This is a genomic window from Pontibacter lucknowensis, assembly GCF_900156415.1.
In the GTDB taxonomy this organism is placed as follows: Bacteria; Bacteroidota; Bacteroidia; order Cytophagales; family Hymenobacteraceae; genus Pontibacter; species Pontibacter lucknowensis.
Genome location: NZ_FTNM01000003.1, coordinates 1 through 56,105 on the forward strand (window position 1 = coordinate 1; position 56,105 = coordinate 56,105).

At 51.6% G+C, this 56,105-nt stretch carries 56 protein-coding genes (1 of these 56 running past the window's edge); 24 read left to right on the top strand and 32 right to left on the bottom strand.

Features of this window, described 5'->3' with window-relative positions:
• Positions 1–122: 122 nt before the first annotated feature.
• The 8 genes from BW972_RS10780 to BW972_RS10815 all read left to right on the top strand — a co-directional run bounded on the left by BW972_RS10780 (position 123) and on the right by BW972_RS10815 (position 10,591).
• Entirely contained in the window at positions 123–911 is a 789-nt protein-coding gene (locus BW972_RS10780) for a GLPGLI family protein (protein WP_076422144.1), read from the top strand.
• Positions 911–3,529 carry a TonB-dependent receptor gene (locus BW972_RS10785; protein WP_076422145.1) on the top strand — a complete coding sequence of 873 codons (2,619 nt, stop codon included), beginning with the start codon at positions 911–913 and terminating at the stop codon, positions 3,527–3,529. Before BW972_RS10780 ends, BW972_RS10785 begins: the two co-directional genes overlap by 1 nt.
• A 469-nt stretch (positions 3,530–3,998) precedes the next feature.
• The gene (locus BW972_RS10790; RefSeq protein ID WP_076422146.1) at positions 3,999–4,424 is read left to right on the top strand and encodes a hypothetical protein; all 426 of its coding nucleotides are present in this window, start codon (positions 3,999–4,001) and stop codon (positions 4,422–4,424) included.
• A gap of 215 nt (positions 4,425–4,639) precedes the next feature.
• Positions 4,640–5,209: a GrpB family protein gene (locus tag BW972_RS10795; RefSeq protein ID WP_076422448.1), complete on the top strand. Its 570-nt coding sequence runs from the start codon at positions 4,640–4,642 to the stop codon at positions 5,207–5,209.
• 406 nt (positions 5,210–5,615) lie between these two features.
• Positions 5,616–6,755: a DUF3103 family protein gene (locus BW972_RS10800; protein WP_076422147.1), complete on the top strand. Its 1,140-nt coding sequence runs from the start codon at positions 5,616–5,618 to the stop codon at positions 6,753–6,755.
• A gap of 73 nt (positions 6,756–6,828) precedes the next feature.
• Positions 6,829–7,293 carry a hypothetical protein gene (locus BW972_RS10805; RefSeq protein WP_076422148.1) on the top strand — a complete coding sequence of 155 codons (465 nt, stop codon included), beginning with the start codon at positions 6,829–6,831 and terminating at the stop codon, positions 7,291–7,293.
• A gap of 67 nt (positions 7,294–7,360) precedes the next feature.
• Positions 7,361–9,718 (top strand): TonB-dependent receptor, encoded by a 2,358-nt coding sequence (locus BW972_RS10810; protein ID WP_159439856.1) that lies wholly within the window; start codon positions 7,361–7,363, stop codon positions 9,716–9,718.
• A 12-nt stretch (positions 9,719–9,730) separates the two neighbouring features.
• Complete coding sequence (locus BW972_RS10815; protein ID WP_076422150.1) at positions 9,731–10,591, top strand: DUF4249 domain-containing protein; 861 nt, start codon at positions 9,731–9,733, stop codon at positions 10,589–10,591.
• Between the two features lie 150 nt (positions 10,592–10,741).
• On the opposite strand, the gene BW972_RS10820 is transcribed toward BW972_RS10815, so the two are convergent.
• The 8 genes from BW972_RS10820 to BW972_RS10855 form a co-directional block, all read right to left on the bottom strand.
• Positions 10,742–11,155 (bottom strand): hypothetical protein, encoded by a 414-nt coding sequence (locus BW972_RS10820; RefSeq protein WP_076422151.1) that lies wholly within the window; start codon positions 11,153–11,155, stop codon positions 10,742–10,744.
• Between the two features lie 335 nt (positions 11,156–11,490).
• On the bottom strand, positions 11,491–11,928 hold the full coding sequence (locus BW972_RS10825) for a response regulator (protein WP_076422152.1): 438 nt from the start codon (positions 11,926–11,928) through the stop codon (positions 11,491–11,493).
• A gap of 217 nt (positions 11,929–12,145) precedes the next feature.
• On the bottom strand, positions 12,146–12,622 hold the full coding sequence (locus tag BW972_RS10830; RefSeq protein ID WP_076422153.1) for a hypothetical protein: 477 nt from the start codon (positions 12,620–12,622) through the stop codon (positions 12,146–12,148).
• Complete coding sequence (locus BW972_RS10835) at positions 12,619–13,581, bottom strand: relaxase/mobilization nuclease domain-containing protein (protein WP_083674147.1); 963 nt, start codon at positions 13,579–13,581, stop codon at positions 12,619–12,621. The genes BW972_RS10830 and BW972_RS10835 overlap by 4 nt, the downstream gene beginning before the upstream one ends.
• Entirely contained in the window at positions 13,544–13,921 is a 378-nt protein-coding gene (locus BW972_RS10840; RefSeq protein WP_076422155.1) for a plasmid mobilization protein, read from the bottom strand. The genes BW972_RS10835 and BW972_RS10840 overlap by 38 nt, the downstream gene beginning before the upstream one ends.
• A gap of 130 nt (positions 13,922–14,051) precedes the next feature.
• Positions 14,052–14,978: a toprim domain-containing protein gene (locus tag BW972_RS10845; protein WP_076422156.1), complete on the bottom strand. Its 927-nt coding sequence runs from the start codon at positions 14,976–14,978 to the stop codon at positions 14,052–14,054.
• Positions 14,979–15,225: 247 nt separating this feature from the next.
• Positions 15,226–16,170 carry an ArdC family protein gene (locus BW972_RS10850; protein WP_076422157.1) on the bottom strand — a complete coding sequence of 315 codons (945 nt, stop codon included), beginning with the start codon at positions 16,168–16,170 and terminating at the stop codon, positions 15,226–15,228.
• 79 nt (positions 16,171–16,249) lie between these two features.
• Positions 16,250–16,720, bottom strand: coding sequence for a JAB domain-containing protein (locus BW972_RS10855; RefSeq protein ID WP_076422449.1), 471 nt, complete (start codon positions 16,718–16,720; stop codon positions 16,250–16,252).
• Between the two features lie 427 nt (positions 16,721–17,147).
• On the opposite strand from BW972_RS10855, the gene BW972_RS10860 reads away from it, so the two are divergent.
• Positions 17,148–17,420, top strand: a complete 273-nt coding sequence (locus tag BW972_RS10860; RefSeq protein ID WP_076422158.1) for a helix-turn-helix domain-containing protein — start codon at positions 17,148–17,150, stop codon at positions 17,418–17,420.
• Between the two features lie 47 nt (positions 17,421–17,467).
• Positions 17,468–17,767, top strand: coding sequence for a hypothetical protein (locus BW972_RS10865; protein ID WP_143732034.1), 300 nt, complete (start codon positions 17,468–17,470; stop codon positions 17,765–17,767).
• Positions 17,768–18,424: 657 nt separating this feature from the next.
• Here the strand turns inward: BW972_RS10865 and BW972_RS19745 are convergent.
• From BW972_RS19745 to BW972_RS10895, 5 genes are all read right to left on the bottom strand, one after another.
• Positions 18,425–19,336: a hypothetical protein gene (locus BW972_RS19745; protein ID WP_143732037.1), complete on the bottom strand. Its 912-nt coding sequence runs from the start codon at positions 19,334–19,336 to the stop codon at positions 18,425–18,427.
• Positions 19,337–19,488: 152 nt separating this feature from the next.
• On the bottom strand, positions 19,489–20,097 hold the full coding sequence (locus BW972_RS10880; RefSeq protein ID WP_007653363.1) for a TetR/AcrR family transcriptional regulator: 609 nt from the start codon (positions 20,095–20,097) through the stop codon (positions 19,489–19,491).
• 195 nt (positions 20,098–20,292) lie between these two features.
• Complete coding sequence (locus BW972_RS10885) at positions 20,293–20,748, bottom strand: cold-shock protein (protein WP_007653365.1); 456 nt, start codon at positions 20,746–20,748, stop codon at positions 20,293–20,295.
• Between the two features lie 51 nt (positions 20,749–20,799).
• Complete coding sequence (locus BW972_RS10890; RefSeq protein ID WP_007653367.1) at positions 20,800–21,027, bottom strand: hypothetical protein; 228 nt, start codon at positions 21,025–21,027, stop codon at positions 20,800–20,802.
• Between the two features lie 136 nt (positions 21,028–21,163).
• Complete coding sequence (locus BW972_RS10895) at positions 21,164–21,355, bottom strand: cold-shock protein (RefSeq protein WP_007653373.1); 192 nt, start codon at positions 21,353–21,355, stop codon at positions 21,164–21,166.
• A 587-nt stretch (positions 21,356–21,942) separates the two neighbouring features.
• On the opposite strand from BW972_RS10895, the gene BW972_RS10900 reads away from it, so the two are divergent.
• Complete coding sequence (locus tag BW972_RS10900) at positions 21,943–22,761, top strand: prephenate dehydratase (protein ID WP_076422162.1); 819 nt, start codon at positions 21,943–21,945, stop codon at positions 22,759–22,761.
• Between the two features lie 94 nt (positions 22,762–22,855).
• The gene (locus BW972_RS10905) at positions 22,856–24,001 is read left to right on the top strand and encodes a bifunctional 3-deoxy-7-phosphoheptulonate synthase/chorismate mutase type II (RefSeq protein ID WP_317042632.1); all 1,146 of its coding nucleotides are present in this window, start codon (positions 22,856–22,858) and stop codon (positions 23,999–24,001) included.
• Here the strand turns inward: BW972_RS10905 and BW972_RS10910 are convergent.
• From BW972_RS10910 to BW972_RS10925, 4 genes are all read right to left on the bottom strand, one after another.
• Complete coding sequence (locus tag BW972_RS10910; RefSeq protein WP_007653378.1) at positions 23,913–25,172, bottom strand: MgtC/SapB family protein; 1,260 nt, start codon at positions 25,170–25,172, stop codon at positions 23,913–23,915. The genes BW972_RS10905 and BW972_RS10910 overlap by 89 nt on opposite strands.
• 115 nt (positions 25,173–25,287) lie before the next feature.
• Positions 25,288–26,622, bottom strand: a complete 1,335-nt coding sequence (locus BW972_RS10915; protein ID WP_076422164.1) for a TolC family protein — start codon at positions 26,620–26,622, stop codon at positions 25,288–25,290.
• 54 nt (positions 26,623–26,676) lie between these two features.
• Positions 26,677–29,793: an efflux RND transporter permease subunit gene (locus tag BW972_RS10920; RefSeq protein WP_076422165.1), complete on the bottom strand. Its 3,117-nt coding sequence runs from the start codon at positions 29,791–29,793 to the stop codon at positions 26,677–26,679.
• Positions 29,794–29,872: 79 nt separating this feature from the next.
• A complete protein-coding gene (locus BW972_RS10925) occupies positions 29,873–30,961 on the bottom strand; it encodes an efflux RND transporter periplasmic adaptor subunit (protein ID WP_007653386.1) in 1,089 nt (362 codons plus the stop codon).
• Positions 30,962–31,175: 214 nt separating this feature from the next.
• Here BW972_RS10925 and BW972_RS10930 point away from each other — a divergent pair, with 214 nt between their 5' ends.
• Complete coding sequence (locus tag BW972_RS10930; RefSeq protein ID WP_076422166.1) at positions 31,176–31,511, top strand: MGMT family protein; 336 nt, start codon at positions 31,176–31,178, stop codon at positions 31,509–31,511.
• Positions 31,512–31,567: 56 nt separating this feature from the next.
• Here BW972_RS10930 and BW972_RS10935 read toward each other — a convergent pair whose 3' ends face one another.
• Genes BW972_RS10935 through BW972_RS10945 form a run of 3 tightly spaced genes read right to left on the bottom strand, consistent with a single transcriptional unit; the run spans position 31,568 to position 33,655 of the window.
• On the bottom strand, positions 31,568–32,131 hold the full coding sequence (locus BW972_RS10935) for a glycosyl-4,4'-diaponeurosporenoate acyltransferase CrtO family protein (protein WP_076422167.1): 564 nt from the start codon (positions 32,129–32,131) through the stop codon (positions 31,568–31,570).
• Positions 32,132–32,148: 17 nt separating this feature from the next.
• Positions 32,149–32,580, bottom strand: a complete 432-nt coding sequence (locus BW972_RS10940; protein ID WP_076422450.1) for a hypothetical protein — start codon at positions 32,578–32,580, stop codon at positions 32,149–32,151.
• Between the two features lie 7 nt (positions 32,581–32,587).
• On the bottom strand, positions 32,588–33,655 hold the full coding sequence (locus BW972_RS10945) for a DUF5700 domain-containing putative Zn-dependent protease (RefSeq protein WP_076422168.1): 1,068 nt from the start codon (positions 33,653–33,655) through the stop codon (positions 32,588–32,590).
• A 521-nt stretch (positions 33,656–34,176) separates the two neighbouring features.
• Between BW972_RS10945 and BW972_RS10955 the strand changes: the two genes are divergently transcribed.
• From BW972_RS10955 to BW972_RS10965, 3 genes are all read left to right on the top strand, one after another.
• Positions 34,177–35,286: a sensor histidine kinase gene (locus tag BW972_RS10955; protein ID WP_076422170.1), complete on the top strand. Its 1,110-nt coding sequence runs from the start codon at positions 34,177–34,179 to the stop codon at positions 35,284–35,286.
• A 137-nt stretch (positions 35,287–35,423) separates the two neighbouring features.
• Entirely contained in the window at positions 35,424–36,161 is a 738-nt protein-coding gene (locus tag BW972_RS10960) for a LytR/AlgR family response regulator transcription factor (protein ID WP_076422171.1), read from the top strand.
• 271 nt (positions 36,162–36,432) lie between these two features.
• A complete protein-coding gene (locus BW972_RS10965; protein WP_076422172.1) occupies positions 36,433–37,467 on the top strand; it encodes a hypothetical protein in 1,035 nt (344 codons plus the stop codon).
• A gap of 32 nt (positions 37,468–37,499) precedes the next feature.
• Here the strand turns inward: BW972_RS10965 and BW972_RS10970 are convergent, their stop codons facing one another.
• Positions 37,500–37,874 (bottom strand): cupin domain-containing protein, encoded by a 375-nt coding sequence (locus BW972_RS10970; RefSeq protein ID WP_076422173.1) that lies wholly within the window; start codon positions 37,872–37,874, stop codon positions 37,500–37,502.
• Positions 37,875–37,985: 111 nt separating this feature from the next.
• Between BW972_RS10970 and BW972_RS10975 the strand changes: the two genes are divergently transcribed.
• Positions 37,986–38,369, top strand: coding sequence for a hypothetical protein (locus tag BW972_RS10975; protein ID WP_007653405.1), 384 nt, complete (start codon positions 37,986–37,988; stop codon positions 38,367–38,369).
• A 186-nt stretch (positions 38,370–38,555) separates the two neighbouring features.
• On the top strand, positions 38,556–39,092 hold the full coding sequence (locus BW972_RS10980; protein WP_007653409.1) for a ferritin: 537 nt from the start codon (positions 38,556–38,558) through the stop codon (positions 39,090–39,092).
• A gap of 143 nt (positions 39,093–39,235) precedes the next feature.
• Here the strand turns inward: BW972_RS10980 and BW972_RS10985 are convergent, their stop codons facing one another.
• Together BW972_RS10985 and BW972_RS10990 are read right to left on the bottom strand one after the other, a co-directional pair.
• Entirely contained in the window at positions 39,236–39,520 is a 285-nt protein-coding gene (locus BW972_RS10985) for a (2Fe-2S) ferredoxin domain-containing protein (protein WP_007653412.1), read from the bottom strand.
• A 79-nt stretch (positions 39,521–39,599) separates the two neighbouring features.
• Positions 39,600–40,016, bottom strand: coding sequence for an STAS/SEC14 domain-containing protein (locus tag BW972_RS10990; RefSeq protein ID WP_076422174.1), 417 nt, complete (start codon positions 40,014–40,016; stop codon positions 39,600–39,602).
• A gap of 281 nt (positions 40,017–40,297) precedes the next feature.
• Between BW972_RS10990 and BW972_RS10995 the strand changes: the two genes are divergently transcribed.
• Positions 40,298–42,769 carry a S9 family peptidase gene (locus BW972_RS10995; RefSeq protein ID WP_076422175.1) on the top strand — a complete coding sequence of 824 codons (2,472 nt, stop codon included), beginning with the start codon at positions 40,298–40,300 and terminating at the stop codon, positions 42,767–42,769.
• 78 nt (positions 42,770–42,847) lie between these two features.
• On the opposite strand, the gene BW972_RS11000 is transcribed toward BW972_RS10995, so the two are convergent.
• On the bottom strand, positions 42,848–43,615 hold the full coding sequence (locus BW972_RS11000) for a peptidylprolyl isomerase (protein ID WP_083674148.1): 768 nt from the start codon (positions 43,613–43,615) through the stop codon (positions 42,848–42,850).
• A 418-nt stretch (positions 43,616–44,033) separates the two neighbouring features.
• Here BW972_RS11000 and BW972_RS11005 point away from each other — a divergent pair, with 418 nt between their 5' ends.
• Positions 44,034–45,266 carry a S8 family serine peptidase gene (locus tag BW972_RS11005; protein WP_076422176.1) on the top strand — a complete coding sequence of 411 codons (1,233 nt, stop codon included), beginning with the start codon at positions 44,034–44,036 and terminating at the stop codon, positions 45,264–45,266.
• Between the two features lie 55 nt (positions 45,267–45,321).
• Here the strand turns inward: BW972_RS11005 and BW972_RS11010 are convergent, their stop codons facing one another.
• Positions 45,322–45,825 carry a GNAT family N-acetyltransferase gene (locus BW972_RS11010; protein ID WP_076422177.1) on the bottom strand — a complete coding sequence of 168 codons (504 nt, stop codon included), beginning with the start codon at positions 45,823–45,825 and terminating at the stop codon, positions 45,322–45,324.
• 127 nt (positions 45,826–45,952) lie between these two features.
• Between BW972_RS11010 and BW972_RS11015 the strand changes: the two genes are divergently transcribed.
• A complete protein-coding gene (locus BW972_RS11015) occupies positions 45,953–46,951 on the top strand; it encodes a zinc-binding dehydrogenase (RefSeq protein WP_007653421.1) in 999 nt (332 codons plus the stop codon).
• Positions 46,952–47,166: 215 nt separating this feature from the next.
• On the opposite strand, the gene BW972_RS11020 is transcribed toward BW972_RS11015, so the two are convergent.
• The gene (locus BW972_RS11020; RefSeq protein ID WP_076422178.1) at positions 47,167–49,365 is read right to left on the bottom strand and encodes a S9 family peptidase; all 2,199 of its coding nucleotides are present in this window, start codon (positions 49,363–49,365) and stop codon (positions 47,167–47,169) included.
• Between the two features lie 126 nt (positions 49,366–49,491).
• Here BW972_RS11020 and BW972_RS11025 point away from each other — a divergent pair, with 126 nt between their 5' ends.
• Positions 49,492–49,743, top strand: coding sequence for an acyl-CoA-binding protein (locus tag BW972_RS11025; protein WP_007653425.1), 252 nt, complete (start codon positions 49,492–49,494; stop codon positions 49,741–49,743).
• A gap of 49 nt (positions 49,744–49,792) precedes the next feature.
• Here BW972_RS11025 and BW972_RS11030 read toward each other — a convergent pair whose 3' ends face one another.
• The 4 genes from BW972_RS11030 to BW972_RS11045 form a co-directional block, all read right to left on the bottom strand.
• Positions 49,793–50,215: a putative signal transducing protein gene (locus tag BW972_RS11030; protein ID WP_083674149.1), complete on the bottom strand. Its 423-nt coding sequence runs from the start codon at positions 50,213–50,215 to the stop codon at positions 49,793–49,795.
• Positions 50,216–50,246: 31 nt separating this feature from the next.
• The gene (locus BW972_RS11035) at positions 50,247–50,471 is read right to left on the bottom strand and encodes a CDGSH iron-sulfur domain-containing protein (protein WP_007653429.1); all 225 of its coding nucleotides are present in this window, start codon (positions 50,469–50,471) and stop codon (positions 50,247–50,249) included.
• Between the two features lie 142 nt (positions 50,472–50,613).
• Positions 50,614–51,417 (bottom strand): hypothetical protein, encoded by an 804-nt coding sequence (locus tag BW972_RS11040; RefSeq protein WP_040573581.1) that lies wholly within the window; start codon positions 51,415–51,417, stop codon positions 50,614–50,616.
• A 234-nt stretch (positions 51,418–51,651) separates the two neighbouring features.
• Positions 51,652–54,090, bottom strand: a complete 2,439-nt coding sequence (locus tag BW972_RS11045; RefSeq protein ID WP_007658972.1) for a GAF domain-containing protein — start codon at positions 54,088–54,090, stop codon at positions 51,652–51,654.
• Between the two features lie 239 nt (positions 54,091–54,329).
• Here BW972_RS11045 and BW972_RS11050 point away from each other — a divergent pair, with 239 nt between their 5' ends.
• On the top strand, positions 54,330–54,962 hold the full coding sequence (locus tag BW972_RS11050; protein WP_007658970.1) for a hypothetical protein: 633 nt from the start codon (positions 54,330–54,332) through the stop codon (positions 54,960–54,962).
• Positions 54,963–55,054: 92 nt separating this feature from the next.
• Here the strand turns inward: BW972_RS11050 and BW972_RS11055 are convergent, their stop codons facing one another.
• Both BW972_RS11055 and BW972_RS11060 read right to left on the bottom strand, forming a co-directional pair.
• The gene (locus BW972_RS11055; RefSeq protein WP_007658968.1) at positions 55,055–55,234 is read right to left on the bottom strand and encodes a hypothetical protein; all 180 of its coding nucleotides are present in this window, start codon (positions 55,232–55,234) and stop codon (positions 55,055–55,057) included.
• 147 nt (positions 55,235–55,381) lie between these two features.
• Positions 55,382–55,810 carry a hypothetical protein gene (locus BW972_RS11060; protein ID WP_007658967.1) on the bottom strand — a complete coding sequence of 143 codons (429 nt, stop codon included), beginning with the start codon at positions 55,808–55,810 and terminating at the stop codon, positions 55,382–55,384.
• A gap of 139 nt (positions 55,811–55,949) precedes the next feature.
• On the opposite strand from BW972_RS11060, the gene BW972_RS11065 reads away from it, so the two are divergent.
• A protein-coding gene (locus tag BW972_RS11065; protein ID WP_076422179.1) for an RNA polymerase sigma factor crosses the window boundary here: on the top strand, positions 55,950–56,105 show its 5' portion. The gene runs 525 nt beyond the window's last position; the window shows 156 of its 681 coding nt (coding positions 1–156); it begins with the start codon at positions 55,950–55,952; the stop codon falls past the right edge of the window.

Sequence of the window (56,105 nt, forward strand, 5' to 3'; positions counted from 1 at the left end):
CTGGCTGCTTTGAAGGTATAAAAGCTGTACTCCTATACCTGGTAAAAGGGTGCTGGGTGTATTAGAAAAATAATATCAGGCTAATCTAAAGGTTAGAAGAACGAAAGTTATTTTTATACGCTATGAAAAAATTTTTACTGTTTTTGACCGGCTTTCTTTTCTGCTATGCCTTTGCTGTCAAGGGGCAGCCGGGCAGCGGGGTGGTGTATTACGATGATATTGAAAGCATCGGGGCTCCAGGAGCTAATCTCAGAACCTTCAACGCTGCCCTTTACTTTTCACCGGAGAAGTCCGCTTATGTGACCCGGGTGGATTCCCTGGAAAACGGGGGAAAGCGGATCGCCAAAACCTACACAGACGAAAACGGCGATTTGAAAGGCGTGCAGTCCAACAGCACGGAAAAAGGACTCTTTAACATCACCAACCGCCGGGAGCGCACCATGGTCAGCAATGCCCGATTTAAGAGCAATTTCACCTACAGGGAGGAGCAGCCCCGGATTGATTGGAAGATCAGCAGTGAGAAAAGAAAAATCGGCGGCTTGGAGGTCATCAAGGCCACGGCCACCTTCCGGGGCCGCCACTATACGGCCTGGTACGCGCCGGATATCGCCGTGCCGCTGGGACCCTGGAAACTGCATGGACTGCCGGGCCTGATCCTGGAGGCATATGACGACAACCGCGAAATCCAGTTTGTGTTTAAAAAACTGGAATACCCTTACAGAGGAAATATGCGCTTCCCAGCTCTGCCGGAGCAGCTTCCTGGGCTGGCTGACCTGCGCAAAGAGCAGGACGGCAACTATGAACGGAACATGAAATATCAGCGCGCCCTGGCAGAGCAGTACAGCGGCTCTGTCAGCAGCCAGGGTAAAACGGCCGAATACAGGAAACGCTATCTGGAGCTCTTCGATTGATGAGGCGGCTGCTGTGCTGTTTGCTGTTGCTATTGCCGGCATTTGCACTGCGTGCACAGGACTTCCGGCTGCAGGGCAAGGTACGGGATGGGCAGGGGGCTCCCCTAGAGTATGCCAGTGTGGTGCTCACCTCCAGTCGTGACAGAGTACAGGCTTATTCGCTCACAGGGCAGGACGGAAGCTACGCCTTGCGCTTTACAGCCAGCCCGGGGGACAGCCTGCTGTTGACCGTGCGGCTGCTGGGCTACGGGATTTTCCGGCAGTACCTGCAGCCAACGCCCCAGGTGCCGGACATTTGGGTAGATGCCCTGCTACTCGCACGGGTCGATTCTCTGCAGGAGATCGTGGTGGAGGCTAAGCGGCCTGTAACAGTTAGCCAGGACACCCTTACCTATAACCTGGACTTTTACACGGACAGCCATGAGCAAACTGTGGAAGACGTACTCAAAAAGCTTCCTGGCCTGGAGGTGACGCCTGATGGCACCATCAAGTACGGAAACCGGGAAATCCTCAAAATTCTGATTGATGGGGATGACCTGGCTGGCAATCAGTACAAAGTGCTGAGCAAAAACCTGGACAGTGGCCTGCTGGAAAACATCCAGGTACTTCGAAACTACGATGAGAACCCCTTGCGGAAAAAGTTCGGAGAGGGAGATGACGTCGTACTTAACCTGACGATCAAAGAAGACAAAAAGAACATTCTCTTTGGCAAGGCCAGCCTGGGACTGGGTAGCCGGGAGCGCTACCAATTTCAAACCAATTTGGGGCTGCTGCGAAAGCGTCTCAAAATCCTGCAGCTTGGCAAGGTCAACAACAACGGTACGCTGGCCATTCCGCCCGCCGGGGTACCCACTGCTGCGTTGCAGGACCTTTGGGCGCGCAACCAGCAGAAGGAGGCGCAGGTGCGCCCCATCACCGGAAGCAACGCGGGGCCGCCTGCCTACCTCAAGCCGGAGGAGGCACTTCGCAATCAGTCTGAAAGCGCCTCGCTGACGGCCTCCCACAAATGGGGGGAGCGTCTGCGCCTCCGTTCACTTGCCACATACTCCAAAGACAGGCTCTTGTTTGAGCAGCAGACGCTGAATCGCTTTTTCACAGGCGAAGGTCCGGTGGCTTACAGCGAGCAGGTGCGGACACGGGAACGCAGCCCGAACCTTTATGCCAATACAGCGCTTACCTATTATGACCAGCGGAACTGGTATGCCACTTTTGAAAGCTCCTTTCGTAGCGGAGTGCCCGCCTGGCAGCAGGTACTGCTGCTCAACGGGCTGCCCGTGGCCGTCTCTTCCCGGGATCGGCAGCAACAGTGGAGCAATCACCTGCAGCTCACCTACCAGGCATCCGAAGCTTTTCTGTGGGAGAGTTACGCCTATCTGACGGCAGCCCAGGGCAGGCAGCACTTCCAGGTCAGCAGGGAGGGGACCGGGAAGGTGCTGGGCACTGACGCTGTCCAAAACGCATTCCAGCGCCTGGGCTATGCCGGTCTCAACACGCGCCTGCGGTTTAAAAGCGGACGCAGGGCCCTGCAGGTGATGCTGGGGGTGGAAGATGAGCAGGACAGGCTGCAGGCAGGAATAAATGAACAGGCAGGGGCTGGGGCGGACAGTTTGCAGGCCCGCCGCCATGTCCGGTTCCTGAATGTGAACCAGCAGCTTCAGCTTACCTGGACACTTCAAGGTGGACAAAACTTTCGGTTAGAGGCCGGTACGACACAAAAGCTGGCGGCCATACCCGAATTGAATCATTACTACCTTGCAAAAGGTAGTGCCGCTTACGCTTTCCCGGTAAAGAGGGCAGGCAAGTTCGCCCTGAGCTACACGTTCAACCAGCAGCTAAGTGATCTGAGCCCTTTTTATGCTGGTTATATACTTGAGAGCTACAGAACGCTTTACGGCGGGGCCACAGCCCCGCTGCGTGTCAGCAGTCACGCCGTGGGGCTGACCCACAACTACCAGCGGCCGGAAAGCGGCTTTCTGTTCTTCAACCTGCTGTCCTTTGTACAGTATGACAAAGGCTACATTTCCCGCAGCTTTATCGGGGAGGACTTCACGGTGCACAATCGGGCGGGGGGCAAGGGGGGAGAGCTGTTGCTGTTTCAAAGCCAGCTGACCCGCTACCTATCTCCTCTTCAGACAAGTTTCAAGCTGGAAAGCGGCCTGAGCTATCTCCTCAATTACCTGGCCCTGAATACCCCGCAGCTGCAAAAGAGCCGTAATTTCGGCGCCTCCGCCAAATTGTCGGGCACCACTTATTTTGACATACCCGTAAATTTCAGGTTCTCGGCAGAATACCGGCACAACAGGGGGATCTTCGAGGGCAATGTTTCCCAGGTGGAGGATTTACTGTTAAGCAAGCTGATAACCTACAAGCCCTATGAGCAGGTACTGGTGAGCGCTGGCTTCAACCATTACCTGCTGGCATCCCATCCTCATTCCTTTCTGTCAGCCACCCTGGACTACCAGCCAAAGCGCAGCAGGTGGGAGTTTCAGCTTTCAGGACAAAACCTGCTTGATGTCCGAGCCTTCTCCACAAAGCGGGTCAGCGATTACCACCTCTACGAGCAGCGCCTGGACATTATCCGCCGCTATGGGATGCTGACAGGGCATTACCGTTTTTAGACCGGAGGCTGGAATGGACCATGCGCATAGGTGGCAGGAAAGCAGGTAAGCTAGACAGTAGCTGCTCCAGCCTTGGGTTTGTGCTCTCCAACCTGTCTTTCAGAAGCTTTTATGCCAGCTTATTTCGGTGTTTGTATGCAGGATCGCCCTGTTGATGTAAAAATTTATCAGTTGTTGGGTCTTTTCTATAGCTTGATCAACTAAAAGAAAGGGGACAGTAATCTGGTCAGGCCCTTCAACAGACCTGAACCGGTGCCTGGCTCAGCGTATGCAGCCTGTTAACAAGGCTTATCAGCAGACCCGGCACAGAAGCAAGCGCGCAGGAGCGCGTCAAAGTCCGGGCCAGAGTGGTTGTCCGAAGGGCTGCTGCATTGGCAAAGCTGGCAAATTATAGTAACAGCTGGTATACATATAGACAGCCCCCTCTGTAGCAGGAATGCCTGTATCTCCGGCAAAATATTAGCTTATCATGTCTATTATTAAAACATTAGGCTCTATCATCTATAGACTCCACCAGTACCTGGACGCTGCGACGTTTCGGGAAACAAAACGGGGTGCCACCTGGAGCATTTCCTCCTGCATTGAAATCCTGCAGGTTTGGCTGCTCTTATCATGTCTCCTGTATTATGCAGTCAACACCACGGAGGAGCTGGTGCCGTCTCAGTTACAGGTACCGATATTCAGTGCGGTCATATTTACCCTCACGTTAGTCAATTACGTGCTGCTGGAGCAGAGGTGGCCCTGGGGGAAGTTGTTTAAGATATTCCTTGCATCTTCTGCCCCGAAGAACAATCCGGCTAGCGCCCTTGGCTGGTTGCTTGCCTTGCTGGTAGTGGTGAACGTATTGTTCTCTTACTTTTTGCTGAGCAACATCGACTGGGCGCACTATCGCTAAACAGACACGCAGCGGCTCAGATATGAAGATCTGCTTTGCAGGATGTTCTCGCCCTGAGCCTTTGTATTACCGCATAAGCGGTGGGGGCTGCAGACAGCGCTTGTAACATGGCCTCAAAACATAAGGTATAGGCAGCCGTTTACAAGCCAGGGCGACAGGCCGCTTAGCCTTTTTTAAACCGCAACCACCAGCTGATGAATAAAATTAAAAGCACTATGTACAAAAGCCTTTACGAGTTAACAAGAGAGGACTGGAATACACTTTTCCCAATCGCCCTGGTCGACCACGACCCGAAATGGAAAATCCTGTTTGAGCAGGAAAAGGGGCGCATCCTCGCAAAACTCGGAGAGGGTGTCGTGCGAAGAATAGAGCATTTCGGAAGTACGTCCATCGCCCATATCAAGGCCAAACCTTACATCGACATCATCCTGGAAGTCCCGGATGAGCTGCTGTTTGACGAGGAAATTATCACCAGGCTAGGGGAAATCGGCTACACTTATTTTAAAGTGTCCGCGCGTGAGTACATCGCGGCCTACATGTCCTTTGGCAAAGGCTACCGCCTGGATGGGGGAAAAGAACAGATTTTCCATCTCCATGTGTGCCCCAAAGATAATGTGATGTGGGAGCAGGTCGGTTTCCGGGACTTCTTAAATGCTCATCCGGAACGGGCCAAGGCTTATGAGGCACTCAAACTCGAGCTGGCGGCAGTGTACAGAAACGACAGGGGCGCCTATATGCTGGGGAAAACAGATTTTATCCGGCAGACTTTGAACATGATCAAGTGACGGGGCCGCACCCTTCCCTGAGCGCTAAACCGCCTGCGTACACTGGCACGATTGAACGTCCTGAGCGATGCAGGTGCCCCTGACTGCCTGCCAGGAGGATGACACAGGGCCCGGTAAAGGCAGACTGCTTCCTTCATTGCCCGTTATCAGAGCTGCTGCTGTCGCATGTTTTAAATGAGCAAATACAGCAGGGAAAGTACCTGTCAGGACAATGTCATAACATTAGGTATATGTACCTGAGATGCTTCCGGCCGGTTCGTCCCGGCAGCAAGCCCGTCGGTGTAACAGAGTTTCAATTCACAGTGCCAAGTATTAGTATTAGTACTGTAATATGAAACTCAAACGTGTTTTAACCGGAGCAGTCCTCTGTACTGCGGCAGTCTTTTTCACAGGATGTGAGAAAGAGATGCTGGAACCAGATCAAAACGTGGCGATGCAGGAAGCAACCATGGGAAACACAAACGCACGCCGGGATGTGCAGCTGGAGAGGTTCGCCAGAGCCCTAGCCAGCGCCATCACGGAAAAAGAGGTGAGAATGCTCATCAAAGAAGAGGCAAACCGCCAGTTCGATGGTGATTATGACATCCTCTTCCGAAAACTCAAAGATGAGCAGACCGGAAACGGAAAGGTCTTGAACGTACTGGCCAGGCACCTCTCGGCCCTGGAGAAAAGCCCGTCCTTTGCAAACCCTGAAAACGAACTGAACAGCCTTTCGGCGGATGTTCCCCTGCTGAACATTGCCGTACCGATTCACATGGACAAGTGGGATGCCGCGCAGTATACGCCGCTGGTTGCCGTGGTGCCGAGCAATTTTGATGAGAAGACAACAGAACGCGTAAAGGCATTTGACCAGCACGGAAAAGTGACCTGGCTTTCTGTTAAAGCGATGCCGGATATGCCTGTCATTGTCGTCGGGCTGAACGAGCGGGTCGTGTACGAGGATGGTACCTTTGCCATGAAAGATTACCTGGTGGATGACAACATGGTGCATTATGTCATGCCGGATGAGCTTGTGCTGGAACCGGGAGATGGCGGCGGTGGCGGCGGCGGTGGAAGCACCGGCACCTCATCTTCCTGGACCTGTCGAATAGATGGCAAGACAGACTACCTGACAGGTATGTGGTTTAAAGACATCAGCGAATACGAAGCCTGGATTTTAGGTAAGCCGGAAGTTGTTTTGAAGATAAAAAATCCATATAATCAGGGGGAAATTGGACATCACAGATACAAGGAAGAACGCAGCAAGTTTGACAATACCTGGTTTAACACGAACTCATACCTTTATCCGTGGGACATCAACATGGTTTCCGATGCGGTGGGCTACTTGTGGTATGAGGATGACGGTGGTTTTGAGATCGAAATCGAGCAGACCATCAATTACAAGGTGTTTGGGATTGGCCAGTCTACCAAGGTGAAGTACAAGCTGAAGAACGATGACGATATTATTGGTTTGACGACCATTGGATTGAGCCATTGTCCCTCCACAGGATACTATACCCTGGGAGGAGGTTCTATGGAGTTCCGCTTTAAGTTGAAAAGCATTTAATATAAACTTTTACTTACCCGGAGCGGTAGCTACCGCTCCGGGTATATTATTTATCTCTATTTTATCGTGCTCTATGAAAACCTTTAAAAACAACAGCTGGCTGCTGCTCCTTTTTTTATTTTTATTCAGTTCCTGCAAGGACGAACAGCAAATCCTCAACAACCTGGAGGGAGCTTGGCAAGTAACCGGGATGACGCATCTGAAGCCAAGCGCTGAGGCCCTGCCGACGCGCGGAGTCGTTACATTCAAAAAGTGCCAGAAGCAAAATGATACAAATGACTGTCCCGGTGACTATGTCTTTGACGATAAACCTACCGTTTCCAACCGGTTTTCTGTTCTGGAGAAGGGGAAAATTATCAATTTTGCCTCCTTCACGCAGCAGGCTTATGAACACGCCGATAAACTCTACATCTTGCAGGGGCCCTATAAAGTGATTGGGCAGAGCAGCACACGCCTGGAATTAGAGGGAATCATGACCATTGGCGACAAAGCCACCGGACCCGTGCTCGCGGAAGTACGGATTGTTTTAGAAAGATAGGATACGGCGGATGTGCTTGCTTTTTCGGGCAGTGTTGCTGGTGGCGCTGTTATTTCCTCTTACCTGTGTGGCACAGGACAGGAAGGCCGTTGTGACGGTCGGTGGTTTTGTGCAGGACAGCTTATCGGGTGAACGGTTACCGGGTGCCATGGTCCGTATCTCCGGGCAGCACCTGGCCACTTCCACAAATGCGTTTGGTTTTTTCAGTATGGCTGTGCCTTCCGGCGCTGTGCAGGTGGAGGTGCGCTACCTGGGGTATGGAACACAGGTAACGCACCTGTACTTGCGTGGGGATACGTCCCTGGTGGTGCGCCTGTCTCCGAAGAGCAGCCAGCTTGCCGAAGTGCACATCACCAGTGGGGCGCCTTCCCATACGGATATCCGGCTGGCGAATAAGATCACGCTCAGCAGCCGGGAGATCCAGGAGTTGCCGCGCCTGATGGGGGAGGCGGATGCCGTGAAGGCAATCCAGCTGTTGCCCGGTGTGCAGGGGGGAAGAGAGGGGGCCTCTGATCTGCATGTGCGGGGGGGCGGTCCTGACCAGAATCTGATACTGCTGGACGGCGTGCCGGTGTACAATGTCTCGCATCTGCTGGGGCTTTTCTCTGTTTTCAACACGGATGCCATTAAAAATGTGGACATTGTCAAAGGCGGCTTTCCGGCCCGCTATGGCGGCCGTCTCTCCTCGGTCGTGGAAGTGCAGCTGAAGGAAGGCAGCAACCAGGGCTTCCGAGGCGAGGGGGCTGTCGGCCTGCTCTCATCCAAACTGCTGTTGGAAGGTCCTGTGTCGGGTGGGAAAACCTCATTTCTGGTAGCCGGACGCCGCACCTATGTGGATGCACTTGCCGCGGCGGCTTCCAAACTGTCCGGCGAGGAAATGAGCCGCTACAGGTTCTATGATCTGAACCTGAAGGTGAATCACCGTTTTTCACCCCAGGACAGGCTCTACCTCAGTGTTTACGCAGGCGATGATTCCTTTGCGGACACGTACGTTTATGCAGGTGAACATCAACGGGAGGAACAGCAGTTTAAGCTGCAGTGGGGGAACGTCACCTCAGCCCTGCGCTGGAACCACGTGTTCAGCCCGAAGCTGTTTGGCAACATGACCCTGACCTACAGCGGGTATGAATTCAAGGTGGTCGATGACACTAAGCTGCAGCAGCAGGACTCGCTTTTCCACCTGACCCTGACCTATGCGTCGCGAATCCGCGACTGGGGGGCGAAATTTGATTTTGACTATATTCCCTCCCCCAGGCATGAAATCAACTTCGGCGGCAATTATACGAACCACCTGTTTCACCCGGACGCCATCCAGGTCGACGCGCATCTGAACACCCCCTCGGCTATTGTGAGCGCCGGGGCTGACGTGATACCGGCACAGGAGTATTACCTGTACGCAGAAGATGTCGTGCGCCTGAGCGACCGGCTGCAGGCCAGCACGGGCCTACACTATTCGGGCTTTGTGGTCAAAGGGCGGCATTTTCATTCGCTGCAGCCCCGACTGGCACTCGCCTATCACAGCGCGAAGGGACTCAGCCTGAAGTCCTCCTTTTCAACCATGGCGCAATACCTCCACTTATTGAGCAATACCTCCACCGGTACGCCGACCGATATCTGGGTGCCCGCTACTGCGCAGGTGGCACCGCAGCGTGCCTGGCAGTATACGTTGGGTGCCTCCTCCCTGGCATGGGGTGGTGCGCTGGATGTGAGCGGGGAGCTTTACTACAAGCACATGGCGAACACGGCGGAGTTCAAGGACACGCCCGATTTTATGCAGGAGTTCATCAAGAGTGGCTCCAACACGGATTTTGCCGCGTATGTCAGCCGTCCTTATGAAGAGCGGGTGGTCAGTGGAAAAGGCTGGACCTACGGGTCTGAGTGGCTGGTGCGCAAGCGCGAAGGAAAAACGACAGGCTGGATAAGCTATACCCTGGCCTGGGCCTGGCGACAGTCTGATAGTCTGAACTATGGAGAACGCTACCCCTATACTTATGACAGCCGGCACACGATGGCGGTCGTGGCCAGCCACAGCCTGACGGAAGCCCTGCGTATCGGGGGCTCCTGGACGTATCGGAGCGGGTCCGCGGTTACCCTGCCGACCACGCACTACAAGGCCTACCAGGAGGAGATCGGGCAGCCGGGACAGGTGCCGCAGCCTGGGTCAGTGGAGTTTCTGGGCGAGCGAAACAATTTCCGGATGCCCGCCTATCACCGGTTGGACGTGGGCATTACGCACCATAAAAAGAAAAACTGGGGGGAACGCACCTGGAATCTATCGGTCTATAACCTGTACAACCGGCAGAATCCCTTCTTCCTGCGCACCAGCACACCGGGCGTGCTTTCCAGTGGCACCGTGAAAAGACAGCTTTACCAGGTGTCGCTGTTCCCGATCCTGCCCTCCTTCAGTTACGGATTTAAATTTTAACCGACCAACCCTATGTTAAAAGAACTTCCTCGAATTTGCTGTCTGCTCAGCCTCCTGCCCCTGCTGCTTGGCTGCGAGCGGGTGCTCCCGCTGGATATGCCCGACCCTGCGCCGCGGCTGGTTCTCAACAGCATGTTCCAGCCCGACAGCCTTTGGCAGGTGGAGCTCACCGCTTCACAGGGTATCACATCAAGCCAGGAATACGAGGGCGTGCAGTATGCCACGGTGCAAGTCCTGCAGGGAGACAGGCTGGTGGAAACCCTGACGCATACGGGTAACGGGATCTACCGCTCCCGGCAGGCCTACCCGGCGGCTTACACCCACTACCGGATCATCGCTTCCGCTCCGGGCTATCCCACAGCGGAAGGGGCTGGGCATGCACCCGATAAACCAAAAACAGACGGGGTGCAGGCCCGGATGATAGCCTCTCCCGATAACCCGGGTGGTGCTGCCGTTTCGCTCTCCCTCCAGCTGGAAGACCGTCCCGGGCAGGCGAATTATTATTATATCAGGGGCTACAGCCGGGCCATTGACGCAAGCGGCCGGCCTTACCTGGAGCCTGTCAGTCTTACTTCGCGCAGCAGTTTATTTGAGTTTAGTTTGGGGAGCCGCTGGTTTTTCAGTGATAAGCTCTTTGATGGAATCACCCGGCAACTGGACCTGTATTACAATACATACCCGGGACAGGAAGTACAGGTGGAAATTGCCCAGCTCAGTGCGGATTATTACCAGTATGCACAGACGCTCTACAAGCAGTCCTATAAAGACAACATCCTAACCCAACCGGTCGGAGTGCATGGAAACATTAAAAACGGTTTCGGCATTTTTGCCGGTTATCATGTGCAGACCTATCGGTTTAAGACACGGGAGTGATCGCCTGCCGGATGTCGGTAGCAAAAGGGGGATCAGGAATGCAAAGGCCCGATGGGACGGGGAGACCAATGGGGGGCCTCCGTTCTCCTGCCTGCCAGTAGATGCAATACGTCATTCCCGGACTTCAAAGGGGATAGCGCCTTAGAATAACTACGCACGGGCAGGTGAAGTATTGAGGAAAAGACGGGTTTCGATCGCTTTACGCGAAGGGCTGGCGTAACCTGAAGAATGCTTTACCAGGCGATCCGTATCCATGAGCTCGAGGCTAATCTGAGAGACCACGCAGGCATGCAGCTCCAGGGAGGTGGAGCTGAGCAGCGGAATCAGTTGTTCCATCAGCCAGTGCTGATCTGCCAGCTCCAGGTAGAGGATAGCCCGCGCGTCACTGAGCAGCCGGCGGCATTCGTAGGCCATCAACAGGTCGGCCAGCAGGTAATTGTTGGCGCGGAACTCGTCGCTGGTTGGATGCCGCAGCCACCTGACGGAGATAACGTCTGCCTGTTTGCCCAGCTGTATTTCCAGGTAGTCATTTCGTAGGATCGCAGGAGTTTCCGATTCAGTCATGTTTAGGGCAATTAGCAGTTCCGAAAGGAATAGTATTGTAATTGTTTGTTAAATAACTAGATTAAATGTTGTTTTTGCAAATCGAAGTATTGCTTAACCCTTTCCACGTACGGTACTTTCTTTAGCAGATTTTCAGGCCCTGGTGTTAACTACTTGTTCTTCTTACAGTTGATTGATGTTGTGCCTTCGAAATGACAGAACAATCAATTCCAGCAGATTCCTTGGCAGCCTATGCTTAGAGACGAGAATAGAACCTGTTGTTCATCACCGCACAGGAGGAACTGGCTATGGTGGGGGCAAGCATGCTGCGAAGCGCAAAAAACGTGTTGTGAGCATCAGGGGTTTTGTCTATAGCGTAAGACTATTTCCCTGATGGGTTCAGGGAAATAGCAGTTGCCAGCCTGCACTGATTCAAGGGCTGTCCAGAGCTCTTCATAAGAGGCTTTCTTCGATACATACCCCATAACCCCGCTGTCGAGGAGCCGTCTCAGGATAGCGGGGTCGTCTTCAGTAGAGAGTATCAGAATCCTCAGCTGAGGGTAGTGCGTGGCCAGCCAGCGGGCTGTCGCCAGACCGTCCATCACGGGCATACAGACGTCCAGCAGGACCAGGTCGGGTAAATAGCCCGGACTGAGCTGGCGGATCAGGTCCTGGCCGTGAACCGCCTCGATGGTGACGGAGAAACTGCCGTTTTCCTCTAGTAGGGCGGCCAGCTCCCGGCGATAGGGTAAATAGTCGTCGACAAGTGCGATGCGGTTGCTGGAAGGTGCCATAGCGTGCCAAAATTTGGTGAATCCGGAAGCCCAAGCCAGGGCGATGGCGTGGGATCGGCGGTGCCTTTTTTTTGTAAGGGCTTGGACTAACAGGCTGTGGGGCAAGGACAATACTCAGGATACAGGAGGGAAAGCGCAAATTTTTTACACGAAATACCGCTTCTTCGGGACGAAGCCCGTGTCAAACCATGGTATTGGGGCAGGCATGCCCAGTCCGTCAGGGTGCATGCTGAAAAATAGAATCCAACCGCTGTGCTGTCTCCGGGCAAACCTGCCGGATCAGGCTGTACTTGGTGTCTGTTTCCTGCAAGCGGGTATTTTCCCGGTATAAACTAAAGCAAAGTCCGGCGGCTGTGGCGGTGAATAGCATACACAGGAGGACTGCCAGAACAAATCTCCGTGCCCTGTCCTCGAAGTGATGGTGGTGCCGGACGGGCAGTACCTTAGGCAGTTTGGCGAGCCTTTCCTCAAAGGAGCTGAGCTGGTTCAAAACCTGCAGGGTATGCTTGCCCAGGTCCTGGCGCTGGAGAAGCCCTTTCAGTTCTTCTAACCGGGCGGCGCAGCCAGGTGACTGCTGTCTGGCGTGGGCTGGCGGCGTTGTTTCCCGCTCTTCGAGTTTTTCCAGGCGTCTGCTGAGCAGGCTGAGCAACTGCTCGGCGTCCGTGAGTCTTTCTTCCAGTTCTTTTGGTGTCATAGGTGTCTTCGTTTTCTCTTTTTGCTTTTTTTCTTTCGATAGGGGTAGTCCGTCAGGTGGGCGGGCGCTGTCTGCGCTGCATCGGGCATCAGTAGCCTGTCTAGCAGGTCGCCTACCCGTGGCACAAGCGCCTGCACCTGTTCTGGCTGCTGCCAGGGACTGGGTAGCAAAGGGGCAGGAGCTAACTCGGAGCGCTGGGGCATCATCCGCTGCTGTGCCAGCCGTTTGCTGATAGCCCCGTAGCTCAGGCTACGGTCCAGGGCAGAGCCCTTGAAGCGCAGCTCGTCCTGGCGAAAGCTGATTCCCTGCACCTGGCTCGTGCCTCGCCTTAATTTATAGTCGATGGCAATGCCGTGGCGAGCCAGCAGGCGCTCCAGCTCCTGCCAGCTTCCGGCCTGCCGCAGCGCTTGTTGGATTGCGTCATGCAGGGCATACCTGGTCTGATCGGCGCCCTTGAGCCGTTGCCGGTTCACTTGTCCTTTGCCCGGCGCCAGGTAGTAGCCGTACCGGTGGGTAAGTTCCCGGCACACCCGCACATTGCGTTGCCGTTGAAACCTGTCCGGGATGGTTTCCCCTTCGTAGTTGACCCGGTTGTAAACAATGTGCAGGTGCGGATGCGTGCTGTCCACATGCCGGACAATCAGGTACTGCGTGGCGGTGATCTGCATATTCTCCAGGTACTCACGGGCCCGCGCTACCATGAGGCTGTCGCTGAGTTTTGTTTTGTCGTGGATGCTCCAGCTCAGGGCGATGTGGCCGACAGCTTTCTCCAGCCCGGGCCTGAGCTGGCGCTGCAGGTGGAAGTCGGCCACCATGGATGCGACAGTGTCCGTGCGGATGCCTTCGGCGTCGAGTACTGTGGCTCCCGGCTTTTGCAAAACATAGCGTATGCAGCCACCAAAGCTCTTTCCAGTCATCACTTTACCGATCATCTCTTCCCAGTAAGGAGAGCACCCCATGGATCTTTTCAAGCAGCTGCCGACATACGTTCTGCAGGGGGAGCAGCCCCTGGCGGTGTGCCAGCCGCGTGAGCTGGTTGAGGTTATTGGCCAGGCCGGAAAGCGTGCGCAGCGTGGCCAGTTCCTCGGGGCGAAGGCGGGCCACAACCACCGCCTTTTTGGTTGCAGCCCGAAACCAGGCCGAGACGCTAAGGCCCGCCTCCCGGGCCTTGCCCGTGACCAGAAGCCGTTCGGTTTCCGTCAATCGCACGACGAGTGTGCAGCTCCGCTTGACCCGTTTGGTGGGGCGGCCGCCTTTCTTTTTTGATAGTGGAAGGTGCTGTGCCGATGCTGTGTCCATGTACTTGGTGTGTATGAATTTGAAAGATAACCCGCTGCGACCACCGGGAGCCGCGAGCCTGAAAAGAGGTTTTTGTATGACAAAAACACAAACTTGCTCCCTGCACTTAAAAGCCTTCCCTGGGGCGTCCCTACCGGTGGCGAAGACCGAGGCGGAGCTGTGCGGCCTGTCCGCCCCGGGCCACCAGGTAAGAGTTAAGGTCCTGATGATCCCGGTAAAAAGCGGAGTAGTCCCGGGTATTTACATGGGTGTGCTGGATCCGCGCCGTCACCTTCCTGCCCGCCGTATCCTGATCCAGGAAAAGCAGCGCTTGGCGGTGCCGGCCGAGTACCTCCTGGCACTTGCCCAGCTGGGAGAGGGAGTTGAGAACCAGGAAGCTGGCCTGGCGCACCAGGCGGGGCCGGAGCTGGAGCAGGGAGAGGAAATCAATGAATCCCTCCAGCACACAAAGCTTCCCGCAGCCGCGGTCGATGAAGGTGACGTCTTTGGGGGAGGAGGAGCCTTTGAACCAGGCGTTGCGCAACTCGTAGCCACCGGAGCGGTTTTGGAACCCGACGGCCTGGTACTCCCGTCCGCCTACTGAAAAATGAACCGCCTGGCAGTAGGGGCTGGCCGTTGCCAGGGGAATGCCCCGCTGCGCGAGGTAGGTGGTAAGCGGGTTGCCCGCCTCCAGGGGCGTAGTTGCCAGGATACGCAAGCCGGGGGAAGCTGCGGGCAGGGACGCCGGCTTTTGTGCGTGAGCAGGCTGTTGCGGCAGGCGTGGCGTGACGTTCTCCGGGGAGGGAAGCGATGATCCGGAAAGCAGCTCAATGACTTCCCGGACGGTGGCGCCCGGGTGTAGGCGCAGGGCCAGGTCAAAGAGTTTGCCGCCCTCTCCCGGTCCGTGGTCATACCAGCGGTTGAGGCGCGTGTTCACTTTGAAGGAAGGGGTGCGCTCCGGTGCCCGGATAGGGGAGACGTACCACCAGTCAACACCTCTTTTGTAGCTGGGCTGGATGCCCTGACTGGCCAGAAAATCGGTGATGGGGAGCTCGTCGTTGATTTGTCGGATGTTCATGGTTTCTTATCTAAAGGCCTGAAGTCCTTCCGTAGTGCAGCTGCTGTGCTGTGGAGGGCTTGGCAGCCTGAGAAAATCATTCGTGTTACATGTTGTTGACTCCTTTTAAAGGTCGAGGAGCAGCACTGGATTTTTTCACAAGGCGATACACAATTGGGAAAAATTTATGGAAGTGCATTGTAGGTTAGATGAGCCGAATAAGTATGGAAAAGGGCCATCCGTTTTACCAGACAGCCCTTCGCTTTCCCTAAGCAGCCTGCTTGTCTGCAGGTGATGCCCCATTGTCTTGTTCGGCTTTCAGATCCAGGATATAGCTAGCCGCTTTGAAGGCTCGGGTGCCGGCATAGATGATCATTGTTTTGTCCTCCCGGAGCCGGCTGATCCAGCCCTGCAGGTAAGCCACTGAATTTTGAAAGACTGCCTCCCGTATGCCGGTGAAGGCGCAGAGGAAGCTGGCGCCCATCTCGGCCACCAACTCCTCCTTGCTGTAGGCCTCGTTCCCGAAGCGGCTGACCTTATCCTCCTCTGTGAAGCGATTGAGACGAGTGTGGTGGCCGGTTGCGTGGATGAGCTCGTGGAAGAGCGTGGCATGGTAGGCCTCGGGAGTGAGGAAGCGCCTAGGGTCCGGCATCTGCACAATGTCCTTGACTGGTGCGTAGTAAGCCTGCGTGCCGCCGTGCAGGACCTTAGGGCTAGGCTGGGGGAAGCCGTCCACTACGTGTTGGCAGGCTTCGAGTATTTGTGGCCCGGACCGTTCGGGCATGGTGGGCAGCCGGAAGTCCACGCCCTCTACCTGATCGATGTTGAACACGGTCCAGAGGAAGGGGACGAACCTGCTGCAGGGGCGGTCTTTCCCCTCGGCCGCTAAATCTACTGGCTGCTCCTTGTCTTTCGCCTCATAGATCTTCCAATAGACGATGGGGGTGCCTTTCTGGCCCTTCCGGACACGGCCGCCTAGCTCCTGGGCCTGCTTAAACGTGAGGAAGTAGGGCGCCGTGTAATTGTTTTTCTCCGTGACATGGTGGAGGTAGAAGGCGTTGAAGCCCTCGTAGGGGCGGCCGGAGGCGTAGTTTTTGGGCAGGCCGTACGAGCTCCAGGGCTTTTGCCAGATGGCTTTCCCCTGCTGAAGCTCAGCGATGATTTCGTTGGTCACCTGCTCGGCCAGGCGGTTGAATTTCTGATAGGCGTTCATAATAGTAAAATTTTAAAGTGATGAAATGATATGAAAGGGATACAGGGGCCGTTCAGGGCCCCTGCAAAAGAAAGAGGGGCTACAGGAGCCCCTCGTCTGCCAGAGAGTAGTAACCCTCGCTGGTGAGGATGATGTGGTCGAGGACGGCGATGTCGAGGAGTTCCCCGCCCTGTTTCATTTTCCTGGTCAGCTGCAGGTCTGCCGCGCTAGGCTTGAGGTTGCCCGAGGGGTGGTTGTGGGAGAGGATGACGGCCGAGGCGCAGGCTTTGAGGGCGGCGGCGAAGATGAGCTTAGGGTCGGCGACGGTGCCGGCCACTCCGCCCGTGGAGACCTCGTAAATCCCTAATACCTTATTGGCCCGGCTCAGCAGCAGCACCTTGAACTGCTCGACAAACTCCAGTTTGCCCGGGTCCCAGCTGGTCTTGAGTACCTGGTAGCTGTCGGTGGAGCAGGTGACCTGCGGTCTTTCGGAGGGTTTTACCTTGTTGCGGTAGGAGAGCTTGATCTCGGCTACTCTGGCGAAGGCGGAGGCTTGAACGGTCTTTTCCATAATCATGATGTTTTAGTGTGAGGAAATTGATTATGGTGCCCCCGCTGCCTTCGGAGCCGGACTAAAGGCAAGGTGGAGCCAAAGAAAATGCGGAGGGTCCGCCGCAGGTGGATACCCATTTTGTTTGGACGACCTTGTTCCTGTGTCCGGGCCGCAAGGCTACCTTTGCGCCAAAGCATTGACGTTGGATGTTTGCATTAGAGGGGTTACAGAAATGAGGGCTTTAGTGCCAGTACGCCTCACAGTACTTCGCTTATAGCATCTGAAACGCTTTAAGATTTAGTACCCTTACAAGGCTAATTTTCTGCATTGGGTAATGCCTTTAGAGGGAGAAACGCAACAAAATTTTTCACAAGTTGGGCTAGGCTTGTGAAAATGCAGGAATGGGTACAGGGATATTGATCCATTAACCAAAACCTGTAAAGCTATGTCAGTAGAAATCATCACCAAAGAAGACCTGCACGCGTTCCATCGGCAGCTGCTGGAGGACTTATCTAAATTGATTGGAAAACAGCAAACCGAGGCGCCAGGCAAAGTACTCAAGTCTGCCGATGTGCGTCGCCTGCTTCAAATCTCACCCGCCACGCTGCAGAAACTGCGGATAGACGGTACCCTACCATTCACCAAGGTAGGTGGCACCCACTACTACCGCATGGGAGATATCAACAGACTGCTCAACGGAAAGCAGGGCAAGTCATGACGCTTGCGTTGCACCTGAGGTGCTTTTACGCAAAAGCTGGCCGGGACATGCGCCTGCGCCGACCGCACCTGAGCCTGTACATGGCGCTGCTGGCCCAGGGCTGTGAAAACCCCTTTCTAGTCAAGCGGAAAGAAGTGATGCTATGCGCCCGCATCAACTCCCGCGTCACCTATCACCGCTGTATGCTGGAGCTGGCCGCTTGGGGGTATATCCGCTATGTACCATCCTATGACCCTGGTTCCAAAAGCCAGGTACGCATCATTTACCTGGGAGAAAAGCCTGTAGTGTTATCATTAATCGATAGATTATCGGAAACAGGCGTGGAAGGAGAGCAGCCCTGTAGCTGAGTGGCAAGCCAAGGCAAAAGAAAGAGCGGAGCTCACTGGTAAAACTAGGTAGGCCCGCTCTTTGTCTAAGTGATATTGCTAAGGATTTGGATTTGCATTCCAAACCGTTTCCAGGTCTGGGAGGCAGCTGAATGCCTGGACAAGCGAGTTGGCTGTATGGAGGACCTGCGTCTGAAACGCCAAAGGGTCTTTGCTCCGAAGGAAGTAAGCTTGATCCAGGTTCAGGAGAGCACGCAAGTGCTCTCCTGAACCTGGAATAGTTGTAGGGGGTAGGGCATAATTTTATTTAAATAGTAGCAGTTTATTAGTGTGAAGTTAAATATGCCTAATATTGGAAGGTTTCGGATATGAATCAAAGTCAACATGTTGGTGAGTTAAATTTCCGGTTGAAATTGATAAAAAAGATGTGTAATTTTAAGTAGAAGCATTTGCAGCTAAACTGAGATAAAAAAGTTAGTGCGTAATTCGGTGAGTCGAATTTACAGGGTGTTTTATATTATTGATTATCAGTAGTTTATGAAAGGGTTCAAGACCCTCACTCTCTGCTGGTAGCGATACCAAAGAGCAAAGCCCATCAATCACCGATTGATGGGCTTTTTGTTTTAGGCCCTGGTCAAGACTTTTAACTTGCTTTAGGATGCCTTGCTTGAGTTATACCTATTTCTCTGCTCCCAGACTGGCTTCTGCTACCTCCGGTTTTCCTGTGGAAGCCTTGTACACGATATACCCTTCCAGTTCCTGCCCGTCCAGCATAGTTCGTTTGATTTTGGTAGGGTAGCCGTCCCGATTATAGTCATAGCTGCAGGTATAGGAGAGGTCTTTCCGGATGTTGCCCTCCCGGTCTTTCACGGTATACCTGGTGATGTTGTGGCTGCGGTAAGGCAGTTCCAGCGGCATAAACCTGGCTTCGAGGGGCAAACTTTGCAGGTAGCCGGGCTTTTCGTCGTATTCCAGCTCAATGGTCAGGTAGGAAGTTTCGGAGCTTGGGACGAAGAAAGCCGCTTTTTGGAGCTTGCCCTGCTTATTATAGGTATAGTTTATCTTTTTATGGATATACCTTGGGTCAGCGTCATATATTAATGTATGATTCAGGTTTGAGTTATTGTAGTGGTAAAAAGAGGAGGTCAATCTTTTTACGGAGTCGTATTGATGTGTAATATGATTCCTTAACGAACGCCCATGCAGGTATACAATTTGTCCTTCTCTAGGTATGAGGCCATCCTCTGACCTGGTCCAGATTGTCTCTTGCCTCCTTATAACGGAATCACTTCTGTCCCAGCCAATGGGGCCCACATCAGGTCTGTAATTTACTTCGGCTATTTCATCCTTAAACCAATGGACAGGTTCTCTGAAGTAATCATCAAAATAGGTATAGGTTACCTCCTCATAAAAGTTAGGACGATTAGTCGTAACGCTGTATATCCTTCCCTGGTCATAATAGAAGTCATGGGTCGTGCTGCCGATCACCACTTTTTGTGGGTATAACTTTTTTATTTCTTCCTCGCCATTGGAACAGGAGGCCAATACGGCGGCCAGCAAGGGGAGCAGGAGTAAAGCTTTAATTCTCATAGGCTGCTGATGTTAGAGAAACGTAAAAACTTTACTAAATATAATTATATTTTAATTAACATCAAGCAGAACCTATTGTATTTCAATTGATTGTTTTACTGGTTCAGGTATAGCTATAACTTTTACTGTGGTTAATAAAAGCAGGCTAATATTTATTTTTTCTCCAGCAGGCCGTGGAAAATAAGACTTGCCAGGCCCTCATACACGGCAGAAGGGGTGTAGTTGATGTCTTGCATCAGTTCCGGGGGGACCTGACTGATAAACTCGGGATCCAGGATTTTCTCCAGTGCACTAGCGTAGAGCAGCACGGCTAGTGAGATGTTTGCGTCCTTCCGGATAAAGCCTTTTTGGTTGCCCTCATCCAGCAAAGTTTTGAACCTTTTAAAAGCTGCTTCAGCGCGGTACTGCTGGAGCAGTTGCCAGGTTTTTGGGGTATGCTTCCGGATGTCGGTGAGTAACTGTCCGTTGATACGGGCGAAGCGCTGCCCGACTGTGCGAAAAACCTGCTCTGCCTTACTGACAAAGTTGGAAGCTTCCTGTTGAAGCAGGCTTTCTACATCACGCTGCAGTTCTTCCAAATAGTTTTTGATGACGGCATGCAGCAACTCTTCTTTTCCTCTGAAATACTGGTAAAGCGTTTTTTTGCTCATGCCCAGCTGTTTTGCCAGGTCAGCCATCAATACTTTACTGTAACCTTGGTTGAAAAATTGTTGCTGAGCCTCCTGTAAAATCAAGGCCTTCGGGGTATTTATCGTATCCATTTATTAAGGTGTGCTTTATTTTCGCCGGTCTTGCTGTAAAGTTATGAAGAGCAGAGACCGGGAAACTGTATACGACAAAAAAATCTCCTGCAGTCAGCATAATAGCTGACAATAGCAGGAGATTTTCAGATTATAATCACCTAAGTTAAACCGGATGGCTTAAGCTATGTTTTGAAGCTTTTGAGCCAGAGGGGATTACGCCAGTTTAACGTTTACAGCATTCAATCCTTTCGGGCCTTTCTCAACCTCAAAAGTTACACGATCATTTTCCTTGATCGTATTCACCAGGCCATTCTGATGCACAAAGACACGCTCTTGCGTAACGTGGTCCTGTATAAAGCCATAGCCTTTCGATTCGTTGAAAAACGAAACAGTACCCTTACGGATCAGGTCAGCCGGGTCAAGCTCCGCCTGTTTAGCGACACCGATCTGGATGTCTTCCTGTTTGATGTCTTTTTTCTTCTTCGTAGGGTCTGGCGGCGTATCCGTGATATTGCCGAACTCATCCACGTAGGCGAACATTTCCTCTACGTCTTTGCCCTTGTCAGAATTAGCCTTGCGCTCCTCGCGCTTCTGCTCTTTGTCTTGTCTTTTCTTAAGTCTCTTCTTCTCTTTTTCTTTTTTACTGAAGGTTTCTTGTGATCTACCCATATATGCTGTTAAATGATCTATAAAATGATGGTATGCTGGTATGCAGGCTTTTTAGTACCTGAACAGGAAGTTTGTGCCATTGCGAATCCACTTTTCAAAAAATGAATTGTCGTTATATTCGCCGGTTACAAGCTCGAAGTCGGGTTGGTCTTTGTTTGTACGAGAGTTCATGAACTTTGGGAGGGAATCCTGATTGTTTGGGGTCCAGTCCTGTCCTTTTTGGAGGGCTACGCAGATGTACTCGCGAGTGGTAGTGTCTACCAGGTATCTTCTATTCATCGTAAGGAGGGGTTAGGTGAAACATTGCCAGGGCGGCATTCTAATAACGGGAGAGTGGTGCAAAACATGCACATCGAAATGAAAAAAAGCCTCACCCGCAGGTAAGGCTTTTTTCGAAATGACTTATATCTGAAAACTAAGCACGCTTAACGTTAATCGCGTTTAGTCCTTTTCTTCCTTCTTGCAGGTCAAAAGTCACTTTGTCGTTTTCCTGGATTTCATGTACCAGGCCAGTCACGTGTACAAAGTACTCCTGATCTGTGTTGTCTTCCTTAATAAAACCAAAACCTTTCAGGTCATTAAAGAATTTTACTGTTCCGTTATTCATTCTGTGTTGTTTAATTATATACCTACTACATAGTGGAAGGCATATAGGTTCATTTATTTTTTTACAATGTACGATAAAAATTTTACAATTGCGAGGCCATGGCCGTTTAATAGAGGGGGCTGCAGACACTGTTGATCTTTGTGAATCTGATAAAGTGCGTCTGTGAGCTTTAAAAGCAGATATATGATGCAATGGCTGAAGAAATATTCTGAAATATAATTACTTAAGGAGACCTGCATTCGCCAAAAAGAAGCGAAAATAAATTGGCGTTCTGTGAAAAGTCTCTATATTGGCGGTTGAAATGAACAAGCAACAGAATTCTTATACCTTCTTTTTTTACTTTTTTCCTCCAAAGGACTGAAGCGGGAAAAGGTATATGTAACCATATAGGGGCCCCGCAGCAAGCGGGGCCTTTTTTATTTTAGACTAGCACGAGAGATGCATCTTACACAACAAAATTTCTATAACGGCTTCGGTTTTAGCTTTTACTTTTTTGGTAACCGCCCGGGGCTGTATTGATTATACTTTAAAGTAAGTTATCACCAGCGCCCCGGAGTATTTCTTCGGGGCGCTTTTTTTTGATTCATATGAAAATCGCAATTCAAGGTATAGCGGGAGCATTTCATGAAGAAGCTGCCAGACTTCGGTTCAGCCATGAACCCATTGAGATAGTGCCTTGCCTCACTTTCCGGGAACTGGCAGCGGCAGTTGCCTCCGGCTTGGCTGACAAAGGCATCATGGCAATAGAGAATACCATCTCAGGCACTATACAACATAACCTGGAACTGATAAGGGAGCAGCAACTGTGGATCAGTGACGAAGTGATCATGCGTATTCGCCAGCATCTAGGCGGGGTGCCCGGATCGTCGCTTCAGAGCATCCGCAAGGTATACTCCCACTACATGGCCCTGAACCAGTGCCGGCCCTTCTTTGAGGCCTACCCAGAGGTAGAGCTGATCGAGTCGGAGGACACGGCGCTGAGCATACGGGATGTGGCCATCGCAGGCTCTACGGAAATGGCTGCCATCGGCAGCGCGCTGGCCATCGCCCGAAACGGCCTGATCGTGCTCGGCAAGGAGATCGAAGCGAGCAAGCAAAACTATACTCGCTTTCTAATACTGGACAGGTTACCGCAGACACCTACTGCCTGCAACAAGGCTTCTATCAGCCTGGTGTTGAAATCGGATCCAGAGGCTTTTACACAAGCCATGGCACTGCTGCACAATTGGAACATACATCTTGCCAAAATCGAGTCGATGACTATACCTGGTCAGCCATGGCATTATCGCTACTATCTGGACCTGCGCTCTGAATCTGAAGGGCAACTGGCTGAACTGCTCGCTGATATCGAATCACTTGCTGTATCCATTCAACTGCTAGGGAAATACACAGCGCATACGCTATAATCAAATGATTATGTTCGACCCATCAACACGCATCCAAAGCCCCGAAACGGAAGCTATGAAAGCCGGAATTACAATCGCTCAAACTAATATGAATATGAAATCTGTAAGTAATCTAAGCACCCACGCACAGCCGCTCATCATAGCGGGACCTTGTAGCGCTGAAACAGAGGAGCAGGTGCTGGCCACCGCTCACCAGCTGAAAGACGCTGGAGTAAGTATTTTCAGGGCTGGCATCTGGAAACCAAGAACACGTCCGGGCTCTTTTGAGGGTGTAGGTACGCCCGGGCTCGCCTGGCTGCAGCGGGTTCAACGGGAGACGGGCTTGCGTGTAGCAACAGAAGTAGCCAATACCATACATGTACAGCAGTGCCTCCAGCATGGCATTGATGTGCTGTGGATTGGTGCACGCACTACGGCCAACCCATTCGCTGTTCAGGAAATTGCGGATGCCCTGAAAGGGGTGGATATACCGGTGCTGGTTAAAAATCCAGTGAACCCGGATGTGCAACTTTGGCTGGGAGCCATAGAACGATTGGAGAAAGCAGGTATAAGTCAGACAGGTGCCATACACCGGGGCATCTCGCCGCTGGGCAAGTCGGTGTACCGCAACAATCCGGAGTGGAACATGCCCATGACACTGAAGGAGCTACGCCCTGACCTGATGCTGATCAACGATCCCAGCCACATAGCCGGTAACCGTGAGTTGCTGGCAGGTATAGCCGAAACAGCACTGGCACTGCACATGGACGGCCTGATGATAGAAACGCACATACAGCCGGAAGTCGCCTGGAGTGATGCAGCTCAGCAGATAAGCCCGCAAGCGCTCGCAGAATTACTGGCGAAGCTGAGCGGTCGCCCACTGGACGCTGATACTAAGTCGGCTGCTGACTTGAGTGACATGCGCCACTCCATTGATTATATTGATGAGCAACTGATTGACCTGTTGAGCTACCGCATGCAGGTTGCCGCCGAGATAGGCCAGTATAAAATGCAGCATGGCCTGCCTGTGTTCCAGGAGGAAAGATGGACGGAGCTACTGGAAAAGCACGCCAGCCTTGCCTCGAGCAAGAATCTCAATGAGGAGTTTATCACGCAGCTGTTCGACCGTATTCATCAGGAGTCGGTGAGGAGGCAGCATGGGGTGCTGCCGCTTATACCTGCAGGGTATAGCCTTCAGGCCACCACCACAGCACCAGAAGCCCTCCCAGCAGCACAATGCCAAACAAGAGCGATATTTTAGCGAGCAATCCTTTGTTTCCTAAAAAGCCAACCAGCGCACCTTTGAAGGCAATGTTGGACAGCCCGGCCACCAGGATCACGCGCCAGCCACTTTCAGGGGACAGGTTGCCCAGGTTCATCAGTCTGGAAGTAGAGAGGGTAATGGCATCCACATCGGTCAGGCCCGAAATGATGGCGACAATGTAAAGACCACTGTCTCCCAGGTAGTCTGCAGCGGCAGCAGTCGCCAGGATTACGAGTCCGTAGACAGCGCCGAAGACAAGGGCTGCCTTAAGCTGCGCCGGGTTTTCCTGCTCAGGCATCTGGTCGCTTTCCTCCTTGTTAGCGAAGTAAGCTACCAGGCCTGTCACGACCATAAGCGCAATAACCGCTAGTAGGGGAGGAGCTACCGCAGGCAGGGTGGTTGGCGCTACAATGACAACCTCCGTCAGAATGCGGATGAAGGAAACTGTGGAGGCGATGAAAATAACGATCGCAGCCATTTGCCCACTGCCCTTCGCATTTTTGGTTCGGCGGGCGTAGCTCACGGTGGTGGCTGTGCTGGAGATGAGTCCACCGAGCACACCACCCAGAAAGGTGCCTGCTCTGTTACCGAATATTTTATAGACGAAATAGCCCAGCAGACCGATGCCAACAATCAGTACGACCATCAGCCAGATGTTGTGCGGGTTCAGTACCTGGTAAGGTCCATATTCTGTATCCGGGAGTATAGGCAGAATGACAAGGGAGATCACGACAAACTGCATGATGGCTGTCAGGTCCTGCTGGCCGATGCGGGCCACGATTCCGTGCAGGGTAGCTTTCAGGTGTAGCAATACTGCTACGGTGGCACCCAGAGCTACGGCTACTGTCTTGCTACCGAACACCAGGTATGCGCCGATTACATACATCAGCAGGAGAGCAGCTTCAGTTGTCTGACCTATATCAGGAATAGGCTCTCTCTTTTTCAGCAGATTAGCCGCTACCACAATGGCCGCAGTAGCTAATAGTCCGGCTCCCACGATCCAGCCACCAAGTTGCTGCGCCATTAAGGCTGTAAGGCTACCAAAAAGCGTGATGAGGGGGAAAGTGCGTATACCGGCGATCTGTGCATTATCATGCTGGCGCTGAAGGCCTACCAACAGGCCTAATCCTAGTGAGATAGCTAGTACTTGGAAGAGTTCCTGTTCCATGCAGGTGGTGTGGTGACAATGGGTGTAGTGCTAAGATACTGCCCTAAATGATAAAAGTATAGCCTGGGCTATACTTTTATCTGATGGTTACAATATATACCTAAAGGTATGATCATCAATTACTGTCCTGCAGCAGTGTGCTGCTGATGCGTTTCAGTTCAGTTTCAGCAGCCTTTGCCTGGAATTGGATATCGATCAGTCGGTTTTCTGCTACAAGTTGGTTACGCTGCGCCTCCCGTAGCTCAATAGCCGTCAAAAGACCCAGACGATAGCGCTCCAGGGCAATGGCGGCATTCTCCTGTGCCAGTTTCAGGTTTGTTTCCTCCAGTTGCAGCAGCTGTAGTCTGTTGCTGTACTGGCTATATGCTCTGGCCAATGAGGCATCCAGCAGGTTCTGCTGACGTTGATACTCCAGGTTGGCAGACTCCAGGTTGATGCGGGCGTTCTGTGCCATCCGGTTGATGTTAAGCCCGTTGAAGATTGGCAGGCTCACACTCAGGCCATAGTTATAGCCACGGTTCTGGTTAAACAGGGGCGAGAATTCATTCAGAGGTTCGTTTTCTGAGCGGTTGAAGTTATAGGCACCTACCACACCGATCACAGGGAAACGACTGGCGCGAACTGCCTTGATATCCAGATTGGCAATCTCCCGGTTAATTTTCAGACGCTCCAGCAATGGGTTGTTGGCCAGCATACCTGCATCCGTATTCTTATAGCTCAGGTTTGGGTCTACTACGATCGAGTCTGTTACAACAAAATCGATATCCGGGTCGCGGCTGAGCAGTTGGTTCAGGTTGATCTTTGCATTCTGCAGCGCTTCCTGCTGCACCAGCAGTTCTGATCGGTCTGTGTTAAAATCTACCTGCGCGCGCAAGATCTCTACTTTGGCGCTCACACCCACCTCGTACTGTGCCTGGGCTATGTCCACCCGCGCCTGCGAGATGGCAATGGCATCTTCTATGGCCTGCATCTTCTGTGACTGGCGTACTACCTCAAAATAGTTGTCAGAAATAGCGGCAAGTGTGTTTTGCACTGTCTCGCGGGTAAACAAGATGCCAGACTTCTCGAGTGCCTTCAGCCGCTCGTAGTTGATGAACATACCCATGCCGTCGAAGATGGTCCAGTTCAGGTTGATACTTCCGTTGATGTTGTTGGAGCTGGCGCCGTTACGGGTACGGTCCGGACCTGTCTGAAAGGACTGGCGGGAGTTGTTCTCACTAAAGGTGCGGCCGCCGCGAGCATCCACATTCGGAAGAAAACCAGCATTGCCACGGGTTACGTTGTTTTCTGCGATGGCCTCCTGCCGGGTGGCGATCTGGATGTCATAGTTGTTTTGAAGCCCAATGCGAATCGCATCCTGCAGCGAAAGCTGCTCCTGTGCGGCAAGTTTGTTAGGGAAGAGCAGCACTACTCCTAAAAGGAACAGCGCTGCAGCTCTAAGTGGGGACATTATATTTGAATGCAAAAGTTTAAATCTTAGCGTCAAAGATTAGATTTTTAGATATTATTTGCTCAGAACCGGCTCTCTGTCCTGCTTGCGCTCTTTTCTGCGTTCTAACTCTTCCTCTTCGTCTTTGTCCGACATCAGGGCAAGATTCGCCTCCGCAGATGAGAAGAAAGAATAGATAGCCGGAATGATGTAAAGCGTCAGACCGGTGGCGAAGATCAGACCACCCACCACAGCTATACCCATGGAAACACGGCTTTCAGAACCGGCACCCAATGCCAGTGCAATTGGCAAGGTACCCAGGATCGTAGACAAACTCGTCATCAGGATAGGGCGGAAACGGGATACGGCGGCTTCTCTGGCTGCTTCCAGCTTGGTCAGCCCCTGTTCCTTCTTCTGGTTGGCAAATTCTACCAGCAGGATACCGTTCTTCGTTACCAGACCCACAAGCATGATCATACCGATCTGGCTGAAGATGTTCAGTGTCTGATCGAAATACCATAAACTCAACAAAGCTCCTGCCAAGGCAAGCGGCACCGTGAACATGATGATGATCGGGTCACGGAAGCTTTCGAACTGTGCTGCCAGTGCCAGGTATATCAGGCCGAGTGCTAATAAGAAGGCAAACATCAAGCTGCCCGAGCTCTCCTGGAAGTCTCTCGACTGACCGGTCAGGGAAGTCTGGAAAGTCTCGTCCAGTACATCCTTCGCGATAACATCCATAGCCTCTATACCATCGCCGATGGTATAGCCTTTATTCAGCGTAGCGCTGAAAGTAGCCGCGGCAAAACGGTTGAAGCGGTAGATCTGTGGCGATGAACTTTCTTCTTTCAGCTCGATCAGGTTGTCTAGCTGGATCAGTTCACCGGCGTTGTTTTTCACGTAAAGGCTGCGCAGGTCGAGAGGTTCACTGCGATTCTCACGTGCTACCTGTCCTAAGATCTGGTACTGCTTACCACCGCGCACAAAGTAACCGAAGCGCTGACCGCTCAGGCCAAGCTGCATGGTCTGGGCCACATCGCGCACGCTCACACCCATCGACAGGGCTTTCTCACGGTCTATCTCAACGCGGAGTTCTGGTTTGTTAAACTTCAGGTTTACATCCACAAAGTTGAATTCCGGACTCTGGCGTGCTGCTTCCAGGAAAGGAGGAATAATTTCGCGCAACTTGGCCATGCTCTGGGCCTGCACTACATAAGATACCGGCTGACCGGCACCTCGTCCACCTCCCAAGCCTTTGTCACCGGCAGCGAAGGCACGGGCACCCGGTATTTGGTTAAGCAAGCCAGGAAGTTCCTCTACAATTTGCTGCTGCGATTTCGTACGGTCTTGAGGGTCTACCAGGCGGAGACGTATGAAACCTGAGTTAGAGTTACGCGTCATGGTGGTCATACTGCTGATGCCCTGCACCGAGTCATTCACCAAGGCAGAAAGCTCGTTCATATACCTGTCCATAAACTCGAAGGAAGCTCCTTCAGGACCAGTAGTTTGAATACGAAGGCCGCTTCTGTCTTCATCCGGCGTCAACTCAGAACGCATGGTGGAGAACTGCCACCAAATGATACCGGCAGACAGGATAACCAGTACAAAGGCCACCCAACGGTAGGTCAGGAAACTGTTCAGACTGCTTCTGTAGGCATTGGTCAAGCCGGCGAAGAAAGGCTCTGTTTTGCGGTAGAACCAGTTTGGTCTGTCACGGTGCTTCAGCATGCGCGACGACATCATCGGGGTCAGCGTCAGCGACACGAAGGAGGAAATAATTACAGAGCCTGCCACCACGATACCAAATTCACGGAAGAGACGGCCGGTCGTGTCTTCAAGGAAGGCAACCGGCATAAATACAGCTGCCAGGGCAATGGTCGTGGAGATAATGGCAAAGTAGATTTCACTGGCACCTTTCTTCGCTGCCTTCATCGGTTCCTGCCCGTCCTCTATACGGGAGTAAATATTCTCCAGCATTACGATGGCATCATCCACCACCAGACCAATGGCCAGTACGATACCCAGCAGAGTAAGCACGTTGATAGAGAAGTTCATCAAATACATGATGAAGAAGGCGCCGATGAGCGAAACAGGTATAGCCACCACCGGAATGATGGTCGAGCGCCAGTCGCGCAGGAAAAGGAAGATGATCACCACTACCAGACCGAAGGCGATAAAGATCGTTTCCTTCACCTCGGCAATGGAGGCCCTTACATATTTCGAGTTATCAAAGCCAATGGTCAGTTCCAGGTCTTCCGGGATGTCTTTTTTGATGAACTCCAGTCGGCGGTAAAATTCGTCGGCAATCTCCACCTGGTTGGTGCCTGGCTGCGGGATGATCACGACACCGATCATCGGTACGCCGTTGTAGCGCAATACCGTTTTTTCGTTTTCAGGGGACAGCTGCGCATAGCCAATGTCGCGGAAGCGAATCAGGCGGTTAGCATCTTCGCGTACCACCAGGTTGTTAAATTCTTCTGGCGTAGAGATACGGCCCATGGTTCTCACCGAGAGCTCCGTTGTAGCGCCCTCGATGCTGCCCGATGGCAGTTCCACGTTCTGGCGGGCTAGTGCATCGCGAACTTCCAATGGAGTAACTTGTAGCGCAGAAAGCTTGTCAGGGTCCATCCAGAGGCGCATAGAGTAGCGCTTGTCACCCCAGATGTTAATGGCACTCACACCCGGTATTGTCTGCAACTGCTCTTTGAACACGTTCTGACCGATGTCAGACAAGTCCAGCAGGGAACGGGTTTCGCTGCGTATACCCAGGAAGATAATCGGGTTGGCATCCGCGTCGGCTTTGGATACGGTAGGAGGCTCAGCATCTTCCGGCAATCGGCGCTGCGCTCTTGACACGCGGTCGCGCACGTCATTGGCGGCGGCCTCCAGGTCTACGCCCAGGTCAAACTCGACTGTAATGTTACTGTTGCCCTCGCTGCTCGACGAGGTAAGCGTGCGTATACCTGCAATACCGTTGATAGACTCCTCAAGCGGCTCTGTGATCTCTGATTCAATCGTTTCGGCATTAGCACCGGCATAACTGGTCGATACGTTCACGATTGGCGGGTCCACGCTTGGGTACTCACGCACGCCCAGGTAGGTGATACCGATGATACCGAACACGATGATCGTGATGCTCATCACGATGGCGAGCACCGGGCGCTTAATACTTATATTTGATAAACTTGCCATAATTGTCTTTTACTAAACAGACCGGGAAACAGAACAAAGGTTCATCCCTTCCTCACTCATGCTAACGCTACTAAAGGCGTTATTGTGCATCTCCAGATGTTACTACTCTTCTGATGTTTAAGTCAGAACCAGGGCGTGTCTGCAATATACCCGAGCTGATGATGGTGTCACCGGGCTCTACTCCTTCGATGATCTGAATCAGCGTTTCGGAGCGTTGGCCAATCTTCACCATTTTAGGCTGGGCCTTCCCGCCTTTGGCCAGGAAAATTTTGTGGCCCGTTGCCTCCGGTATGATTGACTCTGTAGGGATCAGGATAGCCTCGTCCATGTCTTCCAGGCTAAGGCTCACCTTCACGAAAGCACCGGGCTTTATCTCCTGGTTCTTGTTCTCGTACAGGGCACGCAACTGCAGGGTGCGTGTCGCCGGGTCGATATTCGGTTGTATGGCATAAATGCTGGCCTCATATTGCTCTGCACTGCCTTCGGAGGTAAAAGTGATCTTATCGCCTACTTTTACGGACTGGCTGTAGCGGCCAGGTATAGAAAAGTCGATTTTAACAGGGCTGATATCCACAATGCGGGCCACAGGGGAGGTTGGGGTAACATAACTGCCTTCACTCACCTGGCGCAAACCGATCACACCGTCAAAAGGGGCACGTACATAGGCTTTGTCCAATGTTGCTCTCAGCGCCTGGATGTCTGCTGTGGCAGTAGCCAGCTGATTGCTCACCTGGTCGTACTCCTGACGGCTGATGTATTCTTTTTCGAGCAGGGTGCGCTGACGCTCTTCCATGTCCTGGTACAGCTTCTGGTTAGACTGTAACTTGGCCAGTTGGGCGCGCAGGTCTGCGTCGTTCACGGTCATGAGCAACTGTCCTTTTTTCACCTGAGCGCCTTCTTTGAAGTTGATAGCCGTTACGCGACCTGAAATTTCGCTGCGCAACTCCACATCTTCGTTCGGTATAACGGAGCCGGTAGAGGTAATCTTGTTCTGGAAAGCGGTAGGGGAGACTACGAACACGTCCACGGCCACCTTCTGGGCCATAGGGCCGCCACCAGGACCGCTTGCCTGTGCTTGTTCGTTACCAGAAAATACTTTGTTGTATAGCAGGTAACCCACAACAGCGGCTACTACCAGGAGAAGGATTGTTTTGACAGTTTTGTTCATTTAAGTTTAAACTTCGATTAAGGTGATCTAACCTCAAAGGTAAAAATTACGGTTTGTATTTAACGTATAGACAATAGCGAAAAACGACTAAATTTACATGCTTATCATGGTATAATAAAGCATGTGGTAGTTGAACTCTACCAACAGGCACTATTGTAAGACAAACGGCGGCTTCAGAGGTTTAAAATGAGATTAAAAGAAATTGCACAAAGGCATGAGCGACAGCAAGAAAAACTTTTTTGAGGATGTGTATGAGGTGGTTAAACTGATCCCGGAGGGGCGGGTGACCTCTTACGGGGCCATTGCCAGCTACCTGGGCTCAAAAGGGTCTGCCCGCATGGTCGGTTGGGCGCTCATCGCCTCGCAGCCCTTTGCCGCTATACCTGCGCACCGTGTTGTGAACCGGGTAGGTATGCTGACGGGCAAGCAGCACTTCGAAGCTTCCAATGCCATGCAGGAGCGCCTGGAACAGGAGGGAGTGAAGGTGGAGAATGACCAGGTAGTGGAGTTTGAGAAGCTGTTCTGGGACCCGGCGAAAGAACTGTTGTAAGTTTGGGAGTTGATGAGTTGGAGAGTTTGGGAGTTGCCAGATAGGGAAGGGTCTGACTATTGCATGGCACCCACATTGGCAGAGGGACTCAGCTCACGGACTTTAATTGCCCTTTGCAGCCGGGGACGGTTGTAACGCTGCACCAGGATGGGGTATAGGTTCAGGATCACATTCAGAGACATCAGCCATAGCGACTGCTTTATTCCATAGTATAAGGCTACCCAGGCAGCGCTTGCCAGTACGATGAAAAAGATGACTAAGTGCCCGAATTCAGATTGCCGGGTATTGTATTCAAGCTTCTTTAATGCCTGCAGGTCCTTCTTAACGGGGTTGGCAGCTTTGTGAAGCTTCTCCCAGCCTACCCAAACCAGTATCTTCCTAAAGGTATTGACGCCCAGCCAGCTGTATACCCTGCCATTCCTTTCCCAGTTTTTGCCATCGAAATAAGCAGCTGTCAGTTTTGGTTTAAAAGTTTGCATGAGCGACGACACGCCCATCATCAGCAGGAAGTTAAGTACCCAGGCAAATGAAAAGGAAGAAACGCCCAGCAGGTAGGCTACAACCAGTATAGAGCCAGTCGCAAACAGTAAGATAAAGAAAGTGCTCAGGTACTTAAACATGGGGACATTTAACGGATTTATCTTATCAGCGTAATCACCCAACTGTCCTGATTTGGGGGCTGGTTATTTACGGTGAGGTCTTCTACTTTTTGCGTGCGTGGGCAGCACTCTGTTGGTCCGGTGCTGGAGACGGCAAGCCTGATCGTGTCTGTCTGGTCTAAGGCGGTAATGTAATAGGCTGTCACTTCCGGAGTCAACGCAACTACTACGTAGTTAGCCTCAAATTTAAACGGAGCAGCTTGCCTGGCGCCGTTCTGCATGTAGTAAACTTCCACATCCTCCTGGTTTAACTGTGCGTTGCTGCCAAACAGCAGGTCCTCTCCGTTTTCCGCAGACTTAATTGTAAAGGCAAAAGCTTCTTCAGACAGGCAGTCTATCCCTTCGCATTCGTCTTTGCAGGCAAACAAAAAGGGGAGGAGCAGGAGGAGCAATAAGTTAAGTTGTTTCATATGCATGTTAGTTCTGTCGTTTTGCGCTTGCTTCTACTTGCTTCAGGTACGCAATTGTCTCCTCAGAAAATAGCATGGGCTTCGTTTTGTCCTTTTTAGCAGCTTTGTTATACAGGTATACAAACTGAAACGGATCATCGATGTTAGCGATAAGCTTCTTCTTCAACCCGTTGCGTGCGATCACATCGGCCATGTAAAAGCCGGGTATATGGCCGCTCATTCCAATTACCTGCTGTTTCAGCTCTGAGGTGCTGTAAGTTTTGGTACCTGCCGCTATCTCGCGTATGGCTTCGTCTACCTTTGGAAGCTGTTTTTCACCGAGTTCCAAAATGTATCCTCCATACCGCATATCCTCGGGTACGCTTTCTGCCATCGTGTAGTGCTTGTCAATCAGGTCAGGAGATCCTTCGTTCAGCAATAGCTGCAGCATTTGTACCAGACTTTCGTCTTTCTCAGCCACCACATATTTCTTCTGCTTTCTGACTGCGTGGTGGAGTTCATGGCCACCCAGAATACCGTATTTCTCCCGATCATACACATAGGTTCCCCATAGGGTCAGCACCACGTTACCATGATTAGCCACTGCATCGTTGCCCAGGGCGTTAAAGTATAATGTCAGCTTTGGGTTTGTAGTGTGCATGCGCTTTGGGAGCATAGAGTAGGTCTCAACGTAGAGCGAAGCAAGGTAAGCATCCTGATCATTGAGTATATTTTGCAGATAATCTCTTAGCTCTGGTTCGTTTGCTTTGTAAAAATGAATCAGGTAGGTGTTGTAATGTTGCCGTGGATCCTTCAGCCGCTGCTGCAACAAACTATCGTGCTGCGGCATGTACACCACCTCCAGATCTTTGCGAAAGCGGTTGAGGTATTTCTCGTTATAAGCGTGATTTTGAATGTACTGATTGTTGCCTTCAAGGCTGAGGAAATTTTTCCAAAGCTCATCGCTTACCCTTTTGCCTTGACGGAGACTATCGGTCAGTTCGAAATAGCGGGTTGCCGCCTCGGCGTCTATCTTCTGGGCCTTGGCAAAACAGCTGCTGGTGAGTAAGATTAGTAGGGTAAGGAGTGTTTTCATGTGAAAGTTTGAGTGATTGTGTTGGGTTACTATCTGCCAGCAGCTATATCTACTCCTAACTATCTGGGCTATGTATGGCGTATTGCAGAGATGTTTAAGCATTACCGGTTCAGGCAGTATAGCATTGCACTAATATATGGATAATTTTGACAAAGCTTATACCCTGAAAAAGAAAAAGGCACCACCTTACGGCAGCGCCTTTTACCACTCTAACAAAAATTGCCGCCGGTGGAGGCTGGGAAACTACATCCCCGACAGCGGCTATTTTCATAGCCTACAGAAATCTCTATGCAGCACTAAGGGGCTTCTGTCTTCCCCGATAGTGATGCAAGTATAGACACTCCTTAGCTTACAATTTTAACTTTTAGACAAGCGACCGTTTCAGGTACCCTTACAGCAGGTATAGCACCCCGCAGGCTGTACACGGCATCATGGCTGCACTTCGGGTGGCAGGTATAGCCGCTCGTCTAAAAGCGCCTATCGGTTAGGGACTTGATGTGCAGAAAACGTAACTTTGCAGCATGGAAGTAAAATTGAACGCAGCGCGTGAACTGGAGGTAAAGGGGTGGAGTCTGCCGGATGTGCGCAACATCACCCAGAACAGGCTGCTGCTGCACCTGCTTTTCTGGGCGGTATATGTTTGCTTTTTCGGCTTGCTATACGGTAGCTACATCGACGACTACTATAATGCCTTCATGATCGAGCTCATTGAGCTGCCGTTCAAGATGCTGCTGGTTTACTTTAACATGTACTTCCTGATGCCGCAATACCTGCTGCAGCAGCGCTACATGGAATTCGCCGTATACCTGCTCCTGATGATGGGGGCCATTGGCATCCTGATGCAGTTTGTGCTGATGCCGCTGCTCATTCACCCCCTCATCTGTCCCACCACCTGTACCAACGACAACCTGACGCTCTACCGCTTTGTGCGCAACATCGTGAACCTGGGTTACCTGGTGTCGATCACAGCGACGATCTACCTGCTCAAAAACTGGTACCGTGACCAGCAGGCCACACAGTCGCTGGCGCAGGACAAGCTCGAGGCTGAGCTCAAATTCCTAAAGGGGCAGATCCACCCGCACTTCCTGTTTAATACGCTTAATAGTCTGTACTCGCTTACGCTCCGCAAATCCGAAAATGCGCCGGAGGTGGTGCTGAAGCTGTCGGGCCTGATGGATTACATGCTCTATGACGCCGCAGCTGCCAAGGTGCCGCTGGAGAAGGAACTGAACTACATTCAAAACTACATTGCCCTGGAGCGCATCCGCTACGGCGACCGTGTGGATATCGCCTACACCGAGTCGGGAGGTATAGCTGGCAAGCAAATCGCGCCCATGATGCTGCTACCTTTTGTGGAGAATGCCTTTAAGCACGGCGTGAGCACCGAAACCGAAAATGCCTGGATACGGATAGACGTGAAAGTGCAAGGTAATACACTGGCTGTGCTGGTTGAGAACTGCAAATGCGGTGAAAAAGCGAGTGGAAGCAACCGGGATTTTGCGTCAGGTATAGGCCTGAAGAACGTGCGCCGGCGTTTGGAGCTGCTTTACGAAAACAGGTATAGCCTTGAAGTAGAGGACGAGCCGGAGAGCTATGCCGTGCGCCTGGAACTGGATTTAGGGGAAGGGTAAGATTTTTGAGCGGTTGCCTACCACTTCCCTTCCCAAGAGGGGTCAGAGGTGGGTTAACGTTTGCGTATACAGCTTAATACAGTAAGGAAAAATCAAAGGCCCACGACAACTTATCTTGTGCCATACCTGAATAGAACATGAAACTACGCTGCCTGATAGTAGACGACGAGCCCCTGGCGCTGGATGTGCTGGAGACCTTTGTAGAACGCCTCGATAACCTGGAGCTGGTTTGCCGCTGCAGCAATGCCGTGGAGGCCTATAATTGCCTGCAGAATGAGCACATCGACCTGATGTTCCTCGACATCCAGATGCCTAAGCTCACAGGTATAGATTTTCTCAAGTCGCTGCCCAATCCTCCTAAGGTGATCTTTACCACCGCCTACCGCGACTACGCCCTCGACAGCTATGAGCTCAACGCTGTGGACTACCTGCTCAAGCCCATCGCCTTCGACCGCTTCCTGAAAGCCATGGCCAAGGTGACACCCGCTGAGCCTAAAGGTATAGCTACCCCGATTTCAGGTATAGCACAAACCGAACCGGACTACAAGGAAGCCTTCATCTACCTGAAAGCTGACAAAAAAATGGTGAAGGTGATGCTGGCCGATATTCTTTACATCGAGAGCCTGAAAGACTACATCCGGGTGAAGACCGACACAAAAGAGATCATCTCTTACCAGAAGATCTCGTTCCTGGAGGAGAAGCTACCCACCGACAAGTTCCTGCGCATCCATCGTTCCTTCATCATCTCCCTAGATAAGGTACAGGCCTTCTCCGCCACTACCGTGGAGGTAGGCAAAGCCGAAATACCGATCGGACGCCTCTACAAAAACGAAGTGCTGCAAGTGCTCGGGCAAAACAACCTGCTGGAGAGTTAGAGAGTTTGGGAGTTAGAAAGTTGAGGAGTTTGAGGGTTTAGGAGTTTAGGAACTCTCGTTGTAGGTATAAGCTTTGAAGCGGCGGAATGTCATATACTTCATTTTACTGCCTGTGTTGAAAAGGCCAGGTATAGCGAAAGTGGCATAACTTCTATACCTTAACCCGCAGCATAATCTTTGCCTTTCCCGTAAAGTCTCATCAGAGAATATATTCTCTAACGCTAATTTCCTGAACTCTTAAACTCCCAAACTCTCTAACTCCTAAACTCCCTTGAACTCCATCTCTAAAAAGAAGCTGTTTTACCCCATTGCTACTTGCCTGCGCCACTACCTGCACGAGTACGACCGGGAGACTAAGCTGCCGGTGCGCTACGAAGACCTGATCCATTATACCGACTCTTTCCCTTACTATGACAAGAAGGGCCACGACACGCTTTGGGAGACGATCATGTTTGACCAGCAGGAGCAGGCGGAGTTGAGTAAGGGGCTCACGCAGATCTATGCCCTGCTCAAAACTGATGGCGATATGTCAGTAATGGAGCACCTGTACGTGTCCCGGGTCGACTACTGCACCTTTGGCAACTCCAACCCCTTCCGGGTGCAGATCATGAACCAGCTCAATGACAACTACGACTACTTTTATGTGAAGCGTGCCGATGCCTCCCGCATTTATGGCCTGGAGCTGGAGTATATTCTGTCACCAAACCGCATCAACTACCTTGTGGATGGCGATACACTGATCGAGGAGCATATTGCAGGCATACCGGGCGACCTCTTTATAAAGGAGTACCTGAACAGAAAGGGCACAAACAAGGTGCGGATTGCCAAGGAGTTTGTGAAGTTTAACGAACGATGCTTCGTGCGACTGCTCGGCGATATGCGCTCCTATAATTATGTAGTGGATATCACACCTGACTTTGAGGATGAGCAGTACCGTGTGCGTCCCATCGACTTTGACCAGCAATCCTATGAAGGGCGCAAGTCGATGTACCTGCCGCAGTTCTTTAAAGACAATAACGTGATCGTGGACCTGGTACTCACGCTGCTGAAACCGGATGTGATCAAGCAGTACCAGAACGAGGAGCGCACACTTATTTTCCGGCGCCTGCGCACAGCCCGCTACCGCCTCAAAGACCTGATCGACTGTATGCGCGGCGATACCATTTCCACACCTGAAAAGATAGAGCAGCTGAAGCAGGAACTCGCCCAGCACCACAAGTCAGATGAGTTTCTTAAATGCGAGGGTATGGGTGACCTGGTGCGGCTCAACCTCAAAACTATCATGAAGAAGGCGAAGATCAGGTAAAGCCTATACCTGATCTTCGCTAATACCTAAAATTAAAGCCGCTCCAGATTGGTACGTGTGCGCTCGCTGTCGGTCAGGTTGCCGGTATTGACAGTGGAGGCGGGCTCAAAGAGCAGCACTTCTGCTTCGTCATGCGCTACTGGCCGGTGCTCTACACCACGGGGCACGATCAGAAACTCACCAGGCCGCACTGTAACCGTCCTGTCCCGAAACTCCATATCGAAACTGCCTTTCACGACCAGGAACAGCTCGTCTTCGTGCTCGTGGTGGTGCCAGTCAAAAGCGCCCTTGAACTTGGCCAGCTTCACCTGCTGCCCGTTCAGCTCCCCGGCAATGCGCGGATTCCAATGGTCGGGTATCAGGGCGAACTTCTCCGCCAGGTTTACTTTTTCAATTTTCTGGTTCATGCTGTACCTGTTTTAGATAGAGGTGATGAATATCATTTAAATTTATTTGGACTGATTCTAAATAGGGCTTACCTTTGTGTCATTCAAAATAAGACAACAAGCGCCACTACCATGATAGCAGCTACAGCAAAGCCCGGGGAGATGATGACAGCAGCCACTGAAATGGTCGAGATCTATGCAAACGAAGCCGGAGCGGTATTCCAGTGCGATCGCAGAAACCGCCTGATGCTGTACTTCGCCGGTGCGCTAAACGTGCTCAAGGTAGACACTTTTCTGCGTTTGAAGCAAGCTGTTGCCAGCATTGACCTGGAGCAGATGGCCGCTAACCCTTCCCGCTCCTCTGATTACGAGATCGTGGCTGTGTGCGGCTGTGAGCGCTGCTTTATCCTGTCGCTGACGGAGCTGTATGCCCTGCGCGATCTGCTGGAAGGAGCCAAGTTTAGCCTGGAGCTGAACCGCATGCTGCACGAGTGCCTGACGCCGCTCGAAGCCTAGCATCACAACACAAGCTATACCAGTAAGCACAGCCCCAAGCTGTGCTTTTTTTATTTAGACTTCTTCCATATTTCATTCCGTACACCCATTTTCAGAACATTATACTTACCTTAATGGTAGAAATAAAGGACGCATGCTTTGCATAAAGTGTGCCCCGGATTTAGAACGAAAAACACCCCTATACCTATGAAGGATTTACTAAGGCTAAGAACTTCGCTGACCGAAGAAATAGAGAGAATACTCAACGAACAGATCAAAATGGAGGCTGAGGCTTCGTCTATGTACCTGGCCATGTCGGCCTGGTGCGACCGCAACGGCTTCGACTTCAGTGCTGGCTATTTCAAGAAGCAGTCTGACGAGGAGCGTGAGCACATGCTGCGACTTTTCAAGTATGTGTCTGATATGGGGGGCCGTGCCGTTTCCCCGGACATTTCCGGCATTCAGATCGAATTCGATTCTTTCAGAAGCGTGTTTGAGCAGGCCCTGCAGCAGGAGATCGCCGTGACGCAGTCGTTCAACCGCATGGCCGACAAGTGCATGAAGTCAAAGGACTTTGTGACTTTCACGTTTCTGCAATGGTTCCTGAAAGAGCAGATTGAGGAAGAGTATGTGGCCCGTCGTGCGCTCGAGCTATTCGATGTGATAGGCGAGGAGGGAACAGGCCAGTACGAGATCGACAAGCGTGTGCCCAAGATCACGTACGAAGACACTTACGAGGATTAATTAACCCCGCTATAAAAAGCAAAAGCCTTTGGATTCGCTCCAAAGGCTTTTTTTGTTTGTGTGCCCTATACCTTAGCAGTCAGTACAAGATATAAGTTTAAGTAGCTATACCTGTTGCAAAGGGCTTTTGGCAGTAGAGTCCCTTATGCCTCCTTGTCTGATTTTAAAATATGCTCCTTGAACGTTTGAGTAGCTTGTTCTTCGGTGGTATGGTGCAGCCACACATTATCCGGTTGAAAGCTCATAACAGGGGCAAAGTCGCAGCGGTCAGTGCATTCAGTCTTTACCACTTCTACCTGGCCTTTAAGTCCCATCTCTTTAATCATGTTGCGCAGCGTCTTGCCAATATCTTTGCCACCCTTTTTCTTGCATTTACTACCCGTGCAGACGTAAATCACTTTGTCTGGTACGTTGAATCCTTTGCTCATGTATACGTGTGAATTGTATTCTTCTTAAAGAGGAATAGCTGTGAAATAGTTCATGTACGTGAAGCTGTATACCTTCCGTTCATTTTTGTTGGCAGGCTGTAAGCCACTCGCGTGCCTCATCGATATCCCCAAATATACGCATCTCAAACCGGCCTTGCACCCGACTAAGCATATTCGACGAAGAGGCGGCTGCAAAAGCATCTTCATTCGCTACGTGCGCATAGTACTGCAGGCCGGCTTCTGCGGCGGCAGGTATCCACACGTCCTCAATCCATTCTACAGAGTCATCCCAGCGCCCCACCAGGTGACGGTTATCATTCAGTCCGCAGCCGGCGCTGTGCTGCTTTATAGCTTCCAGTACGGCAAGGCTACCCTGCTTCACGTTTTCAGGGGTTACGTAGCCGATCCAATCATTGTAGACCCACTTGTTTTGCTCATCGTAATGGATGGTCAGATAAGTCTTGCCTGTAGAAGATTTAAGCTCCTGTAATTTCATGGGTAGATAGCTTTGTCCAGGTATAGCCAGATGCAATATAACCAAAACAACTCAAGGAGTAGCTTTCCTGAAGTTCGAAATCGGGAAACTATACAGGACGGCTGCTTTTTTCATACGGGAGTACTTCATGCTATGATATGGGAGAAGGGAAAGTATGCGCCTGAGGGTGAGCAAAAAAAGAATCAAACAGTAGTGTTTCTCTGATAACAGTAGTAAGTTAAACCTTCGGATACGCTTATTGTCTAATCGCACATCTAACCTATCTTAACCTTAAAAGAATCATGCACATCAAGACTCTGAGAACCTCGAAGCGACTGGCTGCTTCGTTGTTGAGCCTGTTGCTATTAGCAGGTTCCCCGGCTCCTGTCGCTTTGGCGCAGGGCGGCAACCAAGCCACCACCGGCTATCAGCGACCACCTGAGGCCATCGCCTCTATCATCGACGCACCATCTACGCCGGGTGTGAGTATCAACTCAAAAGGCGATTGGATGCTGCTGCTCGAGCGGGCCGGTTACCCTAGTATTGAAGAACTGGCACAGCCCGAAAGCCGTCTGGCTGGTCTGCGCATCAACCCCGCCACAAACGGCCAGAGCCGTGCCTCGTTCATCAACAACATCAAGCTGAAGCAGGTGAATGGCGGGCAGGAGTTCGAGGTAAGCGGGATTCCGCAGAACGCTCAGATCTCATATGTGACCTGGTCGCCCGACGAAAAGCAGATTGCCTTCACCTTCACCAAGGCCAACGGCATAGAACTGTGGGTGGCAAGTATAGCCGACCGGCAGGCTCGCAAACTGACAGAAGCCAGCCTTAATGATGCCTACAGCGGTCGTCCATTTTCGTGGATGCCGGACAGTAAATCGCTGCTGGTGAAGTTTGTGGACGAGAAACGCGGCGAAATGCCAAAAGCCAACCTGGTGCCGACCGGTCCTAACATTCAGGAGAACATCGGCAAGGCTAATCCTTCGCGTACCTATCAGGATCTGCTCAAAAACAAGTACGACGAGCAGCTGTTCGACTACTACATGCAAACCCAGCTCAAGCTGGTGAGTCTGGATGGTAAGCAGCAAAACGTGGGACAGGCCGGCATCATCAAGAGCGCCGATGTGTCGCCGGACGGACAGTACCTGCTCGTGGAAACGATTCAGAAACCTTACTCATACCTGGTGCCGCATTACTATTTCCCTTACAATGTAGAGGTATGGGGCCGTGACGGCAAAGTGGTGAAGCAACTGGCGCAACTGCCACTAGCCGAAGATATTCCGATCGGTTTTGACAACGTAGCCAAAGGCCCGCGCAGCTACAACTGGCGCCCAGACAAGCCTGCCACCTTATACTGGGTAGAAGCGCAGGACGGTGGCGATGCCAGCAAAGAAGTGGCCGAGCGCGATATCGTGTTTATGCTCGATGCTCCTTTTGCCGGAAAGCCAACGAAACTTGCCGGTACCAAATACCGCTACCGTGGCGTGCAGTGGGGCAACAATGACCTGGCCCTGGTGAACGAGCGTCTGTGGAAGACCCGCACCGAGCGTGTCGTGCGTGTAAATTCTGCTAAACCGGTGCAGGCTGGCACGGTACTGATCGAGCGCTCTTACGAGGACGGCTATAGCGACCCAGGCAGCCCGGTTTATACCAAGAACCAGTATGGTCGCAGTGTGCTGCTAACCGACAAAAAGGGCGACAACATCTACATGATCAGTGAAGGCGGCTCTCCTGAGGGCAACCGTCCGTTCCTGAGTGAGTTTAACCTGAAATCTAAAAAAGCGAAGATCCTGTTCCGCTCCGAGGCTCCTTACTATGAGCGTCCGGTGGATATCATCGACCTGAACAGCAAGCGTATCATCACCCGCCGCGAATCAGAGCAGGAAGTGCCGAATTACTTTGTGCGCGACCTGAACAAGAAGCAGCTGACGCAAGTGACGAAGTTCCCGCACCCGTATCCGCAGCTGGAAGGTGTGCAGAAAGAATTGCTGCAGTACGAGCGTAACGACGGCGTGAAGCTGACGGCTGTGCTATACCTGCCGAAGGATTACAAGAAAGGAAGCGGCCCACTGCCGATGCTGATGTGGGCTTACCCGCGTGAGTTCAAGAACGCAGCGGCTGCCGGGCAGGTAAAGAGCTCTCCTTACGAGTTTACCCGCATCAGTTCCGGTTCACCGCTGTTCTGGGTGACGCAAGGCTATGCCGTACTTGACCGCACCGACTTCCCGATTGTGGGCGAGGGAGATGCCCAGCCAAATGACACCTATGTAGAGCAGCTGGTTGCCAGCGCGAAGGCCGCTATCGATAAAACAGTGAGCATGGGCGTGGCCGATCCGAAGCGCATTGCCGTGGGCGGTCACTCGTACGGTGCTTTCATGACAGGCAACCTGCTGGCCCACTCTGATCTGTTTGCCGCAGGTATAGCCCGAAGCGGCGCTTACAACCGTACCCTGACGCCATTTGGTTTCCAGCAGGAGGAGCGTACTTACTGGCAGGCCCCGGAGGTATACAACCGCATGTCTCCTTTCTCTGCCGCGCACAAAGTAAAAACACCGATCCTGCTCATCCACGGTGAGGCAGACAACAACTCTGGTACCTTCCCGATCCAGAGTGAGCGTTTCTACAATGCGCTGAAAGGGCACGGGGCCACGACCCGTCTGGTGTTCCTGCCGCACGAAAGCCACGGATACGCCGCCCGTGAATCTATCCTGCACATGCTGTGGGAAATGGATACCTGGCTGAACACCTACGTGAAGAACCGTCAGGTGCAATAAGTTATAGGCATACCTATAAACAGAACGCCCCGGCCATACAGGTCGGGGCGTTCTGTTTATACCTTGTTCAGGTGTTACCTATTGCTCGATTGTTTTGATCTTGTGCGGCACAATGGTAAGCGGCCATTTTTGTCCGTCTACCGGCTCTTCGGCTATTTTGTCAATCACATCCATACCCTCTATCACTTCTCCGAACACCGTATACTCCTGGTCCAGCGCCGGCTCACCGCCGATGGTGGTATAGAGCTCGATCTGCTGCGGTGTATACTTTATATTATGCTGCGCTTCATAAGCCCGTAATTCCTGTAACGTTCTGGGCTCACCTAGTGTGATGTAGAAGTTATGTGAAGATGACTCCTTCTCCGGATTACGTTCGTCGCCGTAACGTGCCATGGCTAAGGCGCCACGCTTGTGGATGTAGTTCGGGTTGAACTCCTGTGGAATCTTGTAGGCGCCCTGCTTCATGGTGCGGTTATCGGAGTCGCCGCCCTGTACGGCAAAGCCCTTTACGACACGGTAAAACTCTCCCTGGTCATAGAAGCCCGCTTTGGTGAGACGCACAAAGTTGGCGCGGTGCAGTGGCGTCTCAGGGTATAGGCGCAACTTAATATCGCCGTGGCGGGTGCTGATGAGAATCAGGCTGTCAGGATGCTCTTTTTCATAAGCTGTCAGTACCTCCACTACATTTTCAGATGTGAGCGGTTCGAGCTTCGATTCTGTGGTGGTTTCACGTTCCTCAGCAGTAGCCTGCTCTTCTGTTTTGGGCTGGCAAGCTGCCATTCCCAAAAAAAGTGCGATCACCCACAGGAGAGGTGAAGAGATGAATGCTTTTTTTGAGTATTTCATAAGGGATAGGGTTAGTGCTTCTGTTAATATAGCAAAACGCTATTATAAAGTGCAAATAAAATTGTACTGTATTGTTGTTAAAAATCTATTAAAATTAAACTTTTTAAAGATAGTGCTTTGTGAATGTAAACCTTGTGTTTAGAGTTTCGTATAAAGCCGCCCCCAAGAATAGCGAATAGCTTATATCTGTTGAAAAGCGTTCAAATTGCTGTTTATACAAGAAATTACCGCCTGATTTCAGTGCAATTTGGATGTTGTAACAACGTGCAGCCTGAAGATAGTGTCAAGTGCATTTTAGAAAAAAACATTAAAAAAAATTATACTTTTATTTGGATATAAAAATCCTATTTAATAGTTTGGCTTTCACTATCCTTATAATAAACCTTAAAACTTTAACTAACCTAACTATTTTACACGTATGAAAAACACCTTACGCGTTAAGAACGTACTGCGTTCTGTGCTATTTGGGGCAGCTCTCTCTACTGCCGCAGTTTCATTCACTTCTTGCGACTCTGAGGCTCCTGAAGCCACCGAAGTAGCAGAGAACTTACAGACCTCTACCCAGAATGGAGCTATTATCAAGGGGCAGTACATTGTTGTATTTAAGAAAGATGCCAACCTGCGCCTGGATGGTACTGCTACCTATGCTGAGCGTGTAGGCGCGGTGCGCGAAATGGGCCAGGAGCTGCTTGCTTCCAATGGTATTGCCAACGCAACTATTGAGCAGGCTTACGGCCAAGCGATCCTGGGTATGGCTGCAAGACTAACCGATGACCAGGTGGATGCGCTTCGCCGCGATAGCCGTGTGGCTTACATCGAGCCAGACAGAATTGTAATGCTGGCACCCCCTTCAGGTAAGGGACCAGGTGGCGGCGGTGGCTCTACAGGCCAGACTGTACCATACGGTATTGCACGTGTAGGCTATGGTGATGCTACCGGCAAAACTGCTTGGGTAATTGACTCTGGTATTGACTTAGACCACCCAGACCTGAACGTAGATGTTAACCGCAGCAGAACGTTCTTTACTTCCGGTAAGGATGCAAACTCAGCTGACGATGGCAACGGTCACGGAACACACGTAGCTGGTACTATTGCCGCTCTTGATAACTCCATTGGTGTGATCGGTGTAGCGCATGGCGCCACTGTTGTTGCTGTAAAAGTACTTGACTCACGTGGTAGCGGTTCTTATTCTGGCGTAATTGGCGGTGTTGACTACGTGGCTTCAGCTGCTCAGTCTGGCGACGTAGCCAACATGAGCTTGGGAGGCCCGGTTTCTCAGGCGCTTGATGATGCAGTAGTTGCTGCGGCTAGCAAAGGTATCAAGTTTGCGCTTGCTGCCGGTAACGAGTCTACGCACGCCAGCAACTCATCTCCAGCCCGTGCTAACCATGCCAACATCTACACGGTTTCTGCCATGAACTCTTCTGATTCATGGGCGAGCTTCTCTAACTATGGCAACCCGCCAGTGGACGTATGCGCACCTGGTGTGAGCATCAACTCTACCTGGATGAACGGTGGCTATAACACGATCAGCGGTACGTCTATGGCTTCTCCGCACGTAGCAGGTCTTTTGTTGCACGGTCCACTTAAAACTAGTGGCACTGTGAAGAATGACCCAGACGGAAATCCAGATCCAATTGCCATTAAATAATCCGACTGTTAATTAAGGTGAATTGAAACGGGCAGCTGTAAGGCTGCCCGTTTTTTTATGTCAGTTGTTTGCGCATCACATAATCATTCATCCAGTAAGGGCCGATCGGAATGTCTTCTTCGAGGTGCACCTGGTAGCCGCAACGCTCATAAAAAGCTTTTGCTTTGTTGTATTTGTTCACATTCAGGTCCAGGTAGCGGGCGCCGGCTTTCTCGACACGCTCTTCTACTGCATCAAGCAACTGCTTGCCTAGTCCCTCACCCTGCCGTGCTGGGAGTAGGTATATCTTGTTGAGCTTGTAAACCGGTCCATCGGGCTCCTTAAGGGAATAAGCCGCAAAGCCTATGGGTTGAGCACCGTCGTACAGTATAATAAAGGTCTGGTTCTCCTCCATTTGTCGCTTGAGGGCTTCATGGGTATAGATTACTTGGAACATGCAGTCAATCTGCTGCCGCGAAAGTATAGACCGGTAAGTAGGCTCCCAGATGGCTTCGGCTAAACGGTGAATGGTGGGTATGTCGGCTGTGGTTGCTTCCCGTATGCTAAACTTGCTTTTCATGCGCTGTGATGTTGCTGTATGGACAACGAAGATAGGCGCTCCCGTATAAAAAGCCAATGCCTGCTCCGGTAGGTTTTCAGCTTAAAGCAGAAGTTTTAACTTTGTACATACCCTTAAACCAAATACTATGAGAGCCATCTACCTCGAAGCTATCAACAGCCCATTTGTGCTGATAGAGAAAGAAACACCCACTGCCGGTCCCGGTGAAGCCATCGTGCAGGTGAAAGCCGCCGCCCTGAACCACCGCGACGTCTGGATACAGTATGGCCGTTATTTCACCAAAGATTACCCAGCCATCTTAGGATCGGACGGTGCCGGTATCGTGACGGAAGTAGGGGAGGGTGTGGACCAAAGCTGGATAGGGCAGGAGGTTGTGATCGATCCTTCAACAGACTGGGGCGATAATCCGCATGCGCATGGTAGAGATTACAAAGTGCTGGGTATGCCGCAGGACGGAACTTTTGCCGAGTACGTGAAAGTAAAAGCTTCTAACCTGCACCGCAAGCCAGCACATCTGAGTTTTGAGGAAGCGGCAGCGCTGCCACTGGCAGGTGTGACGGCCTATCGTGCTATGTTTACCAAGTGCGGACTCAAAGCCAGTGAGCGGGTGCTGATCACGGGTGCTGGTGGCGGGGTGGCGCTGTTTGCGGTGCAGTTTGCCGTAGCGGCAGGCGCAGAGGTATGGGTGACATCCGGATCAGACGAGAAAATCGAAAAGGCCAAGGAGCTGGGTGCGACTGGCGGCATCAATTATAAAAAAGAGAATTGGGGCAAGGAGCTAAAGGCCGAAGTAGGCGGATTCGATGTGGGCATTGACGGAGCTGCAGGCGAAGGCTTTGTACAACTTGTGAAGCTGGCCAAGCCAGGCGGCCGCATCGGTATTTACGGCGGCACGACCGGTATGATCGGGCAGATCAACCCGGCTGAAATATTCTGGAAACAACTCGCCATACACGGCAGCACGATGGGCACTAACCAGGACTTCGCTGAAATGATCGCTTTTGTAGAAGAGAAGAAAGTGAAACCAGTTGTGGATATCGTGTTCCCGCTGGAAGAAACCGAACAGGCCATGCGCTACATGGAAGCCGGCAAGCAGTTTGGCAAGATCGTGGTGAAAGTAAGTTAGTTTTTTTCACAATCACCAACCGCACTTCGAGCTGAGTTATACCTGTCTTCTCAACTTTTCTGTCATCCCGACGACAGGAGAGATCTGGATTATATGAACGCCAGAGCATATTTCAGATTTCTCACTTAGGTTCGAAATGACATCATACAAAACAGAAAGCCCGCTGCAACACCAGTTGCAGCGGGCTTTCTGTTTTTAACTCTCAGCTTCTAGACCTATTCCTCTATCCCAGCCAGTTTCAGGAAGAAAGCGTACTGCAGGGCCGTTTCGCGGTATGGCTGGAAGCGACCGGATGCGCCGCCGTGGCCAGCCTCCATGTTTGTCTGGAGGAGGAGCAGGTTGTCATCTGTCTTCATTTCACGGAGCTTGGCAACCCACTTGGCCGGCTCAAAATACTGAACCTGCGAGTCGTGCAGGCCAGTAGTGACGAGCATGTTCGGGTACTCCTTAGCCTCCACATTGTCATAAGGCGAGTAAGAGAGCATGTAGTCATAGGCATCCTTGTTGGCTGGATTTCCCCATTCGTCAAACTCACCGGTAGTGAGCGGGATGCTGGTGTCGAGCATGGTGGTAACTACATCCACAAACGGTACGGCTGCGTGCACACCTTTGTAGAGATCCGGACGCATGTTCACGACAGCGCCCATCAGCAGACCACCGGCACTACCACCCTGCGCAAACAGCTTATCAGGATTGGTATAGCCTTGTTCGATCAGGTATTCTGACACATCAATGAAGTCTGTGAATGTGTTTTTCTTCTTCATCAGCTTGCCGTCTTCATACCACTGGCGTCCCATTTCCTGACCACCGCGGATGTGCGCAATGGCATACACAAAGCCACGGTCGAGCAGACTGAGGCGCACGGAGCTAAAACCGGGGTTCATGCTGATGCCATAGGAGCCGTAAGCGTACTGCAGGGTTGGGTTATTGCCGTCGAGCTGCAGCCCTTTGCGGTATACCAGCGACACCGGAATTTTGGTGCCGTCTTTGGCAGTGGCGTAAATGCGCTTAGCCTCATAGTTATTCTTGTCAAAATCACCCACCACTTCCTGTTCTTTTAGCAGTGTTTTCTGCTTCGTCTCCATGTTGTAATCAAATGTAGAGCTTGGGGTAGTGAGGGAGCTATAGCCGTAGCGCAGTACCTTGCTGTCGAAGTCGGGGTTGATGCTGATGCCGGCAGTGTAGGCTTCTTCCCCGAAGTCCACATAGTAGTCTGTTTTGGGGTCGTTCCACTTTTTAATGCGCAGTTGGGTCAGGCCATTCTTGCGCTCCTGCAGCACCAGGTAGTCCTTGAAAATCTCAGTGCCTTCCAGGTACGTGTCAGCGCGATGCGGAATCACCTCTGTCCAGTTCTGCTTGGTAGTTTTGCCAACTGGTGTCTTCATCAGTTTAAAGTTGGTGGCGCCATCCTTGTTGGTGCGGATGTAGAAGCTGTCGCCGAAGTGGTCTACGCTGTACTCCAGTCCGCGCTCCCGTGGCTGAATGATCCTGAAGCTTGCAGTTGGGTTGGCAGCGTCCACAAAACGGTACTCCTGCGACAGGGTGCTGCCCGAGCCGATGATGATGTATTTCTCAGATTTGGTTTTATACACAAAGGTGCTGAAGGTCTCGTCGGCTTCGTGGTATACCTCTTTGTCCTGCGAGGTAGGTGTGCCCAGGGTATGGCGGAAGATTTTGAAAGAACGGAGTGCCGGATCTTTCATAGTATAGAACACGGTTTTGTTATCGTTGGCCCATACAGCGCCACCGGTGGTGTTAGGTATACGGTCGGGCAGTATCTCGCCTGTCTGCAGATTTTTGAAGCGGATGGTATACTGGCGGCGACTCACAGTGTCCTCACCAAAAGCCAGCAGGCGATTATCAGGGCTCACATTCATGCCGGCAGCCGCATAGTAGCTCTTGCCCTCGGCACGCTCGTTGGCGTTTACCATAATCTCCTCTTTGGCGTCGAGTGTGCCCTTCTTGCGGGCGTAGATCGGGTACTCTTTGCCAGCCTCGAAGCGGGTATAGTAGAAGTAGCTATTCTTTTTGTAAGGCACCGATTCGTCAGTTTGCTTGATGCGTCCCACAATCTCGTTGAAGAGCTTTTCCTGTAACTCCTCCGTGTCGGCCATCACCTGCTTTGTGTAGTCGTTCTCTGCGTTTAGGTAGGCGATCACTTCCGGATTTTCGCGCTCGTTCAGCCAGTAGTAATTGTCGATGCGGGTGTGGCCATGTGCTGTGAGTTCTTTCGGCTTTTGGGCTGCGACAGGCGGTTGCGGCTGATTGGCGGTTACCGTGCTCTCAGCCGTTTGCTCGGTCGTAGCTGTCTCTGTCGCAGTGCTCTGTTGCGTCGTACTGCAGGCTGTGCCTGCCAGCAGACAGGCCGAAAGCAGAAGGGCCGGAGCTGCTGTGTTGTGCTGTGCTTTTTTCATAGGGTGTATCAGTTGTACAGGTATAAAAATAAGAAAAAATACGACACTATAAATTTAAATTAAAGTTATGCATGCAGCGTATTTTTTTATACCTTGTCAGTACTTAAAACAATCATCTGACATACTATGGCAACACAAGAAGAATTTGAGCAGGCAGTGGCCCAGTCGAAGGAACTCACAGAGCGTCCGTCCAATAATATTCTGCTGCAACTCTACAGCCTGTACAAGCAGGCTACTGAAGGCGATGTGAACACCGAGCGTCCGGGAGGATTTGATTTCAAAAACATAGCGAAATGGGATGCCTGGAAAAGCCTGGAAGGTACCAGCCAGGAGGATGCCCGCGCACAGTACGTGCAGTTGGTGAACAGCCTGAAGTAAGATACTGCTTGCCTAACAGGTATAAAAAAAGCGCCCCATGGGGCGCTTTTTACTTTTCTTTCCAGGTATAGCCGCAGTCGTGGCACCCATAGCGCTTACTGACGAAGGGCAGCGTAATGCCTAGCACCGCACCTAAAAATCCCCTTGCGGAGATATTTTTTGACTCGCATATCGGGCAGGATTCAGTGTCCAGGTATACCTGAGCTGGAGGCGCCAGTTCAATGTTGTCGTCGATGATGTACTCGCTGGTGCCGCGCTCTATCCGGCCCAACAGTTCGAGCGCCTCTTCCACGTCACCTTCCGTCACCTGCAGTTTCACGCCACCCACTGCCAGTGAGTAGAATGGCTGCGCCGCTATAATTTGCTCATCCCCCAAAAAACAGAGGATACCCTCCGCCTCAAGGCGGCCTTTCAGAATGTGGGCTTCAGTGGGTTGGCTGAAGGTGGCAACGGTAATCAGGCGCTCTGCCATGGTATACAGGTGGTGTTAAGTCAGGCTGTGTTTACTGTTTCTTAGGTGGAAGGTCAAAAGCTTCCGCTTCGTGCTCAAAGTGTCCTTTGTGGGAGCCGTCGCAGAATGGTTTGTTCTTAGACATGCCGCAACGGCAGATCGAAACGAGTTCCCGGCCACCGAGTCCGTATACATTGCCGTGCTTGTCCACGATCTCAAACTCACCCTCTACTCTGAGTGAGCCATTGTTGTTCACCGTTATTTTGGTCTTCGCCATTGTCTTGTGTTTAGTACAATAACAAATATAGTTTTTTTGCGGCACAATTGCCAGAGGTTAGGCTCAGGTATGGGCAGGCTTAAAACACCACAGCCCCCGGACGTTAGTGGCCGGGGGCTGTGACTCTAATTACGTTTCAGCATTAATTGCTGTACACGTAGTTGAATGTTTGAGACTTACCGTTTGGCAGCGTCACCGTCTGGCTGATCGGCATACCGCTGTCATCATACTTGTAAGAGTAAGAACGTGTGAATGCCTTCTTGCTGTTGTGCACTTCCATAGAAGAGCGCACCAGGTTGTTCGGGCTGCTGGCAGCGCCTGGCTCTGCAAACGCGTGCAGTGGGTTTGGGTTAGAGTCGTAAGAGTTGGTAGTGGTAGCGTATAGTTTGGCTTCTCCAGTACCGTCAATCACAAACTGCTTCTCCTGTGCATAGTTGCCGTTTGGCATTGCCTGATAAGTCGTGAAAGACTTCAGTTTGCCCTTCTCCTCAGTGCCTTCGTAAATTGACTTCTTGCTCAGCTTATTAGCAGCATCGTAAGAATACGTGGTGTAGTTCTGATACTCCGGCTTGCCACCCACAAAGTAAGTAGCCACCGATTTGCTCAACTCGCCTTTGTCACTGTAAGTGAAATGCTGCTCTGTCAGTACAGTCTGGCTTTTGCCACCGTAGGTTGTGCTCTTGATCAGGCGGCCCTTGTTGTCACGCTCATACTTATCGAAGCTTTCCACTTCACCGGTTTCCTGGTTGTAGTGGTTTACCTGGCTTAGTTGCTTACCTGCTACTTTAAAAGAAGTAACTTCAGCAGAGTCCAGCATCACATGAGATAGTGCACCCTGATCAAAAGTAGGCTGTGCAGACTCTTCGTGATCGTTTTTTTCGCAAGATGATAGTGCTACCACGCCAAATACAAGCATGGCAGGTAAAAAACTGTTTTTCAATTTCATTTGGCTAAAAGTTGAAAAGTGAAAATAAATAAACAGCACAGGGCGCTTCCCCGGCAGTCTCAGGTAAAACGCCCTTTCCTTTAAAATAATTGCACCGATGTAGAGAAAATTACAGAGGAGCCTGTATTTGGTAGAATTTTACAAATCTAATTTAAGTTTAAGGCGTTGATATTTAGATGATTGTATGTTGTGTTGAATTTGTAAAAAAGTTGCGTTTTATATAAAAGTGCAATTTTAGTTGAGAGCAGCCGTCTGGGCGATCTGCAAAAGCTCGTCTCCGGCATCGATATCGTGGCGCAGCTGCTCCTGGAAATTTATCGAAATGCGGAGCGCTTTCAGTCCCTGCACCCCCTGTAAGTCCTCAATTTCCAGGTCTTCCACCACTGGCTCAATGTAGCCCTCGGCCTGCAGAAAATCGATGTAGCGGCGATACTCCTGCGCTTCGCGGGGTTGTGTATACACAATGGCAACCTTGCCGGGCTGGGTAAGGCGCTCGTCTGTGCCGCGCAATGTAGCCTTGTCAATACGCTTCTTAATGATCTCGTAACGGATGTTGTCGGCACCTTCCACGTCAAACTTCTTCTCGTCCAGCCGGAAGCGAATGCAGATCGGGCTGCTGTGCACCAGTATCAGCTGTGTGATCTCGAGCGGCAGTTTCAGGTTAGCGCGCAGCTTGTGAATGCGACGGGCAATCTCACAGGTAAGCATCAGCTGCCACAGGCGCATGTTCTTCAGGTATAGTTCCTCAAAGTGCCCGCTGTTCAACAGCGATGCCCCGATGTAGATGTTATACTCCAGTCCATCGGTCTTATACTTCTCAAAGTAGTGCGGAAATATCTGCTGTGCCTTTTCTTCCTCGCGATCCAGGAAGCTGGAGATGGTGTCGTTGATCAGGTACAGGCTCTCCTCATACGCACGTCGCTTGTTATACACGACACCGTTGGGGTTATTGGTCGCCTTGCGGTAAGCCTCGATGGCCTTTTGGGTAGAGGGATACTTGTGGCCAAAGTGATTGAAAAGCGGCTCAATCTCGGTGCGCAAAAACTCCAGCACATTAGCCTCATCACCAGAGCCCAGTTCGTGCACGAGGTTCTGGGAATACTTGTCTATCTTATACACCAGTTCGTCCAGGATAGAGAGTGGCAGGTTGTCCTTGGCAGCCAGGATGACCTCTTTGGCCAGCACCAGTTGGTCAAGCAAGTCGCCCTGTATGGCTTTGTTGCGCTCGGTTGCCGAGCTGCGGATATCCGATGCGCCATAGAGCGGGTAGATGTCCCGGAACACGATCGGCTCGATCTCAGCCGGCACGTTACGCTCCATCTTGTCGAGGAGGTTAATGGCTGCCTGCGTAAAGCGCCACTCCACGATCGGGTGAATGGCGGTATACTTCTCTTTAATAATATTCTGTATGCTGCTGCGCAGCTCCTCCAGCATCCGGTTCAGGGCCAATGCAAAAAGTGGCAGAATTTCTTTTAGCTTAATAGTAGAAAGCGCATTCAGTTCGCCAGGTATAGGAGAGGCCAGTTCCAGCATCCCGATCGTTTTGCCTTCATAGTGCAGCGGCGCGATGATCAGGTTGCGTATGCCCGTTTTTATCAGCTCCTGCTCCAGTCTGCCCGGTTCGTCGAGCTGCTCCAGGTCGTCTACCACAATGGTGTTGCCTTTGGCCAGCACCGGAGCGTAGATCGAGTCAACGAGGTCTTCCAGCTTAATAGGAGAGCTCTTGGTCAGCACCAGGCCATTCCAGGTTTTGCGGGCGTAGTTAGTGTCAAACTCCTGCAGGGCAGGGAAGGAGGCCAGCCCCAGCCGCAGACCCGGCAGCCCGAAAAGCACGCGAAGCTTCTGCTGCAGGCTCTCAAAACCCTCCTGTGTGGTTACAGAGTCCTGATCGAGCAGGTCGTAGCGCAGCGAGGAAATAGTTTCCTCGTTGGTTACGTCCGTAAAATCACAGATCGCAAAGCCGCTGAACTCATAGTTCTCAGGTGGTAGTTTCTGCATCCAGAGGTCCAGGTCATTGTAGCGGTTTATCAGAAAGTTGATTTCCTGTGTGCTTAGCTTTTTGATCGGACCTTTGGCCTTCACTTTCATGAATTTCAGGTCGATGATCAGCTTGTAATGCCGGTCCAGTTTGGTGAACTTGTCCTTGATGCTGAAGATAAAGGGCTCATCCACCATAAAGTTGGCATTGTAGAACTTCTCCAGGATCAGGGTGTAAGCCGATAGCGTCTGGCGGAAAAGCAGCGTCTTGAGATCGACATTTAGTTTTTGGGTATAGTTACCGCCTCCCAGCAGGTCGAGCTCTTCCAGGCGGGGAGTGGCATAGAAGCTGTCGAAGTGAAAAGGCAGTACCGTGGCTCGCAGGTCATTCTCCCAGAGAGCACTCGGGAAAATATCCTCCATCAGGATGTCAACGGTATCGATGTATTTATCAATAATAGACACGTCCTCGATCGGCTCCAGCAGCTCGGGGTTTTTGCGCAGCAGACCGGCCAGCTCGTTTACACGGGCCACGTTGCAGTTCGGGTCAGTCTCGATCTTGTTTTCCCAGTAGGTCACAAGCGGCGATAGGCTGAGCGTGGTCTTGAACGGAAACTGCTCGGCGCTCAGAATGATCTCGTCCCGGTTAGGTATAGAAACAACGGTTTCGTGGAAGTTGTCCCTTGTTTTGCGCATATAAGTTTTTTGTATGGATAGGGGAAGAACGTGTGTGGCACAATCCCAGGTGCAGTGCAGGCGAAATACCTGTCTTTGCTTTAAACGTAAGCGGCCGCAAAAAGATAGTGGGCGGCCTGTTATACCTGGTGCAGGTATAACAGGCATGGATTAAAAATATAGCTCCTTTAGAATATTCTGGCATAATATTTATTGGGAGAGAAGTGTTAGAAGAATGATTGATCAAGTAAAACCAACCTATGAAGAAGTTATTTGTTGCAGCCCTGATGCTGATGACGGTGCTGAGCACGCTGGGTGCCCAGGCACAAACTAAGTCAAAGCTGGAGCAGGACCTGGAGGATTTCCGTGCCTGGATGAACAAGAGAGTCAGCCAGGGCGACAGTATAACAAGGGCTGAATGGCCTGTGATCAAGCAGGAGTTCAGAACCCGTACGCAAAGCCTGGACCGGAATAGCAGCCAAATGAGTGAAGCTTCGAAGCAGGAGTACGGGGAGCTCAAAACCCGTTACAATGAGTGGGAGGCGGAGAAGGAGGAAAGCTACGGCGACCCCCTGAACCGTGAGACAGCCGCTGCCTGGGAGCGCCGCCTGGCCGGAACCAACAAGATCGGCCAGCTTAAGGCCAGCCAACTGCGCGGTGCTTTTGTCAGGTTCATGGAAAACGTGCGGGCACAGCGCACCGACTGGAGCCTCCGCGACTGGGACTATGCCGAGCACGTGTACCTGCTGCTCAGCGACCGCAAGCAGCAGGTAATCAGTCAGATGAGCAACAGCGATAAAATGAAGGTGGCTGCTTTGCAGTTAGAGTTCAACACCCTGCGCAAGAGCCGCGACGCCAAGGACAGGTATAACCAGATGCGGGAGCAGCGGTAAGTATAGCCTCCAGTAGAATAGCAAACATGAAAATAGCCGGGGCGTGCAGTAATCACTACACGCCCCGGCTATTTTCAGTTTATTACATGCTGCTAAATGGCATTCTGGCCTTTGGTTCCGCCAGACTGGTCTTTTTTGTCATTGCGGCCCTGGTTAGGGCTTTTGTCTTTTTGCTGATCGCTCAGGCTGCGGTGCCCTTCCTGTCCGCCTTTGTGCTTAGCTTCCGGTTTGTTTTCGGACTTGTTGCGGTCTTGATTGTGTCCTTTTGTCATAGCTTTTAAATAAGATGTTGGTAATTTATTTGACGTGTGCGTGACACCTTCACGCTGTTCTCCAACTGATACACGCACGTTACTCAATAAACGACCTTAAGAGCGCAAGGGTTAGGCCGATTGTGTATAAATGGCCCTTGTGCCAGACTAAGCTTTGCCCTCATCAGGAAGAAGCAGGTATAGCGAGAAAGCGCCTACAGCCATGACCAGGTCACGGACAGCAATGTCGTAGTATTCGCCCGTTAACAAAAGGTTGATGGCGATGCCTACCAGCCATAAGCCGACCACCAGCGCCCCTATCTTTGGTTTTACGAGTACAAACACGCCCGCTATGATCTCAATGATACCCACCAGACTCATAAAAGTGCCCGTGCTGAAAGGCAGGATATCGGCGACTACCGGCGCAAGGTATTTGTCCCAGTCAGTAAGCAGGTGTAGGAATTTGTCGAGGCCAGCCAGGATAGGCACCAGGGCATAAGTGTACTTTGTTAAAGCGGTGACGGTAGCGATGCGGTCGTACGCCGGGCGCTCAGTCCGCTGCGCACCGGTTGTTGTTGTTGATGCAATTGTTTCCATGATGATTTCCTCCGTTTTAGTTGATTTCTTATTTTGTTTGTTTCTGATAGTTAGATACTTATAAGTGAAAATCGTTACAAAAGAATGTAACTAATTGGTCTGAAACGCATCTACTGTATGTATCATACCTATTAAGATCATGAAACAGATAACAGCAACTGAAAAAGCGGCACTCAGTGATGTAGCAGTGGTGGAGAGGGTGCTCGACGGGGACGTGTCACTGTATGAGCTCCTCATGCGCCGCCACAACCAAAAGCTCTACCGGGTGATAAGGAGTTACCTGAAGCAGGAACAA

What these genes read in the sequence shown, in the direction of transcription:
- BW972_RS10780 (WP_076422144.1), top strand. Translation starts at nt 123, where the DNA reads ATGAAAAAATTTTTACTGTTTTTGACCGGCTTTCTTTTCTGCTATGCC.
- BW972_RS10785 (WP_076422145.1), top strand. Translation starts at nt 911, where the DNA reads ATGAGGCGGCTGCTGTGCTGTTTGCTGTTGCTATTGCCGGCATTTGCA.
- BW972_RS10790 (WP_076422146.1), top strand. Translation starts at nt 3,999, where the DNA reads ATGTCTATTATTAAAACATTAGGCTCTATCATCTATAGACTCCACCAG.
- BW972_RS10795 (WP_076422448.1), top strand. Translation starts at nt 4,640, where the DNA reads ATGTACAAAAGCCTTTACGAGTTAACAAGAGAGGACTGGAATACACTT.
- BW972_RS10800 (WP_076422147.1), top strand. Translation starts at nt 5,616, where the DNA reads ATGCTGGAACCAGATCAAAACGTGGCGATGCAGGAAGCAACCATGGGA.
- BW972_RS10805 (WP_076422148.1), top strand. Translation starts at nt 6,829, where the DNA reads ATGAAAACCTTTAAAAACAACAGCTGGCTGCTGCTCCTTTTTTTATTT.
- BW972_RS10815 (WP_076422150.1), top strand. Translation starts at nt 9,731, where the DNA reads ATGTTAAAAGAACTTCCTCGAATTTGCTGTCTGCTCAGCCTCCTGCCC.
- BW972_RS10820 (WP_076422151.1), bottom strand. Translation starts at nt 11,155, where the DNA reads ATGACTGAATCGGAAACTCCTGCGATCCTACGAAATGACTACCTGGAA.
- BW972_RS10825 (WP_076422152.1), bottom strand. Translation starts at nt 11,928, where the DNA reads ATGGCACCTTCCAGCAACCGCATCGCACTTGTCGACGACTATTTACCC.
- BW972_RS10830 (WP_076422153.1), bottom strand. Translation starts at nt 12,622, where the DNA reads ATGACACCAAAAGAACTGGAAGAAAGACTCACGGACGCCGAGCAGTTG.
- BW972_RS10835 (WP_083674147.1), bottom strand. Translation starts at nt 13,581, where the DNA reads ATGGGGTGCTCTCCTTACTGGGAAGAGATGATCGGTAAAGTGATGACT.
- BW972_RS10840 (WP_076422155.1), bottom strand. Translation starts at nt 13,921, where the DNA reads ATGGACACAGCATCGGCACAGCACCTTCCACTATCAAAAAAGAAAGGC.
- BW972_RS10845 (WP_076422156.1), bottom strand. Translation starts at nt 14,978, where the DNA reads ATGAACATCCGACAAATCAACGACGAGCTCCCCATCACCGATTTTCTG.
- BW972_RS10850 (WP_076422157.1), bottom strand. Translation starts at nt 16,170, where the DNA reads ATGAACGCCTATCAGAAATTCAACCGCCTGGCCGAGCAGGTGACCAAC.
- BW972_RS10855 (WP_076422449.1), bottom strand. Translation starts at nt 16,720, where the DNA reads ATGGAAAAGACCGTTCAAGCCTCCGCCTTCGCCAGAGTAGCCGAGATC.
- BW972_RS10860 (WP_076422158.1), top strand. Translation starts at nt 17,148, where the DNA reads ATGTCAGTAGAAATCATCACCAAAGAAGACCTGCACGCGTTCCATCGG.
- BW972_RS10865 (WP_143732034.1), top strand. Translation starts at nt 17,468, where the DNA reads ATGCGCCTGCGCCGACCGCACCTGAGCCTGTACATGGCGCTGCTGGCC.
- BW972_RS19745 (WP_143732037.1), bottom strand. Translation starts at nt 19,336, where the DNA reads ATGAGAATTAAAGCTTTACTCCTGCTCCCCTTGCTGGCCGCCGTATTG.
- BW972_RS10880 (WP_007653363.1), bottom strand. Translation starts at nt 20,097, where the DNA reads ATGGATACGATAAATACCCCGAAGGCCTTGATTTTACAGGAGGCTCAG.
- BW972_RS10885 (WP_007653365.1), bottom strand. Translation starts at nt 20,748, where the DNA reads ATGGGTAGATCACAAGAAACCTTCAGTAAAAAAGAAAAAGAGAAGAAG.
- BW972_RS10890 (WP_007653367.1), bottom strand. Translation starts at nt 21,027, where the DNA reads ATGAATAGAAGATACCTGGTAGACACTACCACTCGCGAGTACATCTGC.
- BW972_RS10895 (WP_007653373.1), bottom strand. Translation starts at nt 21,355, where the DNA reads ATGAATAACGGAACAGTAAAATTCTTTAATGACCTGAAAGGTTTTGGT.
- BW972_RS10900 (WP_076422162.1), top strand. Translation starts at nt 21,943, where the DNA reads ATGAAAATCGCAATTCAAGGTATAGCGGGAGCATTTCATGAAGAAGCT.
- BW972_RS10905 (WP_317042632.1), top strand. Translation starts at nt 22,856, where the DNA reads ATGAAATCTGTAAGTAATCTAAGCACCCACGCACAGCCGCTCATCATA.
- BW972_RS10910 (WP_007653378.1), bottom strand. Translation starts at nt 25,172, where the DNA reads ATGGAACAGGAACTCTTCCAAGTACTAGCTATCTCACTAGGATTAGGC.
- BW972_RS10915 (WP_076422164.1), bottom strand. Translation starts at nt 26,622, where the DNA reads ATGTCCCCACTTAGAGCTGCAGCGCTGTTCCTTTTAGGAGTAGTGCTG.
- BW972_RS10920 (WP_076422165.1), bottom strand. Translation starts at nt 29,793, where the DNA reads ATGGCAAGTTTATCAAATATAAGTATTAAGCGCCCGGTGCTCGCCATC.
- BW972_RS10925 (WP_007653386.1), bottom strand. Translation starts at nt 30,961, where the DNA reads ATGAACAAAACTGTCAAAACAATCCTTCTCCTGGTAGTAGCCGCTGTT.
- BW972_RS10930 (WP_076422166.1), top strand. Translation starts at nt 31,176, where the DNA reads ATGAGCGACAGCAAGAAAAACTTTTTTGAGGATGTGTATGAGGTGGTT.
- BW972_RS10935 (WP_076422167.1), bottom strand. Translation starts at nt 32,131, where the DNA reads ATGTTTAAGTACCTGAGCACTTTCTTTATCTTACTGTTTGCGACTGGC.
- BW972_RS10940 (WP_076422450.1), bottom strand. Translation starts at nt 32,580, where the DNA reads ATGAAACAACTTAACTTATTGCTCCTCCTGCTCCTCCCCTTTTTGTTT.
- BW972_RS10945 (WP_076422168.1), bottom strand. Translation starts at nt 33,655, where the DNA reads ATGAAAACACTCCTTACCCTACTAATCTTACTCACCAGCAGCTGTTTT.
- BW972_RS10955 (WP_076422170.1), top strand. Translation starts at nt 34,177, where the DNA reads ATGGAAGTAAAATTGAACGCAGCGCGTGAACTGGAGGTAAAGGGGTGG.
- BW972_RS10960 (WP_076422171.1), top strand. Translation starts at nt 35,424, where the DNA reads ATGAAACTACGCTGCCTGATAGTAGACGACGAGCCCCTGGCGCTGGAT.
- BW972_RS10970 (WP_076422173.1), bottom strand. Translation starts at nt 37,874, where the DNA reads ATGAACCAGAAAATTGAAAAAGTAAACCTGGCGGAGAAGTTCGCCCTG.
- BW972_RS10975 (WP_007653405.1), top strand. Translation starts at nt 37,986, where the DNA reads ATGATAGCAGCTACAGCAAAGCCCGGGGAGATGATGACAGCAGCCACT.
- BW972_RS10980 (WP_007653409.1), top strand. Translation starts at nt 38,556, where the DNA reads ATGAAGGATTTACTAAGGCTAAGAACTTCGCTGACCGAAGAAATAGAG.
- BW972_RS10985 (WP_007653412.1), bottom strand. Translation starts at nt 39,520, where the DNA reads ATGAGCAAAGGATTCAACGTACCAGACAAAGTGATTTACGTCTGCACG.
- BW972_RS10990 (WP_076422174.1), bottom strand. Translation starts at nt 40,016, where the DNA reads ATGAAATTACAGGAGCTTAAATCTTCTACAGGCAAGACTTATCTGACC.
- BW972_RS10995 (WP_076422175.1), top strand. Translation starts at nt 40,298, where the DNA reads ATGCACATCAAGACTCTGAGAACCTCGAAGCGACTGGCTGCTTCGTTG.
- BW972_RS11000 (WP_083674148.1), bottom strand. Translation starts at nt 43,615, where the DNA reads ATGAAATACTCAAAAAAAGCATTCATCTCTTCACCTCTCCTGTGGGTG.
- BW972_RS11005 (WP_076422176.1), top strand. Translation starts at nt 44,034, where the DNA reads ATGAAAAACACCTTACGCGTTAAGAACGTACTGCGTTCTGTGCTATTT.
- BW972_RS11010 (WP_076422177.1), bottom strand. Translation starts at nt 45,825, where the DNA reads ATGAAAAGCAAGTTTAGCATACGGGAAGCAACCACAGCCGACATACCC.
- BW972_RS11015 (WP_007653421.1), top strand. Translation starts at nt 45,953, where the DNA reads ATGAGAGCCATCTACCTCGAAGCTATCAACAGCCCATTTGTGCTGATA.
- BW972_RS11020 (WP_076422178.1), bottom strand. Translation starts at nt 49,365, where the DNA reads ATGAAAAAAGCACAGCACAACACAGCAGCTCCGGCCCTTCTGCTTTCG.
- BW972_RS11025 (WP_007653425.1), top strand. Translation starts at nt 49,492, where the DNA reads ATGGCAACACAAGAAGAATTTGAGCAGGCAGTGGCCCAGTCGAAGGAA.
- BW972_RS11030 (WP_083674149.1), bottom strand. Translation starts at nt 50,215, where the DNA reads ATGGCAGAGCGCCTGATTACCGTTGCCACCTTCAGCCAACCCACTGAA.
- BW972_RS11035 (WP_007653429.1), bottom strand. Translation starts at nt 50,471, where the DNA reads ATGGCGAAGACCAAAATAACGGTGAACAACAATGGCTCACTCAGAGTA.
- BW972_RS11040 (WP_040573581.1), bottom strand. Translation starts at nt 51,417, where the DNA reads ATGAAATTGAAAAACAGTTTTTTACCTGCCATGCTTGTATTTGGCGTG.
- BW972_RS11045 (WP_007658972.1), bottom strand. Translation starts at nt 54,090, where the DNA reads ATGCGCAAAACAAGGGACAACTTCCACGAAACCGTTGTTTCTATACCT.
- BW972_RS11050 (WP_007658970.1), top strand. Translation starts at nt 54,330, where the DNA reads ATGAAGAAGTTATTTGTTGCAGCCCTGATGCTGATGACGGTGCTGAGC.
- BW972_RS11055 (WP_007658968.1), bottom strand. Translation starts at nt 55,234, where the DNA reads ATGACAAAAGGACACAATCAAGACCGCAACAAGTCCGAAAACAAACCG.
- BW972_RS11060 (WP_007658967.1), bottom strand. Translation starts at nt 55,810, where the DNA reads ATGGAAACAATTGCATCAACAACAACAACCGGTGCGCAGCGGACTGAG.